We start from the raw sequence: 57671 nt of genomic DNA on the forward strand, positions 1-57671 counted from the left end.
GCCTTTTCTATTGGGACGTTGGGACATTGGGACATTGGGACAATAGACGGAGTTAATGATGATCGACCTGAAAGAGCAAGCCGGGGTGGCGATGAACGTTCGCGGTCAGTTCTCTGACCCGATTGTTGATCCGAAAGTAACTTTGGGTGCATTGGCGTTCGCCAATGATCTGGGCCGCGCCCTGGTGCGAATGAAGTGCGGGCAGGACGTTCGTCCGGATGCGGTTCGACGTGCAACGTTGCTGCTTGCCCAGATGATCCGGCGATCCGGAAAATTCAACCGCGGTAAGTTCACCGGCCTTGACGCTGAAGCAAAGCGTGATCGCCGTGCGGGTCAGAAGGTGGAGCGCTCAAAGGTCGATATCGTCGAGCGGTTCGCACTGTGTCTCCTTGTTGAGTGGGTCAACGACCAATGCCCACGTTGCGATGGGCGTGGGGCAATTGGTCGTACGCCAAAGCCGCAACCGGTATCGAGTGTCTGCCCGGACTGCAAGGGTGCAAGGGTCGTGTGCGTTTCTGAAGAGCGTATTCCGTTTGCAGCAAGTCGAAGTGGCCGTGGACCGCTCGTCTATCGGGAACTCGAGGCATGTACAAAATGTCTGGGGCGTGGGACGGTGCTGACCGTGCCGAAGAAAAGCGACAGCCGTCAGATCTGCCCGTGTTGCAGCGGAGACGGTCGCCGGCCGATTGATGAGTCAGCGCGCGCCCATGCGTTAGGCGTGTCGCTTCCCATCTATCGACGTTACTGGGCCGCGCATTTTTGCTCGATGCTTGCAGTGCTGGATCATGTCGATGCGCGTGTGGTCGACACCATGCGCGCGCAACTTCGTCCATGAAATTCTTGCAAACCAAGATTCGATGGCATATATTTCGGCCATCCTTTACCGAGTCACTGGATAGATGGAGCGCCCGCCAACTCGTGGCGCAACCTTTTCCCATCAGCCACAGAGTATTGCGCGAGCGGCGCAACCAAAAAGATCAATCGGCTGCTGGGGTGTGTGGGGAGACGTTCGTCCCCACAAAACGTGAATATCAAAGCCCTGAGTGCGAAAGCCTCGGGGCTTTTGCATTTGGGAGTCGCTATGTCGCGTGGCTCGTTTCAGATCAGGATCGACGCCAGCTCGCTGGTGCAGGGCATCGACAATAACGTGCAGCGTCAGTTGCCGTATATCCAGGCGACCGCTCTGAACAACACGGCGAAGCAGGCGCAGTCGGCACTGAAAGCTGCGATGCCGCAGTACTTCGATAGACCAACGCCGTACACGTTGAGCTCGACGCGCATCACGTACGCAACCAGAGCAAAGCCGGTCGCGACGGTCGGCTACAAAGACGACTCGTTCAAGGGGACGCCGGCAACGAAATACCTGCTGCCCGAGGTGGACGGCGGCACGCGAAACGTGAAGCGCATCGAGTCGTTACTGCGGGGGAAAGGTCTTCTGCCGTACGACATGTACGTTGTGCCGGGCAGTGCGGCGCAGTTGGACCGGTATGGCAACTTCAGCCGTGGGCAGTATTCGAAGATCCTCGCGCAACTGCAGGCTTCGCGTGATCGAACGCAGAACGAAACGAAAGCGTCGCGCGCCCGAAAGCGGCGCAACCCGTCGACCGATGTCCGCTACTTTGTTGGGCGGCCCGGCGGTGGCCGCATGCCTCTCGGTGTGTGGGCTCGCTACCAGTTTGCGCACGGCTACGCAGTCAAGCCGGTGCTGCTGTTTGTCAAAGCGCCGCGTTACGCCGCGCGTTTCCCGTTCGACCAGATCGTGGCCGACGTGGTCGACGCAAACCTCAGCGCGAACGTCGCTGCTGCGTTCGCGCTGGCCGCGTCGACGTCGCGATAGGCGCGGTGGATGGCTGAGGGGATAGGGTGGTCCTATGCGGAGCGACAGCTCATAGCCCGCAAATGGGTCCTTCCTGGATATCAGTCAATGCGGGTAATTCGAGCCCCATCACACGCGCCGTCAAAGCAACTTTTCAGGGTAGCCACTCAGGTAGCCGGGTAGCCACTCCAGGTAGCCACCCGGATTCTTCGGGCCTTTGAAAGCCGTTCAAGTTTCCTGCAGGTAGCCACAATGACCGAGATGAGTATGCGGGGCTTCGCCCGTCATATGGGCGTAGCTCACCGCGCGGTTCAAAAGGCCGTGCAGTCGGGTCGTATCGAGTTGAACTCCAACGGCAAGATCCATGCGGAAGTCGCCGAAGCGGCGTGGCGACGTAACACTGATGAGTCGCGGCGATCATTCACGGATCTGTCGCGGCCGTCGCGCGCGAATGGCATCGAAGCATCGCCTTTGCTCCCGGCTGATCTTGACGACGACGACCTGCCTGCTGCCGCGAGCAGGGAAGACCCGTCGATGGTCGCGTATCGCGCTGCGCGAGCGGCGAGAGAACAGACGCGGCTTGAACGTGAGCGCATGGACCTCGAGCGAGAGCGCGGAACCACGCTGCCGCTCGCGGACGCACAGCGCCTCGCCTTCACAGCATTCCGCACGGTGCGCGACAACGTCATGAACATTCCCGTTCGCCTTAAAGATGCACTCGCTGCGGAGTCCGATCCGATCCGGGTCGAAACGATGCTCGACGCCGAGCTCGTACGTGCGCTCGCTTCCGTGGACGCAACTGCGCTGCTGAGCGAAAACGAAATGGATGACGCCGATGGGAGCGACCGAAGCATTTCTGAAAACGATCACGGAGGCGATCCGGCCTGACAAACGGATTGGCATCGCCGAATGGTCGGAGAAACATCGCATCCTGCCGGAAAGCAGCCCGGAGCCCGGCAAATGGCGAAATGAGCGTACGCCGTACCTCGTCGGCATCATGGATGCGCTCTCGGGTCAGGCGAGCAGCGTAACGCGCTACGCTCACGACGATGTCCGCCCGTTCGATAACAGCCGCGTGATCACGGTCGGTCTCATGAAGGGGCACCAACTCGGCGGCTCGGCGCTCGGCGAAAACTTCGTGGGTCGTTGCATCACGACTGCGGCCGGCAACATCCTCGCCGTGTTTGCGACGTACGACGACGCCGAGAAGTGGGAAATGGACCGCTTCGAGCCGATGCGTTCGTCGACGCCGGATCTTCGGCGCCGCGTGCGCGATGCAATGAAGAAGGGCAGCGAGAACACGAAGCTGCGCAAGAAATTTCCTGGCGGGTTGATGAATCTCGTCAGCGCGACCAAGGCTGGCCGTCTGAAATCGACGACTGTCCGCTACGTGCTGCTCGAGGAGATCGACGAGTATGAGCTCAACGTCGACGGCCAGGGTAACCCGATCGACCTTGCGACGAACCGGACAAGTAACTTTGGTCGCCGCGCGAAGATTTTCGCGAACAGCACGCCGACGATCAAGCGACGCTCGCAGATTGAAAAGTTGTACGAGCGGGGCGATCAGCGCCGCTACTTTGTGCGCTGCCCGGACTGCGGTTCGCCGCAGTTTTTCGACTGGCACAAGGGCATGCGTCGATCGCCGGATGATCCAGGCGTCGTGCTGTACTACTGCCAGACCGGTTGCGGCGCGGGCAATCCGGAGAGCGTCTGGAAAACGCGGGGGTATGAGGGTGCCTACTGGATGCCGACGGCAGCCGGCGATGGCAGGACAGCGAGCTTTCACCTGAGCGCACTGTATGCGCCGCTCGGATGGCGCCCGTGGTCCGATCTGATGGACGACTGGGAGGCCGCGCAGACCGACACAGAGAAGATGATCGCGTTCGTCAACAACGCGCTCGCCGAGTGTTGGGAAGACAAGAGCGCGGAAATGAAGTGGGAGACGATCAAGCGTCGTGCAGAGCCATACAAGCTACGTACTGTGCCGCCCGGTTCCCTGCTGCTGACGTGCGCCGTCGACACGCAGAACGACCGGCTCGAAGCGGAGATATCCGGCTGGGGCCGGGGCATGCGCAACTGGACAGTCGACCATGTCGTCTTTCGCGGCGACCCGGCATTGCCTGACGTATGGAACCAGCTCGACAAATATCTCGATACGCCGATTGCCAACCAGTTTGGCGTGTCGATGCGCATCGAGTTGTGTGCGGTCGACACCGGGGGTGGCCGCACGCAGGACGCGTACGACTATTGTCGGTTGCGTCGGCATCGGGGCGTGTTCGCCGTGAAAGGTGCGAAAGACAAACACAAGCCAATCATAGGCCGCCCGACTGATCAGGACGTGACGGTCAAGGGAAAAACCTACGCAAACGGCGTCAAGCTCTGGCCTGTCGGAACCGACACCGCGAAGAACCGCGTCTTCGGTGCATTGCTCGCTGATGAAGACCGGGAGATCGTTGACCGTCGCATGCATTTTTCGACGGACCTTGACGATGAGTACTTTGAGCAGCTGACGGCGGAGGCATACAACCCCTCGAAAGACCGCTGGGACAAGCTCAGAAAGCGTAATGAAGCGCTCGACCTTAAGGTCTACAACTTCGCGTGTGCGTATCACCCACGGTTGCGCCTGAATGCCTATCAGGACTCCGACTGGGCGGCGCTCGAAGCGCTGATCGAGCCGCGTGTGCAGGATCTGTTCGCGTCCGTTCCGGCTCATGCTGACGCAGCGGAGGAGCCGGCTGTCGCAGAGACGACGGTGGTTGTGGTCGAAACGGTCCCGGATGTTGACGGCGCGGCGGCTGGTGAAGAAGTCGGGTCGGCCAGCGATCACGTTGCGGCAGTTGAGGCACCCGTTCCACAGGACACATGGATTCCACGCCGGGATAACTGGCTGAGGCGATAGATATGGCATTCACACAGCAGAACCTCGATGCACTTGAACAGGCGATTGCGACCGGCACACTGTCGATCGAGTACAACGGCAAGCGCATCACCTATCGTTCCATGGCCGATCTGTTGAAAGCGCGAGATGTGATCAAGACGGAACTGGCGAAACAGACGCCGGGCAGTTCGCCGCGATCAAGCATCGCCATCTATGAGCGGTTCTGACATGAAAACAAACATTCTCGACAGGGCTATCGAGTACGTGGCGCCGGGACTTGCCGCGCGGAGGATGCGTGCACGCGTATCCATCAATGCAGCGCGCGGCTTCGATGGGGCCAAGCGCGGTCCGCGTGCGGCGGGGTGGCGTGCATCCGGCGCGAGTGCGACGGCGGAAGTCATGCCCGCCCTCGGCGTACTGCGCAATCGCGCACGCGACCTTGTGCGAAACAACCCGCATATCCGACGAGCGCTCAGGATCATGGTCGCGAACGCGATCGGAACCGGCGTGCAGGCCAAATTTTCCGACAAGGCTCTGCAGAAGCTCTGGAAACGCTGGATCAAGGTGAGTGACGCCGCAGGGTTGCTGGACTTCAACGGACAGCAGGCACAGGCATACAAGGCTCTCAAGGAGTCGGGTGAAGTGCTGTTGCGGTTCCGCACGCGTCTTCCGCAGGACGGCATGGAGGTGCCCCTGCAACTGCAGGTTCTCGAGATCGACTATCTCGATACGCTCAAAGTCGGGCTGGTCGATGGTGGCTTTGTGGTGGCCGGCGTGCAGTTCAATGTGATCGGCCAGCGAACCGGGTACTGGCTCTTTGACCAGCATCCTGGTGAAATCGCAACAGTGCCTCGCAACATGCTGAGCCGCTTTGTGCCGGCGTCGGAAATCATCCACCTCTTTGACGCCATCGATCGGCCGAACTCGGTGCGTGGATTTCCGTGGCTCGCCTCGGCTATCTGGAAGGCACGGGATCTTGACGAGTATCAGGACGCGGAGCTGGTGCGTAAGAAGATCGAGGCCTGCTTCGCGGCGTTCGTCACGACGAGCGACGAAGGGTTTCAGGTCGGGCGCACCACTGCAACAGCACAGACCGACGCTCGCCGGGTTGAGGGTCTGTCACCTGGCATGGTTGAGTACCTGCGGCAAGGGGAGACTGTCACATTTTCCGCACCGGCGACGAGCGCCGAATACGAGAGCAACGTGCGTGTCGATCTGCGCGCGATCGCCGCCGGTACTGACACCACCTACGAGCAACTGACAGGCGACTACTCGCAGGTGAACTTCACGAGCGGCCGTATGGGCAAGATGGAATACAAGCGGATGCTCGAGCAGGAACTGTGGCTGATCTTCATTCCGATGTTCTGCGAGGTCATTGCGCGGCGTTTTGTTGCGACCGCATACCTTGCCGGCAAGACGAAACTTGCCGTGGCAGACGTGTCGTGGTCGCCGCAGCGCATTGAGTTCATCGATCCGCTGCGTGAAGCCAACGGGATCATCGCGCTGATCGACGCCCGATTGAAGAGCCGCCATCAAAGCATCCGCGATCTTGGCGATGACCCGGACGTGGTCGATGCAGAAATCGAAGCAGACACGCTCGCAATCGAGGTGCCCGTTTCGGGGCGTTCGCTTGACGCGAAATCGGCGCATGACGTCCTCGACCGGCTGGAGCAGATCCTGTCGACTGTGCCGCAGTAGTTCCCTGCAAAGCAACTTTGAACCCTCTACAACGCCCGCGCAATGCGGGCGTTTTCTATTGGAGTGAACCATGCCCGAACCCGTTAATGGTCGTCGAGGCGGAGTCGGCGCGTCTGCCTCGACGATGCCCCTGCAGACACGGCTCCAGCCGGTCTCGTCGGTCGATGCACAGAATCGCACGGTGGATGTCACCTGGACTGCCGGTGCCCAGGTACAGCGCTACGACTGGATGCGCGATCGAACCTATCTCGAAGAGCTCAGCACCGATCCGGGTGCGGTCCGGATGGACCGGCTGCAATCCGGAAATGCCCCGGTGCTCAACGATCACGATCGCTGGGGCGGTCTTGATTCGGTGCTTGGTGTTGTTTCGAGCGCCTCATTGGACGGCGGGAACAGTACCGGTCAGGCGACGCTGCGCTTTTCGGCACGCGATGCCGTGCAGCCTTATTTCCAGGACGTGCAGGACGGGATCCTTCGCAACGTCTCTTTCGGTTACCGGACCTATCGGATCGACATGATCCCGCCGGGTCAGGAAAGCAACGACCAGTGGATCTATCGGGCGATCGACTGGGAGCCGTATGAAATTTCGCTGGTCTCCATTCCGGCCGATCCGAATGCAACCGTGCGCAGCGCGGGCGGCGCATCCGAACAACAACGTTTTTTCCCCTGTGAATTCATCGATCGAAGCGCAGGGACTTCATCTGACGGGGCCGACGCCTCGCAACTTAACCAAGGAGCTGTGATGCCCGGTGAAAACCAACCTCAAACCCCCGCACAACCGTCCGGTTCGCAAACCACTGCGGCGGCACGAAGCGATGACGCAGCGGCCCAGAACGAAGCCGCCCGCACTGCGGGCGCGCAAGCCGAACGTCAGCGCATGATGGATCTGCGCACGGCAGTGCGTGCGAGCGTGCTGGACAACCAGGACCAGCTGCTCGAGGGCTTTATTGAACGTGGCGTGACCGTTGAAGCCGCGCGCGAAGAAATCCTGCGCCTGCAGGCCGAACGTTCGGCGGCTAATCCCCAGCGTGGTGCCGCCAACATCGTCACCGTGACCGACGAGACCGATGTTCGCCGCGCGGCGATGACCGATGCGGTGATGCATCGCGTGAACCCGCGTCATGAGCTGAACGATGCGGCCCGCCAGTATCGCGGCATGACGCTGCGGGAAATGTGCCGCGAAGCGCTGGAAGCGGCTGGCGTCGACACGCGTGGCATGGACCTTCGTCAGCTGGCTGGCATGGCACTCGGCATGACGGGCCGCGCGGGATACACCTCGACGTCGGATCTGCCGATCGTCTTCGGCAACGTGATCAACCGGACGCTGCGCGACGCCTATTCGGCGGCGCCGCGGTCCTTCACGAGCTGGGCACGGCAGGGCTCATTGACTGACTTCCGTCCGGCAACGCGCGTGCAGGTCGACGGCGCCCTGAAGCTGGAAAAGATCAACGAGACCGGTGAATACAAGTACGGCAAGCTGACCGATAGCGGCGAAGTGATCCAGCTCGGCTCGTACGGCAAGATCATCAACTTCACGCGCCAGATGATCATCAACGACGATCTTTCTGCGCTGCAACGCGTGCCGCTTTATTTCGGCCGCGCTGCTGCAAACCTCGAATCCGATGTCGTCTACGGCTGCCTGACCGCCAACCCCGCGATGTCGGACGGCAAGACGCTGTTTCATGCCCAGCATGCGAACCTCGGCGCGGGCGGTGCGATCTCGATCGACACGCTGACGGCGGGCCGTACAGCGATGCGCGTGCAGAAAGCGCCGGGCGACGGTACACCGCTCAATACTGCGCCGAAGTTCCTGCTTGTGCCGGCTGCGCTCGAAACGATCGCGGGTCAGTACACCAGCAATCAGTACACGCCGAATCAAGCCACGCAGCAAAACCCGTTCTTCAACACGCTCACGCCGATCGTCGAGCCTCGTCTGGATGCGGTCAGCGCGTCGAGCTGGTATCTGGCCGCCGATCCGTCCGCGATCGACACGGTCGAATTCTGCTACCTCGAAGGCGAGCAGGGCTTGTACACGGAGCAGGACCTGGATTTCGACGTCGACGGCCTGAAGGTCAAGGCGCGGCTCGATTTCGCTGCGAAGGCAATCGACTATCGCGGCCTGTTCAGGAATCCGGGCCAGTAACCCCGCACGTGCGCCGGCCTCGTGCCAGTGCAGTTCAGTCTATTTCAACTTCAGAAGGAACTGATCTATGAATAACTTCATTCAGAAGGGCCGCACACTCACGGCCACGCTGGCGGCTGCGGTCACCTCCGGCCAGCTGGTGCTGCTCGGCAATGGCAAGCTGCCGGCCGTCGCTTCGGGCGCCTATGCTGCCAACGTAGAGGGTGAGTACAACACCGGCGGTGTGTACGAGTTCCCGAGCGCGACCAATGGTGCTGCGGTCGTTGGCGACCGCGCGTATCTGGATCCGGCAACCGGCGTTGTCACAGCGACGGCAGCGGACAACGATCCGGTCGGTCACTTCGCCGCGCCGAAGGCTGCAGCCGATGCAACCGCGCGCGTGCGACTGTGGCTGTAGGCGATTTTGATCCGGGCGTGTTCTGGGGTGCGTTCGCAGCCGCTGGCATGCTGAAGACCGCGACGCTCGCGTTGGGCGATGGCTCGACGCGAGACGTCCAGGTTGGATTCATGTCGCCGGACGAACTGCAGTTCGACGGTCAGGTCACGGTGACTGACTATCAGATCGAGTACCAGAGTGCTGACCTGCCGGACCTGCGCCGTGATTCGACGCTCACGATCGGATCGGTTCGTTACCGCGTGCGACGACCGCCGCGTCGTAAAGACGACGGCTTCTTCAGCGTGGCCGATCTGGAGGCGTTGAAATGACCACGCGCCGCGAATCCTATGTCGCTGCCCTGATGAATTTGCTCGAGGCAGACCCCGGTCTGCAGGCGCTCGGCACGACACTCAAACGGTCGATAGCGGAGGCAATCGACAGCGGAGAGTCTCCGGCGCTTGTTGTGCATCGTGGGCGCGATGTGGTTGCCGACTCGAATATCGGTCGGACGACCCGATCGTGTGCCCTGATGCTGACAGCGGTCGTTCGCGACCCAGCTCCGGACCGGGCCGCCGACGAACTGTTCGAGTTTGCTCATCCGATCCTTATGCATTTCGACGCTGACGGTGTGGTCGGCGTCAATGAGGAAACGACCGACGAACCGGAGACTGCGGAGATTGAGGGCGGCGTCGGTGTCGTGACGTTGCACTACACGATTCTGTATCAAACGAACACCGACAGCCTGATCGCCTGACATCGCGGTCGCCGCGTCACCTACCAATCTAGAGGAGTTGATATGGCCGGGTCCAAATCAATGAAGAATTCCGTCGTGCTGGCGGCATTGCAGGTCGCAATCGGCACGCCGGCCGTACCGACATCTGCCGACGACGCGATGCTGGTGAGCAACATCAGCGCCAAGCCGGTCGCGGCCGACTATGTATCGCGCGACACGATCCGCCCGTTCTTCGGCAACGACCAGCAGCTCACGGCCGGCTGTCACGCCGAGCTCGACTTCGAGATCGAAGTGGCCGCCTCGGGCGTCGCGGGTACGCCGCCGGCATGGGGGCGGCTGCTGGTTCCATGCTATTTCTCCGAAACGATCACGGCAGACACCAGCGTTGTCTATGCGCCGGTCAGTGTGCAGCCGACCACGCCGTTGACGCTGTATTACTACCTCGACGGTCTCCTGCATAAGCTCACCGATGCATACGGCACCGTGTCGTGGGACTTTACGGTCAAGCAGATCCCGAAGCTGAAATTCCACTTCATGGGCGTCTATAACCCGGTGACCGACTCGCCGATCCCGGCCGGCACGGACTTCTCGAAATTCCTGGTGCCGAAGATCGCGAGCACGCAGTTCACGACGTGGCAGATGCATGCGTACAGTGGCCCGCTGCAGGCGTTGTCGCTCGACATCGCCAATACGCTGAACTGGTCGCAACTGATCGGTTACGAGCGGGCGGAAGTCACAGACCGGAAGCCGACGGGCAAGATCACCATGCAGCTCGGCTCGGTCGCGGACAAGGACTGGTGGACCTCCGCCAGGGACGCGCTGCTCGGTGCGCTGACGATCACGCACGGTGTCGGTGCCGGCAACATCGTCCAACTCGATGCACCCAAGGTGCAACTGACCGACCCGTCGTACACGGATCAGGACAACAAGGTCATGCTCGATGCGACGCTCACGGTCACGCCGGACGCAGGCAATGACGAGCTCATCATCACCGTAAAGTAACTTTGCTATTCAACGACGCGGGCCGCCATGTGCGGCCCGTTTTCATTTGAGGAACCGAATGCCATACGTTCTCGCAAAAAATCCAACATTCACGACACTGGTCAGGGTCGTCGAACCCGGCATTGCTGACGATGGTTCGCTCGAAACGCACGAATTCACTGCTGAGTTCAAACGGCTCAAGCGTGATGAGGCGGAAACGCTCATGAAGTCGGGTCAGCTGGCCTATGTGGCGCTGGCGGATGTGCTGGTCGGCTGGTCCGGATTGAAGGGCGAGGATGGCGCGGACCTGCCATTTACCGCGCAGTACCGTGACGCGCTGCTGCAGATTCCCCACGCGATCGTGGCTCTGTGGGATGCGTTCCTGCTGAATACGTCGGGCGCAGCACGAAAAAACTGATTGACGCGGCGCGGCGGTGGGCGGGAGTTGCGGTCGATGACAGTCGGGTCGATGCCGGCGTCGCTGCAGCGCTCGCGGCTTTCGGTGCACGTCCGGAGGATGTAGAAAGAGCGCGCGAGCATCAAGCTGAAAACGACTTCGAGGTCTATCCGGAGAACTGGCGGGCCGTCCAGGTGTTTCTTGCGCTCTCGACACAATGGCGTACGGTCGCTATCTCAACGATGAGCAGAGCCCGCCTCATTCATACCGGTCTCGACTATGCGGCAATCGACCCCGTCTTTCGGATGATGGGTATCAAACCGAAGCGCCGCGCCGCGATATTTCAGAAACTCAGGGTGATGGAAGAAGCCGCACTCGATGCGTTGCTGCCTGAATAGCCCTGTCTGCAGACGCCCCTCGTTCAGGGGCTTTTTTTATGGCGGATCGATATGGCTGGAACAAGTGGGTCGCTCGGCCAGCTGGTCGTGCAGATCACGATGGACCCGTCTTCCTATCAGGCGGGTGCTCGTAGCATCAGGTCAGATGCGCAGGCGATGGGCTCGACCGTCGGGAAGGCGGGCAACGATGGCGCCGCCGGCATGGACAAGATTGGCGCGCATACGGCCGGCGCGCGGCGGGAGTTGCTCGTCATGGCGCACGAGCTCGCAACCGGCAATTTCAAGAACTTCGGCGGCTCGCTGATGGTGTTCGGCGAACAGATCGACGCATTCAGGTTCATTCTGAGTCCGGTCGGGCTCGCAGTGGGGGCTGTGGTCGCGGGGCTTGGCCTGTTCGCGGTAGCGGCGTACAAGGGCCACGAAGAGGCGGAGACGCTAAACAAGTCGCTGCAGGTCACGGGCAACTATGCGGGGTTGACGGCGAGCAGTTTCGCAACGCTTGCGCAGCAGATTTCTGCCGGCACCGGAGACGGTTTCGGGACCGCACGCGCCGGCCTTCAGGCGTTGGTTTCCACGGGTCAGATCACGGGACAGTCGCTCGAAGTGCTTGGTGAAGACGTTGTGCGCATGCACGACCTGACCGGTGAGAAGCTCGACGACATCGCGAAGGATTACGCCAGAATGCCCGAGGGCGTCGCGAAGTGGGCCGAGCAGCATAACCAGAGCATGCACTTCATCACGACGGCGCAATACGATTACATCCGGCAGCTCGAAGACGCGGGCGACAAGCAGGGTGCAATGCTGGTTGTCGCGAAAGCGCTCGACGACCAGCTGCGCAACGAATCGCTCAAGAATCTGGGGTTGCTGGAAACCGCGTGGCGAAAAGTTGGCAATGCCGTCAGTGGCGCATGGGAATGGATGAAATCTATCGGTCGCGCGGAGACGGCTGCCGAGCAGATCGCCAGCGCAACGGCGGAGGTGCAGCGGTTGCAAAACGCGTTGAATGCACCCAGCGGCCAGATGAATGCCGATCTGCTGCAACCGCAGCTTCAGGCGGCTCAGGCGAGACTTGAATCGCTAAATCGTGATGCTTTGCGTGCCCAGGATGCAGCGACGGAGAAGTCGCAGCAGGCACAAACACAACAGGCCGGCATTGCCGCGTCTGACTTCCTGAAAAAGCTGCAGGACGAGGAAAAAGGCATTAGCCGCGTCAGCCAGGCGCTGGATGACTATCGAAAAAAGGTCGCGGAGTACAACAAGGCCAATCCGAACAGTCCGGTTTCGAAGCAGCAGCAGGCCGCTGATGAGGCTTATCTGCGCAAGCAGTACAGCGATCATTCGGGGCAGTCCGAAGCAAACAGGATCCGCAAGAGCATGCTGGACGCTGCCTTGCAGACGACCAGAAACGGGCTGGACCTGATCCAGTCGGCGTACAAGGCTGCGGACGACCAGTTGCAGGCGCTGCACAAAGCCACTTTGATTTCCGACCAGACTTTCTACACGGCAGAAATCACAGCGGCCGATGATGCCGCGCAGAAGCAGATCGCGGCCTACGAGCAGGAGAAGAAAACGCTACAGGATGCGTACTGGAAAGCGCCGCTCGACGAACGGATCAAGATCACGCAGGAGATCGGTGAGGTCGATACGAAAATCGCCAAGGTCCGGCAGGATAACGCAGCAAAGGATGCGGTCTATCTGACGCAGCAGACTGAGGCGCAGCGCAAGTACCAGAAGTCCATCGAAGAGACGCGCGATGCGCTTCTCGCGCAGGCCGGTGTGAGCGCTCCAAAGGCTGCACACGACTACGATGAAAAGAACCGCGGTGCGATGCTGCAGGCGGCGACGACGGGCGATCTGAGTGGCGCCGCATTCCTCGACCAGAACCGGCAGCTCACGTTGCTGATCGCTCAATACAACGACGTGATCACGCAATCGAAAGAGGCACAAAACAGTATTTCGCTCGACCAGCAAACGGGCGTGACCGGTCTGCTCGATGCGTTTTCACAGCTGCGTTCGAATTCGGCCGACACCGTGCAGTCGCTGCAGTCCCTGTATGACCAGGTGAACAGGCTGTCGTGGCAAACGACCGACGAAGGTGTGCTGCGCAGCCTTGACCAGTTGCGCGACAAGATCCGGCAGTCGATGCTCGATAGCCAGAACTACTTTCAGGACTTCGCGGACGCCGGCAAGAGTGCTTTCTCCGGGATGTTCTCGGACATCGTGACGGGTTCCAGAACGCCCGCGCAGGCGGTTCAGTCGATGGTATCCAGCATGCTCGCTTCGTTCGCGCAGCTTTTCGCGAACAAGGCGTATTCGAGCATCGTCAACGGCCTGTTTAGCTCGATCTTTCCGACGTCGACGGCGGCAACGGGAAGCGCGGCATACGGCTTCACGATGCCATCGTCCATTCAGGGCAGCGGCGCCTTGTTCGGCGCCAATGCCGGATTGATGTTCGCAGGCGGTGGCGACGTGTCGGGGCCGGGCACAGGAACCAGCGACAGCATCAATGCGAAGCTCTCGAGTGGTGAGTTTGTAGTGAAGGAGAGCGTCGTCTCGCAGCCGGGCGTTCGCTCGTTTCTGCAGGCTCTTAACGGCGGTCATGGTGTCAGTGGCCGCAATCGCTTCGCTAACGGTGGGTATGTTGGAGACGACTCGTCGGGCGCCTCGGTATCAGGACCGAACGTCGATCTGCATATCCACAACGCGCCGGCCGGTGCCCAGGTCAACCAGACGAAGATGCCGAACGGCGGTATGCGGCTCGACGTTATTCTGGAAAAGGTCGACCAGCACATTGCCTCCGGCATCCGGTCAGGCCGGGGTGCGACGGCCCGCACCATGCAGCAGCAGTACGGGCTTAACCGAACCGTGGGGCAAACCTGATGGCAGATCTTCCGACGTGGCCGGCCACGCTGCCGGATCCGCGTGCGACCGGTTATGGCATCCAGCCGGTGACACCGTACGCGCGCACCGATATGGACAACGGTGCCGCCAGACAGCGGCGCCGCTTCACCAGCGTCCCTTCGCACGTGTCGGTGACGTGGCGCTTCACGCACGCGCAGCACGCGATCTTTGAAGGGTTTCTGGCATACGAAATCAATCTTGGCACGGACTGGTTCGCAGTGGGTCTGCTCAACGGTATGGGCGTGAATCAGGTGCAGGCGCGATTCATGGACGATCCGCCGTACAAGTCAGCGATCAGCGACTCGCGTGCCTGGTTCGATGTGATCGCCACGCTTGAAGTGAAGGCGCTGCCGTTGCCGTCGCGAGATGAATATGAAGTGTTGCGTGCGTACACAGAGGCCGAAATTGCGGCAATGAGTGACTCGCTTCACGAACTCATACACGTGCAGTTACCCGGTCCGATGAGGTGGAACTGATGGCGACAATCACAGAGGCGCTGGCGGAAGTCTACGCCAGCAATCCGCAAGACGAGGTCGTGCTGACGACGCTGGAATTACGGCATTCGTCGTTTATCGATGATGCGGGCAATCCCGCGCCGATCCGCGTGGTCGCCGACTATAACGATCTGGTCGCAACACTGGAGAGTGACGCACCGCTAAACGCGGGACAAAGCGTGACCTTCACCGCCGTTGCGTTCCAGTTTGCGCTACCGTCGATGGAGGAGGGGCAGGCGCCGCAAATCGACATCGTGATCGACGGTGCAAGCGCCCAGATTATCGGCCATCTCGAAAGTGCGGTTACGCAGACCGAGAAAATCGAGTGCACGCACCGACGTTTTCTCGCCTCTAACCCGGCTGCAGGGCCGCACGACGAAGAACCGCTAACGCTATATGTCGCGAGCGCCAAAGCAACTTTGACGCGGGTCACGGCGACGGCTGCGCTCACCGACATCAACAACAGTCCTTTTCCGTCGGACGTCTATAGCCCGGACGTCTTTCCGGGGCTCGTGCGATGACGCCAGAACAGGCAAACGCCTACATCGGCCTTCCCTGGGCGGACGGTGCTCGAGGTCCCGAGTGCTTCGACTGCTGGGGACTGCTGCGCTGGGTCCAGCTTCACCACTTCGATCTTGTACTGCCGGACCTGCCCGCGATGCCAGACATGCGGCGAGACCTCTATCGAGAACAGATGGACTCGGGGGCGTGGAACGTCATCGCGCGGCCCGTGCACGGGTGCGGTGTGCTGCTTCGCGGTGGAGATCGTCCGCACGTTGGCGTGTATCTCAATCTCGACGGCGGCGGAGTGCTTCACGCGCAGGAGGGGGCGGGCGTCATCTTCACCGAGCGGTCAAAACTTAAAAAAGTGGGGTATCCACGTGCTAGCTGGTACAGCTTCCTATAAGGCGACGATCGTTCGCGCCGTGAATCCGTATTGTCATGCGCAGGGCCGGCAGGTCTATGAGCTCGGCTCGCCAATGTCGCCTGCAGAGTGGGCCGAGCGGGTAGGCGTCGACACGCAGCACACAATCATCTGCGTGGACAGCGATTACTGGTTACGGAGCGACTGGGAAAGGCCGATCCCGCACGGGGCGATCGTGCAGTTCATTCCTGTACCAAAAGGCGGTGGCGGATCAAATCCCCTGCAGGCCATACTGCTAGTTGCAGTGGCTGTTGCTTCGGTCTACACGGGCGGTGCTGCTGCGGCTGCGTACACTGGGGCGTCGTCGGCAGCAGCGGCAGCAGCTGCGGGTATGGCGACGTCGTACGCCGTTGTCTCAACTGGCGTGTCGATGGCCGTCATGGCTGCGGGTTCGATGCTGATCAACGCGATCGTTCCAGCCAAAACGGCCAGCGTCGCGCAGGGCGTCACGAACAGCCCGACCTATTCGCTATCGGCTAGCGGCAACGCCGCAAGGCTGCTTGAGGCGATTCCAGTTCTCTATGGCCGGATGAACGTCACGCCCGACCTGGCAGCAACACCGTACACGGAGTATCTGGGCAACGATCTCTACGTGTATCAGCTTTTCTGCATTTCGAAAGGCGAGATCGAGATCGAGCAGGTCCTGATCGGTACGACGGACATCGGAAATTTCAGCGAGATTGACTATCAGGTTATCGGACCGAACCAGGCGGTCACGCTTTTTCCCGATAACGTCGTAACGAGTGATGCAGTTAGCGGGATCGAACTGCAGGCGCCAAACGATAGCGGCGACTGGGTCGGGCCATTTGTTGGCAATCCGGCAGCGAGCGCGGCGAATTTTATCGGGCTTGACATCACGCTACCGTCGGGGCTCTTTTACGCGGCCGACGACGGTTCGCTGCAGAACCTCTCGCTGACATTTGAGGCGCAGGCGCGGCTCATTGACGACGCCGGCGCAGCGGCAGGCGACTGGATCGGGCTTGATCTGCGGGAACTCAGTATGGCGACGTCCCAGCCGCAAATGATCTCGTACCGTTACAGCGTCACACCGGGCCGCTACGAGGTCCGCATGCGCCGCACGACAAATCTGAACACGGACACGCGTGCCCAGAACCGGATTCAGTGGGCGGCATTGCGCGCCTACCTGCCGAGCGAGCGATATTACGGCAACGTGACTTTGCTGGCGATGCGCGCGCGAGCCACGAATTCGCTGAATTCAAGCACGGCGCACGACGTGCACGTGATCGCGACACGAAAGCTGCCGATCTGGACGGGGAGTGGATGGAGCGATCCGCAACCGACAAAGAGCATTGCTTGGGCGATAGCTGATGCAGTCCGCAACGCCGACTATAGTCTTGGCCTGCCTGACAGGCGGCTGGACATTGATGCGCTGGAACATCTCGATGCAGTGTGGGCTTCGCGTGGTGACGAGTTCAACGGCGTGTTCGACACGAAGGGATCGTTCTGGGATGCGCTGACTACGATCTGCCGGGCTGGCCGGGCAATCCCGATGTACTTCGGCGGAGTAATCAGCATCGTGCGGGATGAGCTGAAGACCGTTCGCACGGCAATGTACACGCCGCAGAACATCGTGGCGGGTTCATTTGAGGCGGATTACGGGTTCTTCAGCGTTGATTCGCCGGACTACGTGACGGTCGAATACATGGATGAGACTACGTGGTCATGGCAGGACGTCGCATGTGTTCCGACGGGCTCGCCGGCTTTGGTCGAAAAGCGGATCCAGATGGTCGGCCCAACGAAGCGTGCGCAGGCGTGGCGCGAGGGCATTTACATGGCCTATGCGAACCGCGATCAACGCAAGACAATCATGATCACGACCGAGCTGGACGGTCTGATTCCGCTCTACGGCGATCTGGTTGGAATCTCGCACGATTTGCCGAAGTGGGGCATTTCCGGTGTCGTCGAGGGTTTTGACGGGGTGCGCGTCGACGTCAGCGAGCAGCTCGAATGGACAGCCGGCACACAGCATTACGTCTATTTCGCACAGCGCAATGGCGCCCCGACGGCCGCGCTCCGCGTTGCGCAGCCGGCTGGCGATGCCGACGGCAGGTCGATAATGCTGGTGGATCCGTTGCCGGAGCTTTTCGACTTTAGCGACGGTCACTCGGAAGAGCCGACGCGTTTTTCGTTTGGTCCGGCGCTCGACAGGATTGCGCAGGACGTCCGGCTGATCAAGGCGACGCCGCGCGACGGGCAAGTTGAGCTGACGTTCGTGAACAACGCGGAGAGTCCTCACACGGCAGAGGCCGGCATGAGCCCGCCTGCGCCCGTGTCGCCGTCGCTTCTGCCGGGCGTGATCCACGCGCCTATCATTGCGCAGGTGAGCGCCAACTCGAAGATCACGCCGGGCTATGTGTCGATCACCGCGTCTCCGGCCGCAGGGGCGTTGCTGTACGAGTATCAGGGCAGCCTCGACGCTGGCGTGACGTGGGCGCAGCTCGGCACGTCGGCGGGCAATGTCCTGACCGTGCCTATCGCGCTGGGGACGTGGGAGTTTCGCGTGCGCGCATATGGCGCGAGCGGGTTGCCGGGGCCGTTTGCGACCTGGACCGGAACGGTCGACGAGTTCAAGTATCCGCCGGCGCCGCCGGTGCTCACGTTGCGCGAACCGTTTGCCGGCAATCAGCTGTCGATCGAAATCCAGCGGCTGCCAGACGTCGATTATTTCGACGTTAGCGTTGTGGTGGGTGGCGTCGTCAAATACGGGGCGGAAATCACGGCACAGAACTTTACCTGGACGCTTGATCAGGCGAAGTTCTACGGCGCCGTCGCGGGCACGTTCGACGTGAAGGTGGCCGCCGGCAACATCGCTGGTTCAGGCAATCCCGGCACGATCACTGTCACGAACCAGCCTCCGCCTGCGCCGAGCGTGGCCGTAACTGGCGGGGACACCACAGTGACTTTGTTGATGAGCGTCGCGGGCTATCCGGATGTCGCTGGCTATCGTGTCGCGGATCCGGACGGCGTCGTCGTATGCGACAGCACGACGGGAACCTGCACGATCGACCAGGACGGAGAGACCTACACCGTCTATGCCTACAACTCGTGGGGCAGCGTGTCGACCGGCACACCGGTTGTTGCTTCGCCGCCCGGTGGTGATGGCGGTCCGGGGGATGGCGGCGGACCAGCTTGACCAGCAGACGCATGACACAGAGGCCGCCTGAGCGCGGCCTTTTTTATTTCTACCGGGAAACCCATGTATGGCACTTTCCACAATTCAGAAGATTGACCGGCTGTCGGTCGACTGCGACCTCGCGCATCAGGTCATCCACGGTCAGGCGGATGCCACCGTGCAGACCGAGGGCGGCCCGATCCCGACGATGGCGAATGCCGTGGCCACGCTCAAGGCTTACAACGTGCGTGGAGACTGGATCGCCGGCATGACTCTCGCGATGAAGGATATTGTCGTCGCGGGTGGTGTGGCATACGTTGCACTGTCGTCTGCGGCGTTCGTCTCGACTGACATCGCAGCGGATCTGGCTGCCGGCCGCATTGGGGTGCATCAGGGCGCAACCGTCGAGGATCTGGCGAATCCAGACAAGGGCGTCAGGATGGTGGCGCACGCCGTCGACGATCGGGATCTGGCGAGTGCTGACGCCGGTAAGGGCGTCGCAATGGTCGCTCACGCCGTCGATGACAGAGTGCTCTCAGGAGACGGCGGGGCGTCGCTCATCGGCTTTCTTGCCGCCGGTGATGGAGCGGTGCGGCAAATGCTCGCGGAGATTCTTAATGAGTCAGTAAGCGTCGCGAGCTACGACGCCGACCCGGCCGGCGCCGCGGATTCGACCGCAGCGTTCAAGGCCGCAATCGCGCGGGTTACCGCGCTGGTCACGGCGCAGGGTAGTCCCTATCCCGCACCGGTGATTGACGTGCCGCCTGGCGTCTACAAGCTTTCGGATACGCTGAACCTGCTGCCCTGGCACCGGGTCCGATCGAAAGGTGTTGTGCTGCTCGACTTCCGCACGCTTGATGCAGCCAAGGACGGCATCGTCATGCGTAACGAACAGACGGCCATCGCTATGGGCGATGCGAAGTGGGCGTCGGTGGCCCCCTTCCTGGATGGCAGTGCGGGCTCGATTGTCGTGCTGGGGCCGGGCAAGGCGACGTCAATCGGCTGGGGTCTCCGGATGGGTAACACGACGGCCGAATCCAGCGACATTCGCGACACCGGCGGCCGCAACGTGATTGTGACGGGCTGGCGTGGCGCATTGCGCTACGACCCGATCAACTTGTATCTGATCACGTGGGAGCGCTGCCGTTTCGAGCAGAACGGCTCGGAAAACCTGTACGTAACCAGCGCGACGCCAGTGGTCAATAGTGGCGAACGTATGACATTCAACGACTGCGTATTCGCTGCGGCGAACAATGCTGTTTATCACAACTGCGACGGCTACAGCTACGAATTCGGCGGCTGCTCGTTCGACTACCACGCGACGCCCTTCAAAATCGATGCGCTCGGGCGCTATTCGCGCTTTCTGTTCAAGGGCGGTCATTCGGAGGCGTTCGACCGCCTGTGGTTCGATGCGACGGCGAGCGGCGAGCGTATTGAGCTGACGATGCAAGGGCATGAGATTCTGCCGACGCACTATGTCGACGCGTCGTTTATCGCTTCGCCACGCACGCTTATCGATGGCAACCCGGCGAATCGCGTGCGGATGTCGGCGTTCGGTACCTCGCTGCGCTATCTGTGGCGCCCCTATCTCGCCGACACACCGATCGTCGGTGACAACGTGCTGATCCACGCGCTCGAGGGCACGATTCAGGAGGGCTATTACGTGCCGCTCACGCGTTCGCGCTCTCTCGGGCGCGACTATAATTTTTCAGCGAACGCGATCGGAACGAGCGCCGACGCGCTCACGCACTGGTCACGCGATCTGGGATTGACCGATGTCGACGTGCGCGACATCCAGTCGACGCCGACGCTTGGTCAGTCATTGCATCTGCACGGCACAGCGGCCGATTCGACGATCACATTTCATTCGAACGAGAGCATTCCGTGCAAGCCGGGTGAAACCTACTGCCCTGGCTGCGATGTGTTTGCGAATGGTACGGCTGGCGACCTCAATATCCGCGTATTCATGCGGTTCTATGACTATCAGGGCAATCAGGTCGGAAACGATCTTGGCACAACGTACAAGATGGGCGATGCATACGCGGATCCAGTGCTTCCAAACTTCGCGGCGGGGCGTAACCGGGCAATGACAGTCGATCACCGGATCCAGACTGTTCCTCCGCAGGCGTCCAGTTTCAGGTTGTTTTTCACCGTCTCGGCATTTGTCGGCGACGTCTATATCAAGAACGTGCGGGCTCTGCGCGCCTGAACAGGGGAATTTCATGCGAGATATCGAGAAGTGGATTCTGCGCACGGTGCCGCAGGACAAGTGCCTGCACGCACTCGCTGGCGTGCTGATCTTCGGCGCCGCACACTTTATTTCGTGGCAGGTTGGGATTGTAGCCGTGCTCGTTGCCGCCATCGCCAAGGAGTTGCTTGACCACTTTACGGGCGGAGACGTGTCCGCTTGGGATGTCGCGGCGACTCTGTCTGGTGGGCTGCTTGGACTGCTCTGTTTCGCGCGCTAGCTGAATTCTTCTAAGACGTTTCGTGGACCGCCTTCGGGCGGTTTTTTTATGGCCGCTCCGACCGCATGTCGGCGCGGCCTTTTTTATTGGGGGCATCGTTTGAACGAGAACCTTAAATATTCCGACCAGGGCATGTCGCTCACGGAGAAGGCGGAGACGCTGGTGCTGTTTGCGTATCCGGACCCCGGCTCGCCGCTCGCCAAAGCCTTGCAGGCGCGGGGGCTATGGCAGCGGGTGCTCGCGGGCGGGGCAATTCCTCTCGAGCTGGGGTCGCTAAGTGGTGCGCCGTGGACGGGCGGTTGGGGCCATACAGGCCCGGACGTCAGACCCGGGATGGTGATCACACGCGACATGGCCGTCGACTGGTTGAGAGCCGACGTGCGCGGCGCGGAAGCTGTAGTCAAACGCGACGTCAAAGTTGCTTTGAATCAGGAGGAGTACGACGCGCTCGTCGACCTCGTGTTCAACATTGGCAGCGGCAACTTCGACACGTCAACGCTTTTGCGCAAGCTCAATGGCGGCGATACGGATGGCGCCATCGCCGAATTCGCCCGCTGGAACAAGGCGGGCGGCATCGTGCTGGCGGGACTGGTCAAACGGCGCGAGGCCGAACGCGCGCTGTTCCAGCTCGGCGCGAATCACATGAGGGTCGCCGCATGAAAAACGATGCTCTCGCCCGGCTCATCTACGCATACATGGCGATCTACATCGCGGTGTCGGCATTTGCCGCGCCGTGCTCGGCGACGTCGGTGATGCTCTCGCGTGATGGGTTCTGGGGGTATGTCGTCACGACAGGCACCGCAGCGCTCGCCCTTGTCGTGGCCGCCGACGTTGCGATCAATGACTGGTTACCGGACAGATACATATTCCATTGGGCGCAGACCCACCGGCATTGGCTCTATGCGACGACCGCGGCCTGCTACGTGACGCCGATATTTGCGGCGAGCGCGTATTTCATCAACGCGGCGCAGTTGGTTTTTTACGTGGGCATGGCGCTGTTCGGGCTGCTGCTCGGTTATCGGGAAACGCAGGCAAAACGGGGGATAACGTGCGCCGATTGATTCAGTGGGGTTGGGGAGGGTGCGCGCTGCTGTGGGCTGCAGCGGCGTACGCAATGGTGCGGCAGACCGAGACTGCGCTTGCCGATGGACTGGCGGGCATTCCGGCCGCGTCGCTGGTGCTGGCTGTGTTCCTTGCGTTGATCGGCGGCACGGCCAGTACGTTCCAGCGTTTCGCGTCCAGCGATCCGCCGGCGCGTTCGGCGTCGATCGAGATCGGCAGTGTGATCACCGCATCGATCGTCGCAGGGCTGTCCGCGTTCTTTTTTTGCGAGTGGCGGGGGTGGCCAGCGCCGCTGACGGCGCTCGCGATTACGTTGGCGAGCTGGGGCGGCAAACGCGTGCTGGATCAGGCGGTCGATGCCGGCCTTCGTCGCATTCAGGGGGAAAGACAATGACAGAAATCACCACTCGTATCGCGACCGTGGTCGCAGGCCTCGTCGCCGTTGTCCTTGCGATCGCGTGCACCGTGCAGTTCTTCGAGCTGCGCAGTGTCCGATCGGACTATGCGTTGGCACAACAGAAAGCGCAGACGGACGATCAGTCGATCGGCACGCTTAGCTCGCAGCTCGCGACGTCGCAGGCGGATCTCGCTGCGGCGGCCTCGGGCGTCCGGGAGTGCTCGGCCTCGGTGGCTCAGGCCGCGTCTGCGGCGAGTGCGGTCAGGGCCGCTGCGACCGCCGCGAAGGCGAAGGCAGCAACGCAGGCGCAGGCCTACCAGCAGCAGATCGACGCGCTCTCAAAGCGCATTCAGGATCCATCCAACCAGTCGGAGACATGCGATGCGGCATTCGATCGTTTGCGCGGCGCTCTGTAGCGCGCTGCTTGTTATTCCCGGTTGTGGCTCGACGCCGTCGGCACCGATCTCACCGGTTGTCCACGCGGAGACGGTCGAGGCGAAGGTGCAGGTGCCCGTGCCGTGTATCGATTCCGTTCCGTCATTGCCTGTGTTCCTGTCCGACGCAGATTTGCTGGCCGCGCCCAACGGTTCGGCCGTAGATCGCATCTGGCGGGATCACCTGCAACGGGAGAAATGGGAGACGGAATTGACAGGGTTGCTCGCAGCCTGTGTGACCCATCCGATCGACCAGTAGAAAGCGGCCCATCCGCATGGATGGGCCGAAACGTCAGGGGATCAGCCCGAACGGAACCGCGATTTTCAACATCGGGGCGGCCGCCGGCCAGTATGACTTTCACCGAAGATCAAGAGTCTGGTTGCGAGACCGTTCCCCAAAGTCTGCTTCGAGGCGACCGCGCAAGGTTTCCAGCCGTTTTTGCTCCTCTGCTGGCGACAACTTGGGGCGCGGTCGGTCGGTGACTTTCCCGAATCGCTTCGGCTCATTCTCAATGAGTGCCATGAGCCGCAGGATCGCGACAAGGCGGGTATCGGTCTCAGCCGCCCAGCATTGATCAATGACCTTGATCAGGTCGTGGGCCTCGAGCAGGAAAACACGCAGGTGCTGGATTTCGAGGATCAGCCTGCGGATGTTCCAGTCCGTGTGTTGTGCCCACATCTCCCGTAGTTCGGAGAGGGTGGGTGATTGAAATTCGATTGGCATGGAACGTTCCCGATAAAACACTGTGTAAACATACAGTATTTTGGCGGCCGCAACATGCCCCTAATTTTTGCCGCTATCCACCGGCAAAGTTACTTTTCGCCCGCTGCGGGGAAAAGACAGGGCGGCCGAAAGCATGTTCGCGCATGCTCCCGGTCGCCTTTCCACTGCACCAGCCAGTGAATTAGCCAAGGCCCTGACACCTACCGGTAGGCGGGCCGAATTCTAACTGAAAAAAGAAAAGGCAATTCCAACTATGGCAACTCCCATCGTTCCCTGGATCGGCGGCAAGCGTCGACTGGCCGATCATCTCATCCCGCGTTTTCCGAAACACGAGTGTTACGTCGAAGTGTTCGCGGGCGGAGCAGCGCTGTACTTTCTTCGACCGCCGGCAGCGGTCGAAGTCATCAACGATATCAACGGGGACCTGATCAATCTGTATCGGGTCGTGCAGCACCACCTCGAGGAGTTCGTACGCCAGTTCAAATGGGCGCTCACGAGCCGACAGGTGTTCAAGTGGCTGCAGGACACGGTCCCGGAAACCCTCACCGATATTCAGCGTGCGGCACGCTTCTATTACCTGCAGCACAACTGCTTTGGCGCTAAGGTGGAGGGGCAATCCTTCGGGACCGCAACCACATCGCCTCCCGGCCTGAATCTTCTGCGGCTTGAGGAAACTCTGTCAGCGGCGCACCTGCGCCTCTCCAACACGTTCGTCGAGCACCTGGACTGGAAGACGTGTTTGGAGCGATACGATCGACCCCATACGCTGTTTTATCTCGACCCTCCGTACTGGGAAACTGAAGGCTACGGCGTTCCGTTTCCCTATGAAGAGTACGTCGCCATGGCAGCCCGGTTGCGTGCCTTGAAAGGCAAAGCGATCATTAGCCTGAACGATCACCCGGCGATCCGTCAGGCCTTTGATGGCTTCCACATTGAGACGGTGGACATCAAGTACACGGTGGGCGGCGGCGGGAGAGAAGCGGCCCGCAAGGAAGTGATAATTTTCAGTTGGGATGACGCTGCGCAACCGGCCGGTCTCTTCTAGTTTATGAATCATCGGGGCTCTAGGGCGAGGGTCCCGATACATCGTCTAGACAACATTTGCAGCTCGTGTTCAGCATTATCATAGGCTGGTCCACAGGAGGTATCCATGTGCTACTCAGCTCAGATTGAGGCGGACTACAAGAAGTACGTCAAGATGTTCGGCGCTGTCCTGAGCATCCGGGAGTTCGCCGATTTGTACTGGGAACATGGCGGTCGGGATCTGAAAGCCCCGATGGCGATGGAGGCAGCATTTTCGGATCCCCATACCGATGACGAGCGCCGCATCCAAGCGTTGATTGCCGAAAACAACGCGCAGCGTGCTACGAAGCTTGAACAGGAGCTTTTCAAGCAGCGCGCGCGGCTTGCCTACGCAAAGCGAATTCTGGAAACGAAGACAACAAAAGCGGCCACGGAAAGCAGCCGGATCGCGACCGACAAGGTCGACGCCGCAGTGCGCCGGCTGGCTGACCTGAAGCGCACCGCCTTGAAGGATGCTGACTCGCGGATATATCCTGGCTGGTATGCCCCAGTGATGATCGTTCAGGACGGCCGCCGCGTTGTTGTTCCAATGCGTTATCGCTGCCGGCTACCAGGCTGGACCGAGCAGATGGAGAGGGAAAAACCCGGAACATACAACGCCCGCCGAGACAATCTGCGACGGGTATGGGGGAAGCTATTCGGTTACAACCACGGCATCATGGTCGTCAATCATTTCTACGAGAACGTTGGCCGAAACGGGAAAAAGGTCGTTTTGCAGTTCAATCCGACACCGCCGCAACAAATGCTGGTCGCCTGCCTGTGGTCACGCACGCCGATACAAGGCGAACCGGATCTATGGTCATTTGCTGCGATCACCGACGAGCCGCCGCCAGAAGTCGCGGAAGCCGGTCACGATCGCTGTATTGTCCCGATCAAGCCGGAGAACGTCGACGCGTGGCTCAATCCGGATCCAAAGGATCTCGCGGCGCTGTATGCCATTCTTGATGATCGGGAGCGGCCTTACTACGAACATCAAATGGCGGCATGACCTTCACGATGCCGCCCTGACGGGGTATGGCCGATTGTGAAAGCGAGCCATCGTAAGCCTGAATGATCATCCTGACCTTCGACGGGCGTTCGAGGCATTTCACATCGAGACCGTCGACATCAAGTACACCGTAGGCGATGGGCGCAGGGAAACGGCGCGGAAGGAAGTGATTATTTAGCTGGGACGATGCGGCGGATCCGGTCGGGCTTTTCCGAGTACGCAGGCTAGTTTGTTCGGAACGGTCCCCGCTAATTTCGGCGCTATAGAGTTGGTATCTTTATATCCGGCGCGAAGAACAGTACTTCTCTTCCTTCCCTACGGCTCGCCGCGCTGTAGTTCAGGCAGTGCTCGCGCTTTCGCAACCCGCGATATAACTTGCGAATTTCCGGCACGTCATCATATGAAACCATCCAAGGTCCGTCGAGGTGCTCAAGAACGGCGTCACGTAGTGCTGAATGATCGTCTGGCTTATATGCATTCAGATAGAGACCCTGCCCTTTGACGAAGTACGGCGGATCCAGATATACAAACGATTTTTCGTCGAGGTCAGGTCCTAGCTGCGCAAGGAGGTCAACTGCGTCACTGCATGTCACATGAATCTGGGTACGGTGAGAACCGATACGGCGGATTCGATGAGCGAGCTCTGCCTTATTGAAGCGAGCGTTGATCTTCCATTTGCCCGTCTGTTCCTTGCCGCCGATTACCCCGGCATCCAAGATCCCAGAGCGATTGGTACGATTTAGGAAGAACGTCGAGAATCCTAGATCAAAGAGATCCGCTAATGGCTTGTTGGCTTGGACCTCCTTTTGCCGATACCATTCTTCGACATCGACATCTGTTTGTTCGACGCGGGTGGCGAACTCCTCGGCATGATTTACCGCCGAGTGCCAGAACGCATACAGGGCCCGGTCGAGGTCATTCAAATGGATCTCATTTACCGCTTGTCGATACAAGAGTCCGAGCGCGAGACTCGCCCCACCAGCAAAGGGCTCAATGTAATGTCCATCTAAAAGGTCATTTTTGCGAAGCAACCCTTCGACGAAAGCATTGAGGCGCCACTTTGCGCCAGGGTAGCGCAAGGGGGATACTGCGTACATTTTCCCGCTCCAATCATGATGTGCCGCAATGCTACCAGCGCAGCTCGTCGGTGGCCACTATTTCAGTTCGCCCAAAGGCCCAGGAGGAACGGCTGCAAGTTGTCCCACAAGCTGGTGACATCCTTGGGCCTCGGTATGAAGTGCGGGTTGTGAACATACGCGTTCACTGTGGCTGTGGAATGGACATGGTCTTTGTCCGATTTCGCACACACTCTTGCCCCCTTAAGCTCGTTGGCCGTCACCCCCAACTTTTCCAGCTCAGTCACGCAGATGTCAATTCGATTGTGAAGCTCCATGTTTCCTGTCGCCCCGGCCAACTTGCGACGACGTTGAAACTCGAAGCAACTGATCTCAATAAACGAGCGTAGTCCGAGCACCAACAATAGCGGCTGGTCCTCGACATTCAGTTTTTTCAGCGAATCAAAAAGGTACTTTGCTTTGGCGTTGGTTACGTTCAAGGCGACGCCGTTGGGCACCAACCGATTTCGGTTCACCTTCAACGATGTGGTGGGCTTCTTCGGCGGTATAAGCTTTGGCTTTGCAGGTTGTGTAGGACTACCTTGTAATGCGTCGATTGCGTTGGTAGGCTTTTTTCGGTTAGTTTCGCTTGGCTGGCGCTTGAGGTCGTCAGGAATTCGATTTTCCAAATACTCTTTGCGACTGTCCTTATCGTAGACCGCGCCAACTTTTACCTCTTTTCGAGCGACTTGGAGGACTATGTGGGCTAGAGCCGCGATCACCCGACTTGTGTCGCTGGTCGTAATTACCAGTTCATCGTCGACGATATCGTATCCAAGAGCCTCACGGATCGACTTGTCGTCCAAAATGCGGCGAATTGTGGTTCCTGCCACCTTCCCGGAGATCGCTTCACGGTCGTCGTCTGTGAGCGTATCGAGCTTGCGTACCGCGTCGATCAGTTGCTGTTCAAGTGTCAGTGGGCCGCCGCCGGTATCGGCTTGGAATCTAGATTTAGCTTCGCTGCTCCAGCCTTCTACTCCCGCACCATTGAGGCCGCGATCATGGAGGCGCTGGATCCATATGTTTGCCTCAGTCCGGGTCGGCAGTTCGACGCAGGTTGCATGTGTCGGAATCTTGTCGAGATGAGACCGATGCAGGTCTAGAAATTTTTTATGGACGGCGGTGTCGACGGCGAGTTCGGGCGCGCGGACCAACTTGATTGCTGCCAAACGGCGATTGCCTTCGAGTGCGATGTATACGTGGCTGCCTTTCTTCTGTTTGGTTACGATAAACGGCACTGCCGGGCTTAGTCCATTTTTGACGACATCCCTCGCCATGTTGACCAGCTTATCACCTTGGTCGGCGATGATAGCAAGGATCGCGTCCTGCTGGCTCGTCTGTGAACCGATGCGGGGATTCGCGTTGTCCAGAATCAGTTGTCCAATTTCAACATCAATATATTGCGCCATCAATTGCCCCGGTCGTATCCTCTTGGTCACAGGCCGCGTACTTTCGGCAGATTCCGCCGCCGTTCGGGAGTGGCCACTTTATTTCGCGCTATATGATCGCGCGCCGATCGCTTACCGGCAAGCAAATTCGTATAAGGGCTACCGTGCAGAGAGACCGCGTCAGTGATGAGTTGGCTGGGCTCGCATTTAATTTTTTCTTCTGGTTCTCGCGATTCGAATTCGCACTTAAAGAGAATGGATACTTGAAGAGGGATGCGGTTGGTTCGGCTGCGGAGGCAGGCTGGACGGACTTTGTCAGCAGATGGGAGGGTAGGTACGAGGTTTCGCGAGCGGGTACTCAACTACTTGAAGCGCAGCCGCGCAGGCAAGTTGTCGGCCACAACCGGCTACTGGGCTGGGAGTACGTCCGATTGGACGATTGCAGATCTGATTTGGCGCGTGTCGTGAGACTTCTAAAAACTGTTCGAAACAATCTGTTCCACGGTGGCAAGAGCGACGCGCCTGGATGGGACGATCCGGACCGGACAAAATTGCTGCTAGCGACTGGACTCGAAATCCTCGACGAGTTCGCGCGATTAGCCGGGCTTGACGCGGACTACACTCAACGCTACTAAGGATTGGTTGTGTAGTCTACGTCGTGCAGCCAAGCTTCTTGAGTGCATAGGCATTAACGCGAGCAAGATCCAGACGAGTCTCGGAAACGGTCAGGCTCCGCCGATTCGTTAAACGTCGGGCAGCAAGGCCCTGTAGGGAGCGGCGAGCATAGGGCAGTGGGTCCGTAGATACGTCTCGGCCGCCGCTAGCTTCTGTGCAGGGCTTTGCGCGGTCTTTCGGGCGCGCGCCAATCCTTCTTCGAGGCCCAGTGCGCTTAGCCAAATTTGCAGATCGTCTATTGTCGTAGGCGCGAGTACAGACTCATCCAGTCTCTTGATTAGGCGAATAGACATGGCGATCAGGGACGAGATTTCCTTCAACGTCGGTTTGTCATTCTTGAAGTCTGCCAGAAGGCGATCAACTTCCAGATTCTTAAATTCGTCGTGGATGTATCCAGATGCTGCTCTGAGTACGTCTTGCTGACGGCTACTGAGCGATGCATTGGAACCTGAATGCACGCTCCGGTTTCGCCAATGTATGAGGAGCGCAGTTCCTAATAGCTCGCAGCTCTCAGGGTGGCCGAGTCTTTGATTTAAGGTGATGAGCCTTTCCGCCTTCGACTTATCCCCCCAGTCGGATGGCCGAGAAAACGAAGGGTATTTCGCCACCGACTCCACATAGTTGGAGATGCCGCTAGCGACGAAACCCATCGTCGCCCGAAGCAGGAATTGGCGTGCCTGTCGGCTCGACGTCCTAAGATCGTTTGGATGCCAACTGATATCCAAAGAATCGGGTTTGGTGGCGTGCCCCGACTCTACGCCGCTTAGACCTACGATTATCGTGTTCAGATGGTGGACTGTGCGTCCAGTGGAATCGAGGAATTGCTTAAGCGCAGGTGTCGCCATAGTGCGGCTAGGAATCGAACCTAGTCTCCAGCTTTAAGTTAAACAACTTTAATAGGCTGGCGTTTCCCCCCTAACCCCCGCGCCGAAAGTCTACCAAATAGGTTGCGCTAGGGCTAGGGGCTTGGTCCAGCTGGCTATTCGCCTCGTTTCGCCATGTTAGCAGGCATAGCTTTGGCATGCGTCGTCTCGACGCCGCCCGTGAAGGCTCGGCAAGTTACTTTAAACGCCCCAGTTCGACCCTGAGGATCCATTGCATCGGCAAAACAGGAGTGTCCGCTCACGGACCCTTTTCGGACGGCCGCCATCTGGGCATGTATGGTTGGATTAAGCCTTGTATCGGACATTCAGCCGCAGCTGGGCGACGCGCTTTATGGCAGTACGGGTAGCTCTAGCGCTTTTTCCACAGCCCTAATCAATGCAGCGCCGTCCAACGGCTTTTTCAGGTAGCCTGCCGCACCTCTCGCGAAAGCCTTCTTGCGGACGGCCGGATCGTCGTGCCCGGTCATGAAGATGATGGGCACGCCAGTCGGAGCCAGGCGGCGCTGCAACTCCAGCCCGTCGATCCCTGGCATCTGGAAGTCCACGATCACGCAGGCGAGGTGGCACGAAGGTCCCGACGACGGCGTGCTCAGAAATGCCTCGCCACTGGGAAAAGTCTCCGCCTCTACCCCGAAAGAGTGCAGCAAACGCTTGAGGGCGCGGCGAACTGATTCGTCATCGTCGACCACCGCTACGATTCGATTGAAGTTGACCATTTAACGTCGCGATAGCCGTTTGTAGCTGAAGCATGACTGGGGATCAGTCGATGCACTCTAGGGCTTTGATGCACCGCCAGCACGCCCGGTAGCGCAACTCAATCGACTATATTCCAAAGGTCTGACAGACGCCTTACGCGCCACGGGTAAACTGTTGTGCGATTTAAACCCGTCTGCGAATGACGCATCGTCCGATAAGATTGTTTATACGTTTTGCGAGGACGCAATGACATCAGACTTCGAGGCAACAGTCGTCCCAGGCGGAGAATCGGCCGGGCAATTCGACGCCGCGTGCGACTACGTGCGTAACATGACGCAAGCGCGCTGCGCAGCCGTGATCGTTATCGACGGCGAGTTGGGATCGGGCTATTCCGTGATGGGCCCGCTTGAAGCGCAGGTACTCTTGCCAGACATATTGCAGAAGATGGCAGATACCTTACGCGGCCAGCTCGCGAAAAATTTGCAGTAACTAGCGGGTCTCCCCGCCTCGCGAGCAGTTCAGGCGGCCAATCGCTATGGGCCGGCAGTGCTAACGTAGTGGCCTTTCGGGTTAGGGCAGCGACGGTCGCCTCATGGCCGGTCTGAGTCTGACGCGGTCGGCTCAGATCGACCCGTGAGGGACTTTCAGCGAAGTCCTCCAACGTCTCAACTTCAGCGCACACCTGCCAGCGGCAAGTCCGGGCGCTCCAGCATACCGCGTAGAGCGACTTAATCGAAACATCCATAGTGCTGACCGGCGATCTACCGACGTTTGCGACAGAGTTCGCGCCCTGCGTAGATGGCTAAAAACAGGCCAACGAGCGTGGCCGCTACGGCCAACGATTCATCTTGCCATCCGGGGGGAACCGACAACGTCGCATAAAACCACAGGCCCATTCCGATTGCTGTCATGAACAGGCCAAAGATAAGCCCCCAAACCGGTCCGGCTGTATCAGAGCTTCCTAATCTGTGAGACATTTTCATCGCTATACTCCCCGTTCCGCGCCGACGTCTCCTGATTGCCGCATCCTGCGGGTTCCGCATTCGCACGGTCTGAAGGTAGCGTACGCGTCCAAAATGACGCCTTCAACAACCTAAATTATCATCGAGGTCATTTAGAGTCTTGCGATCAAACGGACAGACATCAATGAAAGAGAGGGCAACCGTTTTGTGTGTCCGAGACAACCGTATTCTGCTGGTTGCCAGGGAAAGGTCGAGATGGGCGCTACCGGGCGGAAGAATCCGTCGGGACGAAGCGTCCCATGAAGCCGCGTTGCGGGAGCTGGAAGAAGAGACCACGCTCGTCGCAGATGAGCTAATGTATCTTTTTCAGTTTAACGGCTTCAACACGCAGCACCATGTCTTCTTCGCTGAGGTGGGGCCTCACCTGACCGCACAGCCCAGCAACGAAATTGCGAGGTGCAGGTGGTTCGCCCCGGTCAAAATCGCGACGCTTTCTTCCAGTGTGCCTACTCGTGGCATCGTGGAGCTTTTCTTCCGACACATCGGCATTCCGGATTCGGATGACGTACTGCGGACGTCGCAGCAGGTGGACCGGGTGACCCCATGAGCCGCACGTATCACTATCACGGATTCGATATTGAAGTGGCCGTTGAGACTGACTTCAGCTGGAAGGCCGGACCCAAGGGGACAACCAGCGTCGGATTTGTGGCGGTCGTTAGGATCAGCAAGGCCGGTGCATCTGTCGCTGTCTTCTCCCCGCTGCGTTTTGGCGAATCCCAAGGCAAGCCATTTCTCAGTGAGGCCGATGCGCTGATGGGCGGCTATAGTGCGGGACGACGTATTGTCGATGACTTGTTCAATTCGTAACCCCGTGCCCTGATGCCCGTGCCGCGCAGGAAACCTGGCAGTCATCCATCCAATTCTCCGAGGCTCTGGATGGCCGCCATGGCGCCATGACCGGCCATTGGGTAGCGCCGGACGAATGTCTCCTCATGGCCGGTTGTTGCCGGATGCGCGGGCGAGCTGGCTGCGGAATACTCAGCCGATCGCTAAAAGGGGAAATTTTGTTTGCTACAGATCTGCTACAGCAGGGGTAGTCATCCATATCTGACGGGCCTTGCGCCTGTCATTCCATCCCCTGAACTATCGCCGCCGGGGAAAGCTCGGTAAAGTCACTTTGAACGGCCAAGTTCGACCCACGCGGCCCGTCAGGCTGCAGGCGCGACCGGCCACCATTGATCACCATGCGACATCCGAAGTGCTAGTGATCATACGCAGCGATTCGGTCCTATGAGAACCATTGCATAATCGGCGAAACCGGATCTTCAGATCGGCACAGTGGTATCAGGATTTGTTTGAATCGGACCCGCTCCCTGCGACTTGCAAGGACACCAGTCGTGCGAGCACGATAGCGGGATAGAGTTGACCGATCAATGCTTCGAGATTCGAAAGCGACCTCGCCACGCGCGCGACGGGCGTGATATCGCCATACCCTACGGTTGTCAACGTGACGAAACTAAAGTACACCAACGTCGAGCGAGCTACGGAACCGTCATGCGCCGAAGTGCCAACAAAAGAACCCGGAACTACGGTGCTGATGAGCTGATACGCGTCAGCCCAAACGAGCCCGACCAACATGTAAAGGGCGACTGCCCCCCCGATCCGGTCGCGTGTCACCGTACCGGCGCCGAACACCTGCGTCCCCATGAGCGCGCCAAGCAGCGTAAGTGAAAGGATTCCAACTGCGTCACGGATCGGCAGCCCGGAACCATTTGGCGATAGCCATCCTATCCAGCGCACGACGATTGCGACGAGCATGACCAGCGCAATCCACGCGAGTCCTTTCGAGCGGCCTGGGGCCACCGCCACTCCGCTCACGAGAATCGACGACAGAAGCACGTCTTGTGCGATTTTGTCGATCACACTGTTCGACGTAACAACGACCGGCAGAACGAACACCGTGATGATGAGCAGCACCAGAAGAATGAACATGCCGCCGTTGCGCAGCCGTGCGGCGCGCTCTCGCCAACGTTGTATGTATGTCATGACCCATCCCGCCTAACGTGCGTCCGCGACTGTCGCAAGACCCGGGTGCTATGGGCAACTGCTCGCTTCGGCCGAGTCGCCGGTCACGCCTATCGCGTCAAAAGGGCAGTTTATCCCTCGGTAGCGGCCGTTCGCCTCTCGTTTGCGATTGTCTCAAAATGACCGAGTGTCGTCGGATGAACGCGCGCGGACCGGGACTGCGTAACAGTCGGCTGATGCACCAAGGGGGACGTTTCGAGTGCTACAGATCTGCTACAGCAAGGGTAGCAATCCATATCTGACAGGCCTTGCACCTGTCATTCCACCCCCTGAACTACAGGGAGAGGACCAAACCAAAATGATCGCCGCAATCCCGCTATCGAACAAGGTCCGCGAGGATCAGGCGAGTCCAAATTCGCCAGCGAGCGCAGAGTATATCAAACACGCCCAAACGCGAGGAGGGCCGTGCAGGAGCGCCGAAGCCCGTCCCACCAAGCAAACGGCCCAGCAGTCAAAGCCTGCTGGGCCGTGTGAACTGCCCGGGCGACCGCTCCAGCGCGCGCAACGACCTAACGCAGCGCCCCGGCAGCCCGATAAACCCGCCTCAGAACTCCACCACCGCGAACTCAGCCTTGCCCACATCGCACAGCGGGCAGCGCCAGTCTTCGGGAATCGCGGCGAAGCGCGTGCCCGGCGCGATGCCTTCCTCGGGCAGGCCTTCTTCCTCGTTGTAGATCCAGCCGCAAATCAGGCAGACCCAGCTCTTATATTCAGTCACTTCAATTACTTCGCTCACGACGCACTCTTCTCTAGTTCAATGCAAAATCCGCCCAGTCTGCCCCTTTTTTGGGCACGGCGGCGACCCGCAATATTACCGGAATTTGTCAATCCGGCTGAAAACGGCCGATGTGGCAGCGCCGTAAAGCGTCCGGCACAACGCCGAACCCACTCGACGGACCGCGTCACACACAGCGTGTATGCTCTGATCCGCAGCTGATCTTTTGGACCGGCGCGCCGGGGCGCCTGGCATGAACTGCGACGATCGGCCTCAGGCCACTGAGGCGCCATCGCCGCCGACATGGCCCGCGCATGACTTTCGTTTCCCAAAAAGGAGAAAAACGATGTTCAAGAACAAATGGTTGGTCGGTGCGGCATTGGCCGGATTGCTCGCCGTATCCGGCGCGGCGCAGGCCGCGAGCGTGTCGTTCGTGCAGCCGGCGGACGGCGCGACCGTCAGCAATCCCGTCCACGTGGTGTTCGGCGTCGACGGCATGAAGATCGCGCCGGCCGGCACGATGACGGAAGGCACGGGCCACCATCATCTGCTGGTGGACGGCAAGCCGCTGCCCAAGGGCGAGGTCATCCCCGCGAACGACAAGTCGCTGCACTTCGGCAAGGGCCAGACCGAAACCGATCTGACGCTGCCGCCGGGCGACCACACGCTGACGCTGCAATTCGGCGACGGCGCGCATCGTTCGTACGGTCCGGAAATGAGCAAGACCATCACGGTGCACGTGAAGTAACCCGCCGCACGAGACAGCCGGGTGGGCGCAACTGCCCGTCCGGCGTCCGCGCCATGCGCAGCCGGGCTATCCGCGTCCGGCAAGCCGGCCGTTCGATCTATCTCTTCCGGCATACAGGCACCCGCCCGTGCGCCCGGTACAATGGGCAGTTCCGACTCATCGCTGTCTTCTCCAATTCTCCATGTCGCTTTACACCATTACCGGAGCCCAACTGGCGTTCGGTCACGTCGCGTTGCTCGATCACGCGGATTTCTCTCTCGAAGCGGGCGAACGCGTCGGGCTGATCGGCCGCAACGGTGCGGGCAAGTCGTCGCTGCTGAAGATCGTCGCCGACCTGACCAAGCCTGACGACGGCCTCGTCACGCGCCAGCAGAGTCTGAGCACGATTTACGTACCGCAGGAGCCGGAGTTCGACACGGACGACACGGTGTTCGAAGCGGTCGCCGCCGGCCTCACGCACGCCCGCGCGCTGCTGGACGAATACGACGCGGTCGCCAATCAGCTCGCCGACGAGCCGGAAGGCCCGGAGCACGACGCGCTGATGTCGCGCATGAACACGCTGCAATCGGCGCTTGACCATTCGGACGCCTGGAACTGGAGCACGCGCGTCGCGACCACGCTGCAGCAGATCGGCCTGAACGGCGAGGCGCGGGTGGGCTCACTGTCGGGCGGCATGCAAAAGCGCGTGGCGCTGGCGCGCGCGCTGGTCGTGCAGCCGGACGTGCTGCTGCTCGACGAGCCGACCAACCACCTCGACTTCGACGGCATCCGCTGGCTCGAAGACCTGCTGGTCTCGCTGCGCGCGGGCCTGCTCTTCATTACCCACGACCGCGCGTTCCTCGATCGAGTCGCCACGCGCATCGTCGAACTGGATCGCGGGCGTCTGTTGTCGTATCCGGGTAATTTCTCGGCTTATCAAACGCGCAAGGCGCAGCAGCTCGAAGTCGAGCAAGTGGAAGCGGCCAAGTTCGACAAGCTGCTCGCGCAGGAAGAAGTGTGGATTCGCAAGGGCGTCGAGGCTCGCCGCACGCGCAGCGTCGGCCGGATTGCGCGGCTCGTGGAAATGCGCAACCAGCGCGCGGAACGCCGCAACGTGCAGGGCAACGTCAAGCTCGACGTCGGCCAGGGCGAGAAGTCCGGCAAGATCGTCGCCGAATTGACCGACGTCACCAAGCGCTACGGTTCGCGCACGGTGGTCGACAGCTTCACGGCCACGGTCATGCGCGGCGACAAGATCGGCTTTGTCGGTCCGAACGGCGCGGGCAAGACCACGCTGCTCAAGATGATCCTCGGCGAATTGGCGCCCGACGAAGGCACGGTGCGCATTGGCACAAATCTGCAGGTCGCGTATTTCGACCAGATGCGCGCGCAGCTCGATCTGGACAAGAGCCTCGCCGATACCATCAGTCCGGGCAGCGAGTGGGTGGAAGTCAACGGCCAGAAGAAGCACGTCATGAGCTATCTCGGCGACTTCCTGTTCGCGCCGGAACGCGCGCGTTCGCCGGTCAAGTCGCTGTCTGGCGGCGAGCGTAACCGCCTGCTGCTCGCGCGTCTGTTCGCGCGTCCGGCCAACGTGCTGGTGCTCGACGAACCGACCAACGACCTCGACATTCCAACACTCGAACTGCTCGAAGAACTGCTCACGGAATATGACGGCACGGTGCTGCTGGTCAGCCACGATCGCGCGTTCCTCGATAACGTCGCGACCTCGGTGATCGCGTCCGAAGGCGGCGGCAAGTGGCGCGAGTATGTCGGCGGCTTTACCGATTGGCAGATCCAGCGCGACCGTTCGCAGCAAATGGCGCTGGACGCGCAGAAAGAAGCCGGCAAGGACGCGGGCAAAGATGCGGCCGCGGCCAAAGACAGTTCCGCGGGCCGCAATACGCAACGCGCCGCGAAGCTGTCGTTCAAGGAGCAGCGCGAACTGGAGGCGCTGCCGGAGAAAATCGCCGCGCTGGAAGCCGAGCAGAAAGCGATCGGCGCAAAACTCGAAGACGGCTCCGTATTCGCCAAAGACGCGCAGGAAGGCACGCGTTTGACGGAGCGCTATGCCGCGATCGACGAAGAACTGCTGGTCGCGCTCGAGCGTTGGGACGAGCTGGAAAACCGGCGCAAATGAGGCGCGGGGGCGGCGCGGGATGGGGCCGCGCCACCGCCGTCCCTTATCCAGACGGTCAATCCCGTGCATCGTGAATTGCCGCGCGTATCGAAATCAGTAAAATACCCCGCGAACAGGCTTCCCCGGCGTTCGCACCAGCGTCGACGTTGCCCGCCTTGTTGCACATGCAGGGCGGGCTTCGAGCCGCCGTCGAGCGCGCCAACGGGAAGCCATGCGACAAAACAGCTTGCCCGCACTGCGGGCACCCCACCTAACCCCGTTGTTTCGTTTCGCTTTTTTTGAAAACTCAACGCATTGTCCACAGACCTGTGAACAGGACCTGTGGACAACGATGAACCGACGCACCCGAGTCAACCATGTCTACGAAAAAGCCAAACGCCGCGTATAGCGAAGCGTCGATCAAGGTGTTGAAGGGCCTGGAGCCGGTCAAGCAACGGCCCGGGATGTACACCCGCACCGAGAATCCGCTGCACATCATTCAGGAAGTCATCGACAACGCGTCGGACGAGGCCCTCGGCGGCCACGGCCGGCAAATCACGGTCACGCTGCACGCGGACCATTCGGTCTCGGTCGAGGACGACGGCCGCGGCATTCCGTTCGGTCTGCATCCGGAAGAAGGCGTGCCGGTCGTCGAGATCGTTTTCACGCGTCTGCACGCGGGCGGCAAGTTCGACAAAGCCGCCGGCGGCGCGTACACGTTCTCGGGCGGCTTGCACGGCGTCGGCGTGTCCGTCACCAACGCGCTGTCCACACGCCTCGACGTCACCGTGTGGCGCGACGGCAAGGTCGCCGAACTGAGTTTTGCCAATGGCGACGTCGCCAAGGAACTCGAAGTGCGGGCCGCCGCGAAAGGCGACAAGAAATCCGGCACGCGTGTCACCGCGTGGGCCAATCCCAAGTACTTCGATTCGCCGAACCTGCCGCTCGGCGAACTGCAACGTCTGCTGCGTTCGAAGGCCGTGCTGCTGCCCGGCGTCGAAGTCACGCTGATCAACGAGAAAACCGGCGAGCAGCAAACCTGGAAATACGAAGACGGTCTGCGCGGCTATCTGCTCGAAGGCATGAACGGCAGCGATCTGCTGATTCCGCTGTTCGAGGGCGAGCGCTATGCCGAAAACTCGCGCGCGAGCGAAGAGACGTTCGCCGAAGGCGAGGGCGCCGCATGGGTGGTCGCGTGGAGTGAGGAAGGTACGCTCATGCGCGAGTCGTATGTCAACCTGATTCCGACGCCCGCGGGCGGCACCCACGAATCCGGTTTGCGCGACGGTCTGTATCAGGCGGTGAAGAGCTTCGTCGAGTTGCACAACCTGCAGCCGAAGGGCGTCAAGCTTCTCGCTGAAGACGTGTTCGCGCGCGTATCGTTCGTGCTGTCCGCGAAGGTGCTCGATCCGCAATTTCAAGGGCAGATCAAAGAACGCCTGAATAGCCGCGACGCGGTCAAGCTGGTGTCGTCGTTCGCGCGGCCGGCGTTGGAGTTGTGGCTGAATCAGCACGTCGAGCACGGCAAGAAGCTCGCCGACCTCGTCATCAAGCAGGCGCAGGCGCGCACGCGCGCCGGGCAGAAGGTCGAGAAGCGCAAGAGTTCGGGCGTCGCGGTGCTGCCGGGCAAGCTGACCGATTGCGAATCGACGGAAATCGGCCGCAACGAACTGTTCCTCGTCGAGGGCGACTCGGCGGGCGGCTCCGCGAAGATGGGCCGCGACAAGGAATATCAGGCGATCCTGCCGCTGCGCGGCAAGGTGCTGAACACGTGGGAAACCGAGCGCGACCGCCTGTTCGCCAACAACGAGGTGCATGACATCTCGGTGGCGATCGGCGTCGATCCGCACAGCCCTGACGACAAAGTCGACCTGTCGAATCTGCGCTACGGCAAGATCTGCATTCTGTCGGACGCGGACGTCGACGGCTCGCACATTCAGGTGCTGTTGCTCACGCTGTTCTTCAAGCATTTCCCGCAGCTGATCGAACGCGGACATGTGTGCGTCGCGCGTCCGCCGCTGTTCCGGGTCGACGCGCCCGCGCGCGGCAAGAAGCCGGCGCAGAAGTTGTACGCGCTCGACGAAGGCGAACTCGAAGCGATTCTCGACAAGCTGCGCAAGGACGGCGTGCGCGACACGCAATGGTCCATCAGCCGCTTCAAGGGTCTCGGCGAAATGAGCGCGGAACAGTTGTGGGACACCACGATGAACCCCGACACGCGGCGCCTCTCCCCGGTGGCGCTCGGCGAACTCGACTACGACGCCACGGTCGCGCGCATGACGATGCTGATGGGCAAGGGCGAAGCGGCGTCGCGCCGCAGCTGGCTGGAAGAAAAGGGCAACGAAGTAGAAGCGGATATCTGAGCGCTTTTTAAAGCGCACTCACTCCGCACGAAAACTTCACGCCAAACACGGATACGGAATCTAGATGGACGACGATAACACTCTCGACCTTTTCACCGAGCCGCCGCCCCCGGAGGGCGACTTTCTCACGCTCGGCAACTACGCGGAACGCGCGTACCTCGACTATGCGGTGAGCGTGGTCAAGGGCCGCGCGCTGCCGGATGTGTGCGACGGCCAGAAGCCGGTGCAGCGCCGCATCCTGTTCGCGATGAACGACATGGGTCTGTCCGACAACGCGAAGCCGGTCAAGTCGGCGCGTGTGGTCGGCGACGTGCTCGGTAAGTATCACCCGCACGGCGACCAGTCCGCGTACGACGCACTGGTGCGTCTCGCGCAAGACTTTTCGATGCGCTATCCGCTGATCGACGGCCAGGGCAATTTCGGTTCGCGCGACGGCGACGGCGCGGCGGCAATGCGGTACACGGAAGCGCGCCTCACGCCGATCGCGAAGCTGCTGCTTGATGAAATCAACCAGGGCACGGTCGATTTCATGAAGAACTACGACGGCGAGTTCGACGAGCCGAGGTTGTTGCCGGCGCGCTTGCCGTTCGTGCTGCTGAACGGCGCGTCCGGCATCGCGGTGGGTCTGGCCACGGAAATCCCGTCGCACAATCTGCGCGAAGTCGCGGGCGCCACCGTTGCCATGATCCGCAATCCGAAGATCACGCACGCGGAATTGATTCAGCACATTCCGGGTCCGGACTTTCCGGGCGGCGGCCAGATCATTTCGAGCGAAGCGGAAATCTCCGTGGCGTACGAATCCGGCCGCGGCAGCCTCAAGGTGCGCGCGCGCTGGAAGATCGAAGAGCTCGCGCGCGGCCAGTGGCAACTGGTGATCACCGAACTGCCGCCGAATACGGCCGCGCAGAAAGTGCTCGAGGAGATCGAAGAGCAGACCAATCCGAAGATCAAGCTCGGCAAGAAGGCGCTCACGCCCGAACAGTTGCAGACCAAGCAGACCATGCTGGCGCTGCTCGACGCGGTGCGCGACGAGTCCGGCAAGGACGCGCCGGTGCGTCTCGTGTTCGAGCCGAAGTCGAGCCGCATCGATCAGACCGATTTCGTCAATACGCTGCTCGCGCATACGAGCCTGGAATCCAACGCCTCGCTGAATCTGGTGATGGTCGGTGGCGACGGCCGGCCGCGTCAGAAGGGCTTGAGCGAAATCCTGCACGAGTGGATCGCGTTCCGCTTCGCCACGGTCACGCGCCGCACGCGTCATCGTTTGTCGAAGGTCGACGACCGGATTCACATCCTCGAAGGCCGGATGATCGTCTTTTTGAATATCGACGAGGTCATCCGCATCATCCGCGAATCTGACGAGCCGAAGGTCGCGTTGATGGCCGCGTTCGGCCTGTCCGATCGTCAGGCCGAGGACATTCTTGAAATCCGGCTGCGTCAGTTGGCGCGGCTCGAGAAGATCAAGATCGAGAAGGAACTCGCCGAACTGAAAGACGAGAAGGCCAAGCTGGAAGAACTGCTCGGCAGCGAATCGGCAATGAAGCGCCTGCTCATCAAGGAAATCGAAGGCGACGCCAAGCAGTACGGCGACGAGCGCCGCACGCTGATCCAGCAGGAAAAGCGCGCGACGTTCGAAGCGCGCGTGGTCGATGAACCGGTGACGGTCGTGGTGTCGCAGAAGGGCTGGGTGCGTGCGCTGAAGGGCCACGGCCTGGACGCGGCGGGCTTCACGTTCAAGGCTGGCGACGGCCTCTACGCGGCCTTCCAGTGCCGCACGCCGGACACGCTGGTCGCGTGGGGCAGCAACGGCCGCGTCTATTCGGTCGCGGTGGCGATGCTGCCCGGCGGCCGCGGTGACGGTGTGCCGGTCACGTCGCTGATCGAGCTGGAATCTGGCAGCCATCTGATGCATTACTACGCGGCGTCCGCGGATCAGGCGTTGCTGCTTGCTTCGAGCAACGGCTTCGGCTTCGTCGCCAAGGTCGGCGACATGGTGAGCCGCGTGAAGGCCGGCAAGTCGTTCATGACGATCGACGCCGGCGCCGCGCCGCTCGCGCCGATGCCGATGTTGCCGGACGCGACGCACATTGCGTGTCTCTCCTCGGGCGGGCGTTTGCTGGTGTTCGGCCTCGACGAGATGAAGACGCTCTCGGGCGGCGGCCGCGGCGTCACGCTGATGGGTCTCGACGACAAGGAAACGCTCGTGCAGGCGCTGGCCATCAATAACGCGGGTGTCGTGTTGATCGGCACGCGCCGTGGCGGCCGCGTCGACGAAGAAAAGGTGAGCGGCGCCGCGCTCGCGCCGCATATCGGCAAGCGGGCGCGCAAGGGCCGCGCACCTGAGAGCAAGATGAAGCTCGAAGGCATGCGTCCCGTGCTGGCCGTTTAACAAAGCTTGATGCTGAAACACGGCAAGCGTCTGCTAGCATGCGGGCGCTTGTCGTGCGTAGTACAAAACCGGGGAGCAGCATCGCCATTGCGGTAGGCATGCTGCGATAACAACTACAAAAACGGCGTGAAAGCCACGAATGCCATGGAACTGCGTGCATAGCGCGCGGTCGAATGCGCTCAATAGCCGCTCGTTATACGCGGTGTGGCGTCGTCGGGAGAGGAAAACAACATGAACAAGGCTATCGAACTCGCGCTCTTTCTCCATCTACTCGCGGTTGCCGTGTGGGTAGGTGGGATGGTGTTCGCGCATTTCTGTCTGCGCCCGGCAATTGCCGATCTCTCGCCTCAATTACGCTTGCCGTTGTGGGAATCGGTGTTCGGCCGCTTCTTCAATTGGGTCGCCGCCTCCGTGCTGGTGATACTCCTCACCGGCGGCTTCCTGCTGATGCAATTCGGCGGTGGGCATGCCACCTGGCCGCTGCATGCCATGGCCGGCCTCGGCATCGTGATGATGCTGATCTTCGGGCACATCCGTTTCGCCGTGTTCCCGCGCATCCGCCGCGCAGTGCAGGCGCAAAAATGGCCGGATGGCGCGCGGGCCGTCGGCACGATCCGTCGTCTGGTGCTGATCAATATCGTGCTCGGCGTGGTGACGATCGGCGTCGCGGTGCTGTCGCGCGGCTTCTAAGATTTTGCAATTGCCCGTTTGAAGTCCGATCGCCGCGTGGTGACACCGCCGCGCGGCGCACTCTTGAAGCCTCGCCACCATCGAGCGAAGCGCCGCTGCGCCGTCTAGATCAGCGCGCCATATGCGAGCCACAGCCCGCACACCACCGCCACCGTCCCGTACACCACGTACACCGGCACCTTCAGCTTGGCGAAGCACATCGCGGAGAACAGCGCGGTCAGCAGATAAACCGGCTTGAACGGCACATGCGCGGCAATGCGCAGCACGGCCACCGCGAGAAACGCGGTGGTGACGGCGCGCAGGATCCGCATGCCGTGCTCGAAGCGCGGATTGGCCTTCAACTGATGCAGATGCCGCTGTGCCAGCACGACGAGACACCCCGACGGCACGAATAACGCGAGCGTGGCAATCAGCGCGCCCACCCAGCCATCCACCAGATAGCCGAAGAACGGCACCACGTTCAACAGCGGCCCCGGCGACAGCGGCGACAGCGAGAACGCCAGCGTGAAGTCGTTGTCGGAGACGCCGATCGCCGGCGTGACGAACAGCGTCTTGAGCACCGGCAACGCCGAGAAGCCGCCGCCGAACAACGTCATGCCGGCACCAGCAAGCCGCGGCCACAACAGCGCCAGTTCGTAGCGATGCGGCAACGGCATCGCGAACAACACGAGAAACACGCTCAGGGCGGTCAGCATCTGCCAGTCGCCACGCGCGAACGACACGACGACGCGCGAGTTCCGAACCGGGCTCACCAGCCAGCCGGTGCCGAAGGCCGCCCCGAGCATGACGACATAAGCGGCCGGACTGCGCGCATAGAAGAGCGCGATGCAACCCAGCACCGCCGCGCCCCATTCGAGTTTGCCGCGCACCAGCGCGCGCGTCTGTTTGTACCAGGTGATCGCGATCAGCGTGGCCAGCACGACACTGAAGTGATTGAGCAAGGTTTGCGAGGCGGCGGCGCGCACGAACGGCGTGCGATAGAAGATCGCGAACAATGTCATCAGCATGAAGAAGGGCAGCACGCTGGCAATGCCCGCGACCCAGGCGCCGGCGCGTCCGCGCAGCGCATGTCCGAGTTGCACGGCGACATTGCAGCCTACCGGGCCGGGCACCATCCAGGCGAGTGCGATCAGATCGGAGAAAGCGACGCGCGAGAGGCGTCCTTCGCGTTCGACATAATGGTTTTCAAGTTGCGCCATGAGCGCGAGGCCGCCCCATGACAGCGCGGACAGGCCGAATACGACCCGAAACAGCGTCCATAGCGGTTCCCGTTCACCTCGTCGGGCAGCATCCTGGCTCGTGATCATCTGCATGGCGCCACGAGCGCCCGGCACGCGGGCGGTCGTCCTTTGAGATCATCGTTTAGTGGTTTTGACGCGGCCGGCGGGCGGCATCGCGCTGTGATGCAGTACAGCGAGAATGTAGCCGGTTTTGCGGCGCTGCGGGTAGATGACCCGTGACGACCCGCTGCGTGCGCCGCTCAGGTGTTGGTGCTGGACACGCTGCTGGCGCTGTCCGCTTCGTGCGCGGTGCGGCGGCCCGTCATGCCGCAGACGCCGAAGCGTTCGAGCAGCGCCGGAATCGCGTCCACCGGCACCGGACGCGAGAACAGGAAGCCTTGTGCCTCGATATGGCCGAGCGCGGCGAGCCACGCAATCTGCTCTTCGGTCTCCGTGCCTTCGACCACCACCGTGAGCCCGAGCGAACGCGCCAGATTGACGATCGCGGTGACCATCACGCAGACGCTGCGGTCGCCCGGAATTGCCTGGATGAACGAACGGTCCACCTTCAGCGTATCCACCGAGAAGCGGTTCAGGTAGGACAGCGACGAATAGCCGGTGCCGAAATCGTCGAGCGCGATGCGCACGCCGAGACGCTTCAACGCGAAGATCTTCTCCGAGACGAGTTCGGGATACTCCATCATCGCCGTTTCGGTGATTTCGAGCTCGAGGCGGCGCGCGGAGATACCGCTTTCCTCGATGGCGTGCGAGATCGTTTCGTACAGGTCGCCGCGCCAGAATTGCACCGCCGAGATGTTCACCGCCAGCGACAGCGTGTCGTAGCCCTGTTGCTGCCACAGCGCGAGTTGCCGGCAGGCGGTCTCGATCACGAAGTCGCCGATCGGCACGATCAGGCCGGTCGATTCGGCAACCGGAATGAACTCGTTGGCCGGAATCAAACCGTGCTGCGGATGATTCCAGCGCACCAGCGCCTCGAAGCCGGTAATGCAGCGGCGCGTCAGATCGATCTTCGGCTGATAGGCGAGGAACAGTTGCCCTTCGGCGAGCGCGACGCGCAACTGCTGTTCCCACTTCATCAAATGATCCGCGCGATGCGACAGTTGCGGCGAATAGAACTGATAGCAGTTCTTGCCCGCGTCTTTCGCGCTGTACATGGCGAGGTCGGCTTTTTTCAGCAGGTCGATCTCGCTTTCGTTGGTGACGGAGTAGAGCGCAATGCCGATGCTCGCATGCAGCACGAACGAACTGCCGCGCACTTCGAACGGCTTGGCGAACGCTTCGGCCGCGGCCTCGGCGAGCGCGACGGCGCGCTTCTCGACGTCGTCGCCCTTGATCACGACGACGAACTCGTCGCCGCCGATGCGGCTCAGCGCGCCGCCTTCGCCGACCGCGGTGGCGAGTCGCGAGGCCGTCATTTGCAGCACGATGTCGCCGGCGTTGTGGCCGAGCGTGTCGTTGACGGTCTTGAAGTTGTCGAGATCGATAAAGAGAATCGCGAGGCGGCCGAGGTTGGCCTGCTGCGCCACGTCGTGCCGCAGCGTTTGCAAGGTCGCGTAGCGATTGCGCAGACCCGTGAGCAGATCGTATTCGACCAGATGCGTCATCTCGCGCTCGCGGCCGAGCAGTTTGCCGATCAGGCCGGTGGCCACGGCAAAGAAGCTCAGCATGGCGAGCGAGATGAAGCCCGCCATCAGCAGATAGACGTTGCGTGTGTGGTTGTAGTCGGCGAATTCTTCGGCTTGCGAGAGACCCACCAGCACGCCGAGCGGATAACCGTCGATATGCCGGTACGACACGATCCGCGTGACGTTGTCGATCGAATCGATGTAGGTGCCCGACACATGCTCCGAGGTCGGATACGAGCCGCTCGCCGAGAACGCGCCGTTGGCGGTTTCGGCGCTGCCGGTGCGCCGCGCGAGCACGGTGCCGTTGTCCGAGATCACCGCGATCACGCCTTCGCGGCCAATGGCCGCGTTGTTGTAGAAGTCGGTGGTGAAATAGCTGGGATCTTCGGAGACCACCACGACGCCCGCGAACGAGCCGTCCGGATGATTCAGACGCCGCGTCATCTGCAATGTCCAGTGACCGGACACGCGACCGAGCACCGGCTTGCTGATATACAACTGGTCGTCGTTCTCGTGTTCGTGGACCTTGAAGTGTTCACGGTCGGATAGATCGATGCGCCTGGGATTGAGTTCGGCGGTGTTGGCGATCAGCGTGCCGTGCTCGTCGATCAAGGACACCTGCACCAGCGTCTCGCTTTGCACTACGCCTTTTTCCACTGTGCTGGCGAGATCGAAATGATTCGGCGTCTTCTCGAACTCGAATTTGACAAAGCGGGTGATCTGATCGACCTGGTGAATCGCCTTGACCGTGTGCTGCTCCAGCGCCGCGGAGAGAATCGCAGCAGAGGCCATGGCTTCACGATAAGTGGCTTCTTTCTCGACCGACAGACGCGCGAAGATCACCGTCCAAAGCAGGATCAGGACCAATACGCCGAGCGCGGGAATCGCGAGCAAAGCGCGCCGGCGCGACACTGCGGGATCGCGCCGTGCTTTGGCTTCGCGCTGGTCGGAGAAGCGGGATTGACTCATCGGGCGGCCCGTGCGTGGGTGCCGGCCGGTTGCAAACGAACGAGCGTCGACTGCGCTGATTTCATGAGTGGCTGCATGGTGACCAAGGTGCCGGAACTGCTGCGCAGAAGAGATAAGCGTGGCGCCGTGCCTGACCATCCGCAGGTCATCGGGTACGTCTCGATATTACTTAATGCCACTGGATTAAGGAAGAGGCCGGGCATCGGGTATACGAGGGCGCGGCAAGCTGCCCGGTGCGGCGATTTTGGCACCCCGTCCGGCCAATCTTGAGGCGGCCGCTGCGCTGTCGTGTTCGAGTATTTCATCGGGAATCGGCGGCGAGGCGCGCCGGCATTCAGGTGTGCCAGGCCTTTAACAGGCCTCTTCCAATGCAAGGCGCATTTAATCGCGCAAACGATGCGGCGTTTTGTGGTCAAGCGCGGCCAGGCAGGGCGAACCCTATGCCGCTTCCGTCTGCATGCCTGACACATGAACGAGGCAAGGGGCGTGCCGATCAGGGCAAGCGAAACGTGCCGTCGACAATCGTCACCGACGGGCCGCCGATCCATGTCTTGCGGCGTGCGTCGTCGTAGTGCACGGAAACCTGGCCGGCTCGGCCCAGCGCGGTGCCTTGACGGGCTGAATAGTGCGTGCCCGGGCGCAACTGCTGGGCGCTCAGCAGGCCGGCGAGCGCCGCATTGGCGCTGCCTGTCACAGGGTCTTCACCGATGCCGAAACTACCGCCGGCCATCAGGCAGCGTACCTCGAAAGTGGCCGGGCCGCCGGCCTCGTGCGGGCCGTAGACGGCGAGGCCATGCGTATCGACCGAACGCACGATGTCGGCTAACGCGGCGGCATCGGGTTCCAGCGCGAGGCATTCACGCGCCGAATTGACGCGCACCACGAGCCACGGCGCACCATTGTCGACCGCGCAGGGCGTCGCGCTGAAATCGATCGCGTCGCTACGTAAAGCCGTAGAGAGTGCCGCGTAGCGATCCTCGGCAAGCGGCATGACTCGCGCGGGCGGCGCGGCGAAGGCCCATGCGCCGTCCGCTCCCGGCAGCGCCTCGAGTTCGACGAGTCCCACGCCGCATTGCTGCACGAGCTTGCCGGCCTGCTTCGGCTGGTAGCCGCTTTCGCGCAGCGCGTGCGCGGTGCCGAGCGTCGGATGACCCGCGAACGGCAGTTCGCCATGCGTGGTGAAGATGCGCACGCGATAGTCGGCGGCCGGGTCGGTCGGCTTGAACAGGAAAGTCGTTTCGGACAGATTGGTCCAGTGGGCGATGGCCTGCATCTGATTCGCATCGAGTGCATCGGCATCGAACACGACGGCAAGCGGATTGCCTTTGAACGGCACCGACGTGAACACGTCGACTTGTTTGAAACGGACAGTGTGAGCGGGCATCGGGCGCGGTCCAGCGAATCAAACGGATGGATAGGGTTGGCGGATTCTATCCGTTGACGGCGGAACGATCTACCTCGCCACAAATGCAAAACGCGCCGCGGGTGGCTGACACCTCGCGACGCGTTCCTGTTCCGTTGCGCCGGATGAACCGGCGGCGTCGACTGCGTTACTCGACTTCGGCGATCATCTCGATCTCGACGCACGCGCCGAGCGGAATCTGCGCGACGCCGAATGCCGAACGCGCATGCTTGCCGCGTTCGCCGAACACGTCGGCGACCAGTTCGGACGCGCCGTTGGTGACCAGATGCTGTTCGGTGAACTCGAGCGTCGAGTTGACGAGGCTCATCAGCTTGACGATGCGCGTGACGCGGTTCAGATCGCCGACATGCGCGTGCAGCGTGGCGAGCAGGTCGATGGCGATCGAGCGTGCGGCGGCTTTGCCTTCCTCGGTCGTGAGGGTGGCGCCGAGCTTGCCGGTCCATACCTTGCCGTCCTTCTTGGCGATATGTCCGGAGAGATACACCGTGTTGCCGCTTTGCGCGCTCATCACATACGCGGCAGCCGGTGCGCCGGCGGTCGGCAGTTCGATGCCCAGTTCCTCGAGCCTGTCGTAAATATTCGTTTGAGCCATGGTGTGTCCTTCGTCAGTAGTGGAATTCGCTGGATGCGGGCCGGGCGAAAATCGGGCAAACCGCGCGCAAACAAGCGCGCGGCAGCGTTTAGATTTTCGCGCGGATCAGCGCGCCGAGACGCGACACGCCTTCGTCGATTTTGGCCGGCGGCACCGTCACGAACGACAGGCGCAGCGTGTTGTGTTGCGCTTCGCTCGCGAAGAACGGACCGCCCGGCACGAACGCGACGTTCTGCGCGACAGCTTCTTCCAGCAGCTTCATGCTGTCGATCTGCGCGGGCAGATTCACCCACACGAACATGCCGCCTTCCGGGCGGTTCCAGCTTACGCCTTCCGGCATGTAGCGTTCGAGCGAGGCCAGCATGGCCGCGCATTGATTGCGATACAGTTCGCGGATGGTCGGTACGTGCGTGTCGAGGAAGCCGTCCTTGATCACTTCGTACACGATGCGCTGCGTGAAGCTCGGCGTGTGCAGATCCGTGGCTTGCTTGGCTTGCACGAGTTTGAAGATCAACTCTTCCGGCGCGATGATGTAGCCGACCCGCAGGCCCGGCGCCAGCACCTTCGAGAAAGAACCGAGATGGACGATGTGGTCAGGCGCCATCGACAGCATGGTGGGCAGCGGTTCGCCCGCGTAGTCGAGCGCGCCGTACGGATCGTCTTCGATCACCGGGAACGGCGCGGTCTTCGCGAACTCGGCGAGCGCGCGACGGCGTTCGACCGGCAGGCGGCGCCCCGTCGGGTTCTGGAAATTGGGTTGTGCGTACAGGAGGCGCGCGCCGGCCGTCAGTTCGGGCGTGAGCCCTTCGGGGACGAGGCCTTGTTCGTCGGTCGGCACTTGCACGTAGCGCGGCTCGTACATGGAGAACGACTGCAGCGCGCCGAGGTAGGTCGGCGTTTCGACCAGCACCGGGCTGTCCGGACATACCAGCACCTTGCCGAGAAGGTCGAGCGCCTGCTGCGAGCCGGTCGTGATCAGCACCTGAGTCGGACGAATCTGCGCGCCGTTCACCGAATAGCGCTTCGCGACCCATTCACGCAGCGGCAGAAAGCCTTCGGTCGCGCTGTATTGCAGCGCCGCGGCGGGTTCGTCGCGCAGAATGCGGTCCGCTGCCGCGCGCATGCGTTCGGCCGGGAAGGTCGCCGGCGAAGGCAGGCCGCCCGCGAACGAAATGACTTCGGGCCGCTCCGTGACCTTCAGAATCTCGCGGATCGCCGAGCTCGTGAGCTTGCGTGCGCGTTCGGACAATTGCCACGTGGGGGCTTTCAAGTCGCTTTGGTCCATGGTCTCCTCTGCTGGTACTGGAACCGGTCAAAACTTCAATTATCGCGCGAGTCGGCGACCCGCGCGCGCTGCTTATTTAAGGGTCCGTAGACCGTCGGGTGTTTCAAATTCGGCGCTGAGCGCCGGGGCGCCTTCCGTGGGCTGCAACTCGATCAGATGCGCTGCGCCGAGCCAACGCAGTTGCGCCACCACCGTATCGGCTTGCGGATGCGCGCCTTTCAAGGCTTTCAGCGAAATCTCCGTTTCCGGCAAGGCCGTGGACGGATGGTTCGTCGTATCCCACTGGATCAACGAGGGCAGCACGCCGTCGCCGATGCCTTGCCAGGCGGGGAACGCGCCGTCGTCGGGTACGGTCAGGCCCCAGGTGAAATCGCCGCGCGTCATCGGCACGACGGGTGGAATGCGCTCCGGATACTGCGCCTGCCACGTCGGCAGGTGTTTGGGCCGCTCGACCCGGGCGACCCAGTGCGACAGATACGGTCCGTTTTCGAGCCGCGCGTGCGTTGCCGGGTCGTCGAGGGCAAAGAGGCGCGGGCGCGCGCTGCCGTCGGCTGGCGCAGTGGCCAACGACGCCGCCTGCGGATCGACCGCGATCACTTCCAGATACACGCCGCCCCACAGATTCAGCAGGCGGTTGTGCGTGCGCATCAGCGGATGCGCGCCGCCGCCGGCCGGTGCGACGCCGAGCGTATCGGCGACGTACTGCGTGCCCTCGTCGAGGGTGCGGGCGGAAATGACGAGGTGATCGAGGCGGAGCGGATGAGCAGTCATGACGGATCGGGGAAACGGTTTCTGCGGTAAGCCGGAGCATGCCGGGTGTCGCGGCAACGCTGCCGGGGCCGTAAGCATAACCGTTTGCCGGATCGGCGGGCCATGCGGATGGGTGTTCGGCAGGGTTTTGCCGGAGTGCGCCTGGGCGTGGTGAGGCTTGCCGTGCCGCATTCCATCCTTTACTGATCTCAAATGTAACGACGCCGACCGGCACAGTAACGGTACAATCCATTCGATACTGTTCGGTACAGTTGGAGCCCGTCATGTCCGTCCCGCTCGCCCAGATTCCCGCCCCGCACGACACGGCGTCGCTGACGCTGGTCGAGCAGCTCGTCCAGTGGGCGCGCCGCCGCATCGAGGAGCGCGTGTTCCGCCCCGGCATGCGCATGCCGTCGATCCGCAAGCTCGCGCTCGACAAGGGCGTGTCGCGCTTCACCGTGGTCGAGGCGTATGAACGGCTGGTGGCGCAGGGTTTTCTGGAGTCGCGGCGCGGCTCCGGGTTCTATGTGCGCGAGCGGCTGGGCGCGTCGGCCAGCACCGAGATTCATCCGCTCACCGAGGCGGCGCCGGCGCCTGCCACGATCGACGTGGTCTGGCTGCTGCGCAACATGCTTCACACCGGCGCGCGGCCCGAGCGCAGTCCCGGCCTGGGTTATCTGCCGGCGCGCTGGCTCGACGGCGATTTGATCACCAACGCGCTGCGCACGCTTGGCCGGCAAAGCGGCGCGCAGATGCTCGGCATCGGCACGCCGCTGGGTTTCCTGCCGCTGCGCCAGCAATTGCAGACGCGGCTCGAGGAACTGGAGATCGGCGCATCGCCGGATCAGATCGTGATGGTGTCCGGCATCACGCAGGCCATCGACCTGATCTCGCGCATCTACGTCAAGCCGGGCGATGCCGTGATCGTCGGCGACCCGGCGTGGTTTCAGATGTTCGGGCGTTTCGCGTCTCAGGGCGCGCGGCTGGTCGGCATGCCGTACACGCCGGACGGCCCGGATCTCGACGCGCTCGAGTCGCTCGTGCAGACGTGGCGGCCGAAAATGCTGGTGATCAATTCGGTGCTGCAAAACCCGACCGGCACGTCACTCACGGCGGCCCAGGCGTTCCGCATTCTGCGTCTTGCCGAAGCGTACGATTTCATCGTCGTCGAGGATGATATTTATGGCGATCTATGTCCGCCGAGCTATCCGGGCACGCGCCTCGCGAGCCTCGACCAGTTGAAGCGCGTGATCTACCTCGGCAGTTTTTCGAAGACGCTCGCGCCGAATCTGCGGGTCGGTTTCGTCGCCTGCGCGCCTGAAGTGGCCACGGCGGTCAGCGACCAGAAGATGCTGGTCGGCATGACGAGCCCGGAACTGAACGAGCGTGTGCTGTACAAGATCCTGACCGAAGGCCACTACCGGCGGCATGTCGAACGGCTGCGTGTGCGGCTCGACGGCGTGCGCGAGAAATCCGTGCGGATGCTGGAGAAGACCGGCCTGAAGCTGTTCCTGACGCCCATGGCCGGCATGTTCCTGTGGGCCGACACGGGCGTCGACGCCGACGCGCTGGCGGCCGCCGGCCACGAAGCCGGTTTTCTGCTGACGCCCGGCAGCCTGTTTTCCCCGCAGCAGTCGTCGACCACCTGGATGCGCTTCAATATTTCCAACTGCGGCGATCCGGAGCTGGCAACCTTTTTGTGCCGTTATCTCGACAGCGTGGCGCGCCGCGCCTCTTGAAACCGCGCCGGCTTGCCCCCAATTACGCGGACAATCCGGCGGCCGGCGCTCCGGCGGCCGGCGCTTCGGCCCAGCGGCGGCGGCCCACCGGCGTTCCGCCGGCGGCAAGCCCGCAGGCCGCAACGAACGGCGCCGCGCCTGACTTGAACCCCCATTCGCAACAGAGAGGAAGTCCGACCATGGCACAAGAAACCATGAGCTTTCAGGCAGAAGTGAAACAGCTTCTGCACCTGATGATCCATTCGCTGTACAGCAACAAGGAAATTTTCCTGCGCGAGCTGATTTCGAACGCGTCCGACGCGGCCGACAAGCTGCGCTTCGAAGCGATCGAAAACAGCGCGTTGTACGAAAACGATCCGAACCTGCGGATTCGCGTGTCGTACGACAAGGCCGCGCGCACCATCACGCTCGACGACAACGGCATCGGCATGAGCCGCGACGAAGCGATCGCCAACCTCGGCACGATTGCGCGCTCGGGCACCAAGGAATTCTTCGGCAAGCTCTCCGGCGACCAGCAGAAAGACGCGGCGCTGATCGGCCAGTTCGGCGTGGGCTTCTATTCGGGCTTTATCGTCGCGGACAAGATCACGGTCGAAACGCGCCGCGCCGGTTTGCCGGCCTCGGAAGGCGTGCGCTGGGAAAGCGCGGGCGAGGGCGACTTCGCCGTCGAGCAGATCGAGCGCGCCGCGCGCGGCACGACCATCACGCTGCATCTGCGTGCGGATGAAGACGACCTGCTGTCGTCGCATCGTCTGAAGTCGATCATCCAGAAGTACTCCGACCACGTCGCGCTGCCGATCCTGATGCAGAAGGAAGAGTGGGACGCGGAAAAGAGCGAGATGGTCACCAAGGACGAGGACGAGACCGTCAATCAGGCCAGCGCGCTGTGGACCCGCGCGAAGAACGACATCACCGACGAGCAGTACAAGCAGTTCTATCAGCATCTCTCGCACGACCATCAGGATCCGCTTACGTGGACGCATAATCGCGTGGAAGGCCGCAGCGAATACACGCAATTGCTGTACGTGCCGACCCACGCGCCGTTCGACATGTTCAACCGCGACTATCGCGGCGGCCTGAAGCTGTACGTGAAGCGCGTGTTCATCATGGACGACGCCGAGCAACTGCTGCCGGCGTATCTGCGCTTCGTGAAGGGCGTGGTCGATTCGGCGGATTTGCCGCTGAACGTGTCGCGCGAAATCCTGCAGGAAAGCCGCGACGTGAAGGCGATCCGCGAAGGCGTGACCAAGCGTTCGCTGTCGATGCTCGAAGAACTGGCCAACTCGGATAACGAGGCGGACAAGGAAAAGTACGCCGGTTTCTGGAAGGAATTCGGCCAGGTGCTGAAGGAAGGCATCGGCGAAGACTTTGCCAATCGCGAGCGGATCGCGAAGCTCGTGCGCTTTGCGTCGACGCATACGGACACGCCGGAGCAGACCGTGTCGCTGGCCGACTACGTCGCGCGTATGAAGCCCGAGCAGACCAAGATCTACTACGTGACCGCCGACACCTGGCAGGCCGCGACCCACAGCCCGCACCTCGAAGTGTTCCGCAAGAAGGGCGTGGAAGTGCTGCTGCTGACCGATCGCGTGGATGAGTGGATCCTGTCGTTCCTGAACGAATTCGAAGGCAAGCCGCTGCAAAGCGTGGCGCGCGGCGATCTCGATCTGGGCGCGCTGAACGACGAGGAAAAGCAGGCGCAGGAGAAGGTCGGCGAAGAGTTCAAGCCGCTCGTCGAGAAAATGAAGGAAGCGCTGAAGGACAAGGCCAAGGACGTGCGTCTCACGTTCCGCCTGACCGATTCGCCGTCTTGCCTCGTTGCCGACGACGGCGAAATGAGCGGCTATCTGCAACGCATGCTCAAGGCCGCGGGCCAGCAAGCGCCGTCGTTCCATCCGATTCTCGAAGTGAATCCGGAGCACGCGCTGGTGAAGGGCTTGCATGCGGACAGCGCGAACTTCGACGACTGGTGCCATCTGCTGTTCGATCAGGCATTGCTCGCCGAAGGCGGCGCGCTGGACGATCCGGCGAGCTTCGTGAAGCGCACCAATGCGCTGCTGCTGGCGCGCGCGAATTGAGCGTGGATCGAGTTTGATTACGCGGCGTCTTACTGACGCCTGGAGTTGAAAGATGCGCTGCTTCCGCAGCGCATTTTTTTTGCCTGGTGCGGCGTGACGGAGCGAAGCGCAGTTGACTCCGCTTCGGCCGCCTCAGGACGGGTGCTTAACGCGCGGGCACCGATTCATCCAGATGGCGCGCTTGCGAGAGCACGCAACCGGCCAACTCTTTTGCCTCGTGACACGAAGTGTGATCGGCCAGCACTTTCGCCGCGAGACTACCGATGGCCTTGCTGGTCTGTTTCGACGTGTGGTGTTGCGCCAGCGCTGAGCCCGCCAGTTCCTTTTCCAGTTGCGCGACACCCGCGCGCCGTAGAACGATCGCAGCCAGATGAGCGATGCGGTCGGACGTTTTCTTCAATTTTTCAGTATTCAAACATTGCTCCATGCTGTAGTTGATCAAACTGATCGACTACCGGGCGTTACTCGTAGTCGACTGAAATTAATTATGGTTAACTAACTAAATAGAATCAACGTCATTAAATTGAGATTGATTTATGAGATGTGAAAACGCGGTTTTGTCTTATGCTCGCGCGATTTTAATTCGGAGGCTTGAAGGATTATTTTCAATCTCTAGGCATTGAAATCACCAGGTCTTATTTTTGTGATTACGCCTTCGCGCATGACAACAACAACGCTCTGAACTCCGCATGTCCGATTCCGCCCTGGCAGTACCTCTCGATTCTGTTCATCTCCTGTGGTCGATCCTGCGCGAGCAAGGTTTCGATGCCGCCGCGCGTCGCGCGGTCGAATTCGCCGTGGCCGGCGCAACGCCGCAGTTGCACGCCGACTTGTGCGCGAGCGCGGGGCGTTTCGAAGAGGCGTATCACAGCGCGTCGCAGGCGCAAGCGTGCGCGAACGGAGTGCGCCATGCGCGGGTCGCGCTGTTCGCCGACGCGCTCGGCTACACCAGCGCCGCGCAGCGCAACAGCGAGCGCGCGGTGGCCGTGCAGCCGGTCGAGGCAACGATCGACTGGGTCGTGTGGTTGATCGACACGTGCGGCGCGCAATCGGCGGCCGCGCGGATCTTGCGTGCCTATGAGCGTCGAGCGCCGCAGGACGCACGGGCGCCGTGGTGGTTGTCGATCGCGTTGGCGGCGCTGCCCGACACGAGCGCGCGGGACGAGCGTCGCGCGGCGTTGTTGCGGGCGTACGCGCTCGACCCCGCGGTCGATCCGGCGTTGCCGCTGCAACTCGTGCTGGCGTTACGCGAAGTGCGCGATTGGCCGACGGTCGAGCGTATCTGCCGCGAAAGGCTTGCGCGCGATCCCGCCGATGCGGAGATGGCGTGGCAACTCAGTCACGCGCAATGGCAGTGCAATGACGCGCCAGCGGCGGAGGCCACCATGCGCGCCGTGGACGCCGTCGCGCCCGGCAACGCGGACGTGCTGGCGGCCATCGGCATGTATCTGAACGAGCAGGCGCGCTACGAGGACAGCGAGGCGGCACTGCGTGCGGCGCTCGCGATCGATCCATCGGCGGTGCAGGCAGCGGTCGATCTCGCGGACCTGGAATTACGGCGCGGCGATTGGTCGATCGCGTGGCCGCGTTTCGAGGCGCGTCTTGCGCGCGAAGACCGCCAGCAGAACAACATCGTCAGCGTGATGATGCGTTTGTGTCCGCGCTGGCATGGCGAAGCGCTCAGCGGCAAGACCCTGGTCGTGCACAGCGAGCAGGGCAGCGGCGACGACATCCAGATGGTCCGCTTGGTTCCGCATCTGGCGGCGCGTGTGCGTGACGAAGGCGGACGGCTGGTGCTCGCCGTGCGTCGCGCGTTGCAACCGTTGTTTGCGCGTTCCTACGCGGATTGCGTGTCGATCGAAGAAGGTCCGCTCGGCTCACCGGATTACGCTTTGCCGCTCATGAGCCTGCCACTCGTGCTCGGTCTCGAACCGGAGCAGGTCCGCGGCGCGCCTTATCTGCAGCCCGATGGGTCGAAGGTCGCGGCGTGGCGCGAACGGATCAGCGCGCACGCGCCCGCTGCGATGTGGCACATCGGTCTCGTGTGGTCGGGCAGCCCGACGCATCGGCGCGACGCCAAGCGATCGATTCCGCTCGCGGCACTGGCGCCGTTGCTGAGGCTGCCGGATGTCGTATTCCATCCGCTCACGCCTGGACGCCACGCCGATGTGACGGTGCTGGCCGCGCAGGGTTTTCGTCTGTGCGATCTGACCGGCGATTACGAAGACGGCTTCGCCGATGTGGCGGCGCATCTCGCCGCACTAGACGCGCTCGTGACTATCGACAGCGCACCGTTGCATCTCGGTGGCGCGTTAGGACATCGCGTGTTCGCGATGCTCGATCACGTCTCGCACTGGTCGTGGGGCAACGAGGAGACGCAGCCCTGGTATGACTCGGTCGAACTGTTCCGACAGCCGCAGCCTGCCCAGTGGACGCCGGTGGTCGAGCGCGTGGCCGCGCGTCTGAAGACGATGATGGCGCCGGACCGGACAGCCTGAGCGGCGCAAGCCACGGCAAGTTGAGCAACTCACGCAACTGATCGATGTCGATGCACGAACCCGAATTCCCACTCCATACCAGCGCCTCCAACGATGTCGGCGCGATCACCGCGCGTGCCGATGCCTGCTTCGCCGCGGGGCGCCATCGCGAAGCGATTGCCGGCTACGAGCGCGTTCTCGCCGAACAACCGCGCAACGTGCACGCGCTCCATCGTCTCGGCCTCGCCTCATTTCGCGTCGATCGGCCCGAACTTTCGCGCAAGTATCTCGACCAGGCATTGAGCGTCGCGCCCGAGCGCGCGGATATCTGGGAGCATCGCGGCTTGATCGCCGCGCTGGGCGGCGAGCTGACGGCCGCTGAAGCGTTTTACCATCGCGCGATGGATCTGGATGGCGACTTTGCGAGCCTGCATCGGAATCTCGGCGATTGCCTGAAGCTCGCGAAGCGTCTCGTCGAAGCGCGCGGACACTACCTCGAGGCGCTCGAACTCGAGCCGGCATTGCATCATGCCGTTCGCGCGCTCGCACAGATCAGTACGGAGCTCGAACGCTATCAGGACGCCGCGGATTACTGGCTGCATGCGTGGACGCTCGACTCGACGCATCTGACGGACGCGCTCGAACTAATTTCGGC

At 61.4% G+C, this 57671-nt stretch carries 53 protein-coding genes, 1 tRNA gene and 1 pseudogene (1 of these 55 running past the window's edge); 40 read left to right on the plus strand and 15 right to left on the minus strand.

Annotation, left to right across the window (positions count from 1 at the left end; genetic code table 11):
* Positions 1–58: 58 nt before the first annotated feature.
* From ACQKRQ_RS22845 to ACQKRQ_RS22965, 25 genes are all read left to right on the plus strand, one after another.
* Positions 59–835, plus strand: coding sequence for a hypothetical protein (locus ACQKRQ_RS22845; protein WP_427479810.1), 777 nt, complete (start codon positions 59–61; stop codon positions 833–835).
* Positions 836–1081: 246 nt separating this feature from the next.
* A complete protein-coding gene (locus ACQKRQ_RS22850; RefSeq protein ID WP_427479569.1) occupies positions 1082–1837 on the plus strand; it encodes a hypothetical protein in 756 nt (251 codons plus the stop codon).
* A gap of 231 nt (positions 1838–2068) precedes the next feature.
* Positions 2069–2704 (plus strand): hypothetical protein, encoded by a 636-nt coding sequence (locus ACQKRQ_RS22855; RefSeq protein WP_427479571.1) that lies wholly within the window; start codon positions 2069–2071, stop codon positions 2702–2704.
* Complete coding sequence (locus ACQKRQ_RS22860) at positions 2652–4715, plus strand: phage terminase large subunit family protein (protein ID WP_427479573.1); 2064 nt, start codon at positions 2652–2654, stop codon at positions 4713–4715. Before ACQKRQ_RS22855 ends, ACQKRQ_RS22860 begins: the two co-directional genes overlap by 53 nt.
* A 2-nt stretch (positions 4716–4717) precedes the next feature.
* On the plus strand, positions 4718–4921 hold the full coding sequence (locus ACQKRQ_RS22865) for a phage head-tail joining protein (RefSeq protein ID WP_408291418.1): 204 nt from the start codon (positions 4718–4720) through the stop codon (positions 4919–4921).
* Position 4922: 1 nt separating this feature from the next.
* Positions 4923–6392 carry a phage portal protein gene (locus tag ACQKRQ_RS22870; RefSeq protein WP_427479575.1) on the plus strand — a complete coding sequence of 490 codons (1470 nt, stop codon included), beginning with the start codon at positions 4923–4925 and terminating at the stop codon, positions 6390–6392.
* Between the two features lie 70 nt (positions 6393–6462).
* Complete coding sequence (locus ACQKRQ_RS22875; protein WP_427479577.1) at positions 6463–8535, plus strand: prohead protease/major capsid protein fusion protein; 2073 nt, start codon at positions 6463–6465, stop codon at positions 8533–8535.
* 67 nt (positions 8536–8602) lie between these two features.
* Positions 8603–8932: a DUF2190 family protein gene (locus ACQKRQ_RS22880; RefSeq protein ID WP_427479579.1), complete on the plus strand. Its 330-nt coding sequence runs from the start codon at positions 8603–8605 to the stop codon at positions 8930–8932.
* A gap of 17 nt (positions 8933–8949) precedes the next feature.
* Positions 8950–9240 carry a head-tail joining protein gene (locus tag ACQKRQ_RS22885; protein WP_427479812.1) on the plus strand — a complete coding sequence of 97 codons (291 nt, stop codon included), beginning with the start codon at positions 8950–8952 and terminating at the stop codon, positions 9238–9240.
* A complete protein-coding gene (locus ACQKRQ_RS22890; RefSeq protein WP_427479581.1) occupies positions 9237–9665 on the plus strand; it encodes a hypothetical protein in 429 nt (142 codons plus the stop codon). The genes ACQKRQ_RS22885 and ACQKRQ_RS22890 overlap by 4 nt, the downstream gene beginning before the upstream one ends.
* A 42-nt stretch (positions 9666–9707) precedes the next feature.
* The gene (locus ACQKRQ_RS22895; protein ID WP_427479582.1) at positions 9708–10646 is read left to right on the plus strand and encodes a phage tail tube protein; all 939 of its coding nucleotides are present in this window, start codon (positions 9708–9710) and stop codon (positions 10644–10646) included.
* A 58-nt stretch (positions 10647–10704) separates the two neighbouring features.
* Positions 10705–11043, plus strand: a complete 339-nt coding sequence (locus ACQKRQ_RS22900) for a hypothetical protein (protein WP_408177937.1) — start codon at positions 10705–10707, stop codon at positions 11041–11043.
* Entirely contained in the window at positions 10995–11420 is a 426-nt protein-coding gene (locus ACQKRQ_RS22905; protein ID WP_427479585.1) for a DUF1799 domain-containing protein, read from the plus strand. The genes ACQKRQ_RS22900 and ACQKRQ_RS22905 overlap by 49 nt, the downstream gene beginning before the upstream one ends.
* Before the next feature lie 51 nt (positions 11421–11471).
* Complete coding sequence (locus tag ACQKRQ_RS22910) at positions 11472–14300, plus strand: phage tail length tape measure family protein (RefSeq protein WP_427479587.1); 2829 nt, start codon at positions 11472–11474, stop codon at positions 14298–14300.
* On the plus strand, positions 14300–14797 hold the full coding sequence (locus ACQKRQ_RS22915; RefSeq protein ID WP_427479589.1) for a hypothetical protein: 498 nt from the start codon (positions 14300–14302) through the stop codon (positions 14795–14797). The genes ACQKRQ_RS22910 and ACQKRQ_RS22915 overlap by 1 nt, the downstream gene beginning before the upstream one ends.
* On the plus strand, positions 14797–15336 hold the full coding sequence (locus ACQKRQ_RS22920) for a DUF1833 family protein (RefSeq protein WP_427479591.1): 540 nt from the start codon (positions 14797–14799) through the stop codon (positions 15334–15336). The genes ACQKRQ_RS22915 and ACQKRQ_RS22920 overlap by 1 nt, the downstream gene beginning before the upstream one ends.
* Positions 15333–15722, plus strand: coding sequence for an NlpC/P60 family protein (locus ACQKRQ_RS22925; RefSeq protein ID WP_408177941.1), 390 nt, complete (start codon positions 15333–15335; stop codon positions 15720–15722). The genes ACQKRQ_RS22920 and ACQKRQ_RS22925 overlap by 4 nt, the downstream gene beginning before the upstream one ends.
* 547 nt (positions 15723–16269) lie before the next feature.
* The gene (locus ACQKRQ_RS22930) at positions 16270–18894 is read left to right on the plus strand and encodes a host specificity factor TipJ family phage tail protein (protein ID WP_427479813.1); all 2625 of its coding nucleotides are present in this window, start codon (positions 16270–16272) and stop codon (positions 18892–18894) included.
* 67 nt (positions 18895–18961) lie between these two features.
* Positions 18962–21082, plus strand: coding sequence for a hypothetical protein (locus ACQKRQ_RS22935; protein WP_427479593.1), 2121 nt, complete (start codon positions 18962–18964; stop codon positions 21080–21082).
* Between the two features lie 13 nt (positions 21083–21095).
* The gene (locus tag ACQKRQ_RS22940) at positions 21096–21341 is read left to right on the plus strand and encodes a hypothetical protein (RefSeq protein WP_427479595.1); all 246 of its coding nucleotides are present in this window, start codon (positions 21096–21098) and stop codon (positions 21339–21341) included.
* Positions 21342–21440: 99 nt separating this feature from the next.
* Positions 21441–22001: a lysozyme gene (locus ACQKRQ_RS22945; RefSeq protein WP_427479596.1), complete on the plus strand. Its 561-nt coding sequence runs from the start codon at positions 21441–21443 to the stop codon at positions 21999–22001.
* A 35-nt stretch (positions 22002–22036) separates the two neighbouring features.
* On the plus strand, positions 22037–22402 hold the full coding sequence (locus ACQKRQ_RS22950; RefSeq protein WP_427479598.1) for a hypothetical protein: 366 nt from the start codon (positions 22037–22039) through the stop codon (positions 22400–22402).
* Positions 22390–22797 carry a phage holin family protein gene (locus ACQKRQ_RS22955; protein WP_427479600.1) on the plus strand — a complete coding sequence of 136 codons (408 nt, stop codon included), beginning with the start codon at positions 22390–22392 and terminating at the stop codon, positions 22795–22797. Before ACQKRQ_RS22950 ends, ACQKRQ_RS22955 begins: the two co-directional genes overlap by 13 nt.
* The gene (locus ACQKRQ_RS22960) at positions 22794–23216 is read left to right on the plus strand and encodes a hypothetical protein (protein WP_427479602.1); all 423 of its coding nucleotides are present in this window, start codon (positions 22794–22796) and stop codon (positions 23214–23216) included. The genes ACQKRQ_RS22955 and ACQKRQ_RS22960 overlap by 4 nt, the downstream gene beginning before the upstream one ends.
* Positions 23182–23493 (plus strand): hypothetical protein, encoded by a 312-nt coding sequence (locus ACQKRQ_RS22965; protein WP_427479604.1) that lies wholly within the window; start codon positions 23182–23184, stop codon positions 23491–23493. The genes ACQKRQ_RS22960 and ACQKRQ_RS22965 overlap by 35 nt, the downstream gene beginning before the upstream one ends.
* A 99-nt stretch (positions 23494–23592) precedes the next feature.
* Here ACQKRQ_RS22965 and ACQKRQ_RS22970 read toward each other — a convergent pair whose 3' ends face one another.
* Entirely contained in the window at positions 23593–23958 is a 366-nt protein-coding gene (locus tag ACQKRQ_RS22970; RefSeq protein WP_427479606.1) for a hypothetical protein, read from the minus strand.
* Positions 23959–24211: 253 nt separating this feature from the next.
* On the opposite strand from ACQKRQ_RS22970, the gene ACQKRQ_RS22975 reads away from it, so the two are divergent.
* From ACQKRQ_RS22975 to ACQKRQ_RS22985, 3 genes and pseudogenes are all read left to right on the plus strand, one after another.
* Positions 24212–25003, plus strand: a complete 792-nt coding sequence (locus ACQKRQ_RS22975; RefSeq protein ID WP_427479607.1) for a DNA adenine methylase — start codon at positions 24212–24214, stop codon at positions 25001–25003.
* Between the two features lie 105 nt (positions 25004–25108).
* On the plus strand, positions 25109–26029 hold the full coding sequence (locus tag ACQKRQ_RS22980; protein WP_427479609.1) for an SOS response-associated peptidase family protein: 921 nt from the start codon (positions 25109–25111) through the stop codon (positions 26027–26029).
* A gap of 43 nt (positions 26030–26072) precedes the next feature.
* Positions 26073–26295, plus strand: a pseudogene (locus ACQKRQ_RS22985) (hypothetical protein); the annotation flags it as partial.
* Here the strand turns inward: ACQKRQ_RS22985 and ACQKRQ_RS22990 are convergent.
* The 5 genes from ACQKRQ_RS22990 to ACQKRQ_RS23010 all read right to left on the minus strand — a co-directional run bounded on the left by ACQKRQ_RS22990 (position 26290) and on the right by ACQKRQ_RS23010 (position 30807).
* Positions 26290–27126, minus strand: coding sequence for a DNA adenine methylase (locus tag ACQKRQ_RS22990; protein ID WP_427479611.1), 837 nt, complete (start codon positions 27124–27126; stop codon positions 26290–26292). The pseudogene ACQKRQ_RS22985 and the gene ACQKRQ_RS22990 sit on opposite strands and share 6 nt — an antisense overlap.
* Positions 27127–27188: 62 nt before the next feature.
* On the minus strand, positions 27189–28553 hold the full coding sequence (locus tag ACQKRQ_RS22995) for a hypothetical protein (protein WP_427479613.1): 1365 nt from the start codon (positions 28551–28553) through the stop codon (positions 27189–27191).
* A gap of 722 nt (positions 28554–29275) precedes the next feature.
* On the minus strand, positions 29276–29857 hold the full coding sequence (locus ACQKRQ_RS23000; RefSeq protein ID WP_427479615.1) for a hypothetical protein: 582 nt from the start codon (positions 29855–29857) through the stop codon (positions 29276–29278).
* A gap of 194 nt (positions 29858–30051) precedes the next feature.
* Positions 30052–30136 (minus strand) — tRNA-OTHER (locus tag ACQKRQ_RS23005).
* Between the two features lie 284 nt (positions 30137–30420).
* A complete protein-coding gene (locus tag ACQKRQ_RS23010; protein ID WP_427479617.1) occupies positions 30421–30807 on the minus strand; it encodes a response regulator transcription factor in 387 nt (128 codons plus the stop codon).
* Positions 30808–31033: 226 nt separating this feature from the next.
* On the opposite strand from ACQKRQ_RS23010, the gene ACQKRQ_RS23015 reads away from it, so the two are divergent.
* The 3 genes from ACQKRQ_RS23015 (at position 31034) to ACQKRQ_RS23025 (ending at position 32616) form a co-directional block, all read left to right on the plus strand.
* Entirely contained in the window at positions 31034–31276 is a 243-nt protein-coding gene (locus ACQKRQ_RS23015; RefSeq protein ID WP_427479619.1) for a hypothetical protein, read from the plus strand.
* A 657-nt stretch (positions 31277–31933) separates the two neighbouring features.
* Complete coding sequence (locus tag ACQKRQ_RS23020; RefSeq protein WP_427479621.1) at positions 31934–32356, plus strand: NUDIX hydrolase; 423 nt, start codon at positions 31934–31936, stop codon at positions 32354–32356.
* On the plus strand, positions 32353–32616 hold the full coding sequence (locus ACQKRQ_RS23025) for a hypothetical protein (RefSeq protein ID WP_408318606.1): 264 nt from the start codon (positions 32353–32355) through the stop codon (positions 32614–32616). The genes ACQKRQ_RS23020 and ACQKRQ_RS23025 overlap by 4 nt, the downstream gene beginning before the upstream one ends.
* Before the next feature lie 477 nt (positions 32617–33093).
* Here ACQKRQ_RS23025 and ACQKRQ_RS23030 read toward each other — a convergent pair whose 3' ends face one another.
* Together ACQKRQ_RS23030 and ACQKRQ_RS23035 are read right to left on the minus strand one after the other, a co-directional pair.
* The gene (locus ACQKRQ_RS23030; protein ID WP_427479622.1) at positions 33094–33741 is read right to left on the minus strand and encodes a potassium channel family protein; all 648 of its coding nucleotides are present in this window, start codon (positions 33739–33741) and stop codon (positions 33094–33096) included.
* Between the two features lie 637 nt (positions 33742–34378).
* Positions 34379–34570, minus strand: coding sequence for a rubredoxin (locus ACQKRQ_RS23035; protein WP_007175738.1), 192 nt, complete (start codon positions 34568–34570; stop codon positions 34379–34381).
* A 325-nt stretch (positions 34571–34895) separates the two neighbouring features.
* On the opposite strand from ACQKRQ_RS23035, the gene ACQKRQ_RS23040 reads away from it, so the two are divergent.
* From ACQKRQ_RS23040 to ACQKRQ_RS23060, 5 genes are all read left to right on the plus strand, one after another.
* Positions 34896–35297, plus strand: a complete 402-nt coding sequence (locus ACQKRQ_RS23040; RefSeq protein WP_134456770.1) for a DUF4399 domain-containing protein — start codon at positions 34896–34898, stop codon at positions 35295–35297.
* 181 nt (positions 35298–35478) lie between these two features.
* Positions 35479–37416, plus strand: a complete 1938-nt coding sequence (locus tag ACQKRQ_RS23045; protein WP_427479625.1) for an ATP-binding cassette domain-containing protein — start codon at positions 35479–35481, stop codon at positions 37414–37416.
* Positions 37417–37772: 356 nt separating this feature from the next.
* On the plus strand, positions 37773–39758 hold the full coding sequence (locus ACQKRQ_RS23050; protein WP_427479626.1) for a DNA topoisomerase IV subunit B: 1986 nt from the start codon (positions 37773–37775) through the stop codon (positions 39756–39758).
* A gap of 64 nt (positions 39759–39822) precedes the next feature.
* On the plus strand, positions 39823–42147 hold the full coding sequence (gene parC / locus ACQKRQ_RS23055) for a DNA topoisomerase IV subunit A (protein ID WP_427479627.1): 2325 nt from the start codon (positions 39823–39825) through the stop codon (positions 42145–42147).
* A 231-nt stretch (positions 42148–42378) separates the two neighbouring features.
* Positions 42379–42837 carry a CopD family protein gene (locus ACQKRQ_RS23060; protein ID WP_012432243.1) on the plus strand — a complete coding sequence of 153 codons (459 nt, stop codon included), beginning with the start codon at positions 42379–42381 and terminating at the stop codon, positions 42835–42837.
* Between the two features lie 104 nt (positions 42838–42941).
* On the opposite strand, the gene ACQKRQ_RS23065 is transcribed toward ACQKRQ_RS23060, so the two are convergent.
* The 6 genes from ACQKRQ_RS23065 to ACQKRQ_RS23090 all read right to left on the minus strand — a co-directional run bounded on the left by ACQKRQ_RS23065 (position 42942) and on the right by ACQKRQ_RS23090 (position 50743).
* Positions 42942–44150: a chromate transporter gene (locus tag ACQKRQ_RS23065; protein WP_342960565.1), complete on the minus strand. Its 1209-nt coding sequence runs from the start codon at positions 44148–44150 to the stop codon at positions 42942–42944.
* Positions 44151–44317: 167 nt separating this feature from the next.
* Positions 44318–46672, minus strand: a complete 2355-nt coding sequence (locus ACQKRQ_RS23070; RefSeq protein ID WP_342960554.1) for a bifunctional diguanylate cyclase/phosphodiesterase — start codon at positions 46670–46672, stop codon at positions 44318–44320.
* Positions 46673–47165: 493 nt separating this feature from the next.
* Positions 47166–48056, minus strand: a complete 891-nt coding sequence (locus ACQKRQ_RS23075; RefSeq protein WP_427479630.1) for a PhzF family phenazine biosynthesis protein — start codon at positions 48054–48056, stop codon at positions 47166–47168.
* Positions 48057–48222: 166 nt separating this feature from the next.
* Positions 48223–48687 carry a RidA family protein gene (locus tag ACQKRQ_RS23080; protein ID WP_132375398.1) on the minus strand — a complete coding sequence of 155 codons (465 nt, stop codon included), beginning with the start codon at positions 48685–48687 and terminating at the stop codon, positions 48223–48225.
* A gap of 88 nt (positions 48688–48775) precedes the next feature.
* Entirely contained in the window at positions 48776–49972 is a 1197-nt protein-coding gene (locus ACQKRQ_RS23085; RefSeq protein WP_132375397.1) for a PLP-dependent aminotransferase family protein, read from the minus strand.
* Between the two features lie 72 nt (positions 49973–50044).
* A complete protein-coding gene (locus ACQKRQ_RS23090; protein WP_427479633.1) occupies positions 50045–50743 on the minus strand; it encodes a VOC family protein in 699 nt (232 codons plus the stop codon).
* 263 nt (positions 50744–51006) lie between these two features.
* Here ACQKRQ_RS23090 and ACQKRQ_RS23095 point away from each other — a divergent pair, with 263 nt between their 5' ends.
* Both ACQKRQ_RS23095 and htpG read left to right on the plus strand, forming a co-directional pair.
* Positions 51007–52461 (plus strand): PLP-dependent aminotransferase family protein, encoded by a 1455-nt coding sequence (locus tag ACQKRQ_RS23095; protein WP_132375395.1) that lies wholly within the window; start codon positions 51007–51009, stop codon positions 52459–52461.
* A 179-nt stretch (positions 52462–52640) separates the two neighbouring features.
* Positions 52641–54539 (plus strand): molecular chaperone HtpG, encoded by a 1899-nt coding sequence (htpG, locus tag ACQKRQ_RS23100; protein ID WP_132375394.1) that lies wholly within the window; start codon positions 52641–52643, stop codon positions 54537–54539.
* Positions 54540–54684: 145 nt separating this feature from the next.
* Here the strand turns inward: htpG and ACQKRQ_RS23105 are convergent, their stop codons facing one another.
* A complete protein-coding gene (locus ACQKRQ_RS23105; protein WP_427479634.1) occupies positions 54685–54966 on the minus strand; it encodes a hypothetical protein in 282 nt (93 codons plus the stop codon).
* A gap of 262 nt (positions 54967–55228) precedes the next feature.
* On the opposite strand from ACQKRQ_RS23105, the gene ACQKRQ_RS23110 reads away from it, so the two are divergent.
* Together ACQKRQ_RS23110 and ACQKRQ_RS23115 are read left to right on the plus strand one after the other, a co-directional pair.
* Positions 55229–57037 carry a hypothetical protein gene (locus ACQKRQ_RS23110; protein ID WP_427479636.1) on the plus strand — a complete coding sequence of 603 codons (1809 nt, stop codon included), beginning with the start codon at positions 55229–55231 and terminating at the stop codon, positions 57035–57037.
* A gap of 44 nt (positions 57038–57081) precedes the next feature.
* Positions 57082–57671: the beginning of a tetratricopeptide repeat protein gene (locus ACQKRQ_RS23115; protein WP_427479637.1), read on the plus strand. It continues 1234 nt past the right edge of the window; 590 of the gene's 1824 nt are visible here — the first part of the coding sequence; it begins with the start codon at positions 57082–57084; its stop codon lies beyond the right edge, outside the window.

Origin of the sequence: Paraburkholderia sp. NPDC080076 (assembly GCF_050281145.1) — a bacterium.
In the GTDB taxonomy this organism is placed as follows: Bacteria; Pseudomonadota; Gammaproteobacteria; order Burkholderiales; family Burkholderiaceae; genus Paraburkholderia.

Coding starts and splice junctions, on each gene's coding strand:
- ACQKRQ_RS22845 (WP_427479810.1), top strand. CDS start 59: ATGATCGACCTGAAAGAGCAAGCCGGGGTGGCGATGAACGTTCGCGGT.
- ACQKRQ_RS22850 (WP_427479569.1), top strand. CDS start 1,082: ATGTCGCGTGGCTCGTTTCAGATCAGGATCGACGCCAGCTCGCTGGTG.
- ACQKRQ_RS22855 (WP_427479571.1), top strand. CDS start 2,069: ATGACCGAGATGAGTATGCGGGGCTTCGCCCGTCATATGGGCGTAGCT.
- ACQKRQ_RS22860 (WP_427479573.1), top strand. CDS start 2,652: ATGGGAGCGACCGAAGCATTTCTGAAAACGATCACGGAGGCGATCCGG.
- ACQKRQ_RS22865 (WP_408291418.1), top strand. CDS start 4,718: ATGGCATTCACACAGCAGAACCTCGATGCACTTGAACAGGCGATTGCG.
- ACQKRQ_RS22870 (WP_427479575.1), top strand. CDS start 4,923: ATGAAAACAAACATTCTCGACAGGGCTATCGAGTACGTGGCGCCGGGA.
- ACQKRQ_RS22875 (WP_427479577.1), top strand. CDS start 6,463: ATGCCCGAACCCGTTAATGGTCGTCGAGGCGGAGTCGGCGCGTCTGCC.
- ACQKRQ_RS22880 (WP_427479579.1), top strand. CDS start 8,603: ATGAATAACTTCATTCAGAAGGGCCGCACACTCACGGCCACGCTGGCG.
- ACQKRQ_RS22890 (WP_427479581.1), top strand. CDS start 9,237: ATGACCACGCGCCGCGAATCCTATGTCGCTGCCCTGATGAATTTGCTC.
- ACQKRQ_RS22895 (WP_427479582.1), top strand. CDS start 9,708: ATGGCCGGGTCCAAATCAATGAAGAATTCCGTCGTGCTGGCGGCATTG.
- ACQKRQ_RS22900 (WP_408177937.1), top strand. CDS start 10,705: ATGCCATACGTTCTCGCAAAAAATCCAACATTCACGACACTGGTCAGG.
- ACQKRQ_RS22910 (WP_427479587.1), top strand. CDS start 11,472: ATGGCTGGAACAAGTGGGTCGCTCGGCCAGCTGGTCGTGCAGATCACG.
- ACQKRQ_RS22915 (WP_427479589.1), top strand. CDS start 14,300: ATGGCAGATCTTCCGACGTGGCCGGCCACGCTGCCGGATCCGCGTGCG.
- ACQKRQ_RS22920 (WP_427479591.1), top strand. CDS start 14,797: ATGGCGACAATCACAGAGGCGCTGGCGGAAGTCTACGCCAGCAATCCG.
- ACQKRQ_RS22925 (WP_408177941.1), top strand. CDS start 15,333: ATGACGCCAGAACAGGCAAACGCCTACATCGGCCTTCCCTGGGCGGAC.
- ACQKRQ_RS22930 (WP_427479813.1), top strand. CDS start 16,270: ATGAACGTCACGCCCGACCTGGCAGCAACACCGTACACGGAGTATCTG.
- ACQKRQ_RS22935 (WP_427479593.1), top strand. CDS start 18,962: ATGGCACTTTCCACAATTCAGAAGATTGACCGGCTGTCGGTCGACTGC.
- ACQKRQ_RS22940 (WP_427479595.1), top strand. CDS start 21,096: ATGCGAGATATCGAGAAGTGGATTCTGCGCACGGTGCCGCAGGACAAG.
- ACQKRQ_RS22950 (WP_427479598.1), top strand. CDS start 22,037: ATGGCGATCTACATCGCGGTGTCGGCATTTGCCGCGCCGTGCTCGGCG.
- ACQKRQ_RS22960 (WP_427479602.1), top strand. CDS start 22,794: ATGACAGAAATCACCACTCGTATCGCGACCGTGGTCGCAGGCCTCGTC.
- ACQKRQ_RS22965 (WP_427479604.1), top strand. CDS start 23,182: ATGCGGCATTCGATCGTTTGCGCGGCGCTCTGTAGCGCGCTGCTTGTT.
- ACQKRQ_RS22970 (WP_427479606.1), bottom strand. CDS start 23,958: ATGCCAATCGAATTTCAATCACCCACCCTCTCCGAACTACGGGAGATG.
- ACQKRQ_RS22975 (WP_427479607.1), top strand. CDS start 24,212: ATGGCAACTCCCATCGTTCCCTGGATCGGCGGCAAGCGTCGACTGGCC.
- ACQKRQ_RS22980 (WP_427479609.1), top strand. CDS start 25,109: ATGTGCTACTCAGCTCAGATTGAGGCGGACTACAAGAAGTACGTCAAG.
- ACQKRQ_RS22990 (WP_427479611.1), bottom strand. CDS start 27,126: ATGTACGCAGTATCCCCCTTGCGCTACCCTGGCGCAAAGTGGCGCCTC.
- ACQKRQ_RS22995 (WP_427479613.1), bottom strand. CDS start 28,553: ATGGCGCAATATATTGATGTTGAAATTGGACAACTGATTCTGGACAAC.
- ACQKRQ_RS23000 (WP_427479615.1), bottom strand. CDS start 29,857: ATGGGTTTCGTCGCTAGCGGCATCTCCAACTATGTGGAGTCGGTGGCG.
- ACQKRQ_RS23010 (WP_427479617.1), bottom strand. CDS start 30,807: ATGGTCAACTTCAATCGAATCGTAGCGGTGGTCGACGATGACGAATCA.
- ACQKRQ_RS23015 (WP_427479619.1), top strand. CDS start 31,034: ATGACATCAGACTTCGAGGCAACAGTCGTCCCAGGCGGAGAATCGGCC.
- ACQKRQ_RS23020 (WP_427479621.1), top strand. CDS start 31,934: ATGAAAGAGAGGGCAACCGTTTTGTGTGTCCGAGACAACCGTATTCTG.
- ACQKRQ_RS23025 (WP_408318606.1), top strand. CDS start 32,353: ATGAGCCGCACGTATCACTATCACGGATTCGATATTGAAGTGGCCGTT.
- ACQKRQ_RS23030 (WP_427479622.1), bottom strand. CDS start 33,741: ATGTTCATTCTTCTGGTGCTGCTCATCATCACGGTGTTCGTTCTGCCG.
- ACQKRQ_RS23040 (WP_134456770.1), top strand. CDS start 34,896: ATGTTCAAGAACAAATGGTTGGTCGGTGCGGCATTGGCCGGATTGCTC.
- ACQKRQ_RS23045 (WP_427479625.1), top strand. CDS start 35,479: ATGTCGCTTTACACCATTACCGGAGCCCAACTGGCGTTCGGTCACGTC.
- ACQKRQ_RS23050 (WP_427479626.1), top strand. CDS start 37,773: ATGTCTACGAAAAAGCCAAACGCCGCGTATAGCGAAGCGTCGATCAAG.
- parC (WP_427479627.1), top strand. CDS start 39,823: ATGGACGACGATAACACTCTCGACCTTTTCACCGAGCCGCCGCCCCCG.
- ACQKRQ_RS23060 (WP_012432243.1), top strand. CDS start 42,379: ATGAACAAGGCTATCGAACTCGCGCTCTTTCTCCATCTACTCGCGGTT.
- ACQKRQ_RS23065 (WP_342960565.1), bottom strand. CDS start 44,150: ATGCAGATGATCACGAGCCAGGATGCTGCCCGACGAGGTGAACGGGAA.
- ACQKRQ_RS23070 (WP_342960554.1), bottom strand. CDS start 46,672: ATGAGTCAATCCCGCTTCTCCGACCAGCGCGAAGCCAAAGCACGGCGC.
- ACQKRQ_RS23075 (WP_427479630.1), bottom strand. CDS start 48,056: ATGCCCGCTCACACTGTCCGTTTCAAACAAGTCGACGTGTTCACGTCG.
- ACQKRQ_RS23080 (WP_132375398.1), bottom strand. CDS start 48,687: ATGGCTCAAACGAATATTTACGACAGGCTCGAGGAACTGGGCATCGAA.
- ACQKRQ_RS23085 (WP_132375397.1), bottom strand. CDS start 49,972: ATGGACCAAAGCGACTTGAAAGCCCCCACGTGGCAATTGTCCGAACGC.
- ACQKRQ_RS23090 (WP_427479633.1), bottom strand. CDS start 50,743: ATGACTGCTCATCCGCTCCGCCTCGATCACCTCGTCATTTCCGCCCGC.
- ACQKRQ_RS23095 (WP_132375395.1), top strand. CDS start 51,007: ATGTCCGTCCCGCTCGCCCAGATTCCCGCCCCGCACGACACGGCGTCG.
- htpG (WP_132375394.1), top strand. CDS start 52,641: ATGGCACAAGAAACCATGAGCTTTCAGGCAGAAGTGAAACAGCTTCTG.
- ACQKRQ_RS23105 (WP_427479634.1), bottom strand. CDS start 54,966: ATGGAGCAATGTTTGAATACTGAAAAATTGAAGAAAACGTCCGACCGC.
- ACQKRQ_RS23110 (WP_427479636.1), top strand. CDS start 55,229: ATGTCCGATTCCGCCCTGGCAGTACCTCTCGATTCTGTTCATCTCCTG.